The organism is Sutcliffiella tianshenii (assembly GCF_016908565.1).
Lineage (GTDB): Bacteria > Bacillota > Bacilli > Bacillales > Bacillaceae_I > Sutcliffiella_A > Sutcliffiella_A tianshenii.
This window is the reverse complement of the sequence record NZ_JAFBED010000005.1, coordinates 57,672-115,342: the sequence shown is the minus strand read 5'-3', so window position 1 is coordinate 115,342 and position 57,671 is coordinate 57,672. Positions and strand designations below refer to the sequence as shown.

General features: G+C 45.0%; 49 protein-coding genes (2 of these 49 cut by a window edge). 30 read left to right on the top strand and 19 right to left on the bottom strand.

Annotated features, from left to right (window positions below):
* From JOC95_RS12495 to yidC, 14 genes are all read left to right on the top strand, one after another.
* On the top strand, window positions 1-937 hold the end of the coding sequence (locus JOC95_RS12495; RefSeq protein WP_204416709.1) for a BTAD domain-containing putative transcriptional regulator. It extends 2,288 nt beyond the left edge of the window; 937 of the gene's 3,225 nt are visible here — the last part of the coding sequence; the start codon falls outside the window, past its left edge; it ends in the stop codon at window positions 935-937.
* A gap of 136 nt (window positions 938-1,073) precedes the next feature.
* Window positions 1,074-2,291 carry a substrate-binding domain-containing protein gene (locus tag JOC95_RS12490; RefSeq protein ID WP_204416707.1) on the top strand — a complete coding sequence of 406 codons (1,218 nt, stop codon included), beginning with the start codon at window positions 1,074-1,076 and terminating at the stop codon, window positions 2,289-2,291.
* A 90-nt stretch (window positions 2,292-2,381) separates the two neighbouring features.
* A complete protein-coding gene (locus tag JOC95_RS12485) occupies window positions 2,382-3,149 on the top strand; it encodes an ABC transporter ATP-binding protein (RefSeq protein ID WP_204416705.1) in 768 nt (255 codons plus the stop codon).
* Entirely contained in the window at window positions 3,133-3,840 is a 708-nt protein-coding gene (locus tag JOC95_RS12480; RefSeq protein ID WP_204417278.1) for an ABC transporter ATP-binding protein, read from the top strand. Before JOC95_RS12485 ends, JOC95_RS12480 begins: the two co-directional genes overlap by 17 nt.
* Window positions 3,841-3,855: 15 nt before the next feature.
* Window positions 3,856-4,716: a branched-chain amino acid ABC transporter permease gene (locus JOC95_RS12475; RefSeq protein WP_204416703.1), complete on the top strand. Its 861-nt coding sequence runs from the start codon at window positions 3,856-3,858 to the stop codon at window positions 4,714-4,716.
* A gap of 4 nt (window positions 4,717-4,720) precedes the next feature.
* Window positions 4,721-5,719 (top strand): branched-chain amino acid ABC transporter permease, encoded by a 999-nt coding sequence (locus JOC95_RS12470; protein WP_204416701.1) that lies wholly within the window; start codon window positions 4,721-4,723, stop codon window positions 5,717-5,719.
* A gap of 10 nt (window positions 5,720-5,729) precedes the next feature.
* Window positions 5,730-5,906 carry a hypothetical protein gene (locus JOC95_RS12465; RefSeq protein WP_204416699.1) on the top strand — a complete coding sequence of 59 codons (177 nt, stop codon included), beginning with the start codon at window positions 5,730-5,732 and terminating at the stop codon, window positions 5,904-5,906.
* Between the two features lie 5 nt (window positions 5,907-5,911).
* Window positions 5,912-6,931, top strand: coding sequence for a 3-oxoacyl-ACP synthase (locus JOC95_RS12460; RefSeq protein WP_204416696.1), 1,020 nt, complete (start codon window positions 5,912-5,914; stop codon window positions 6,929-6,931).
* A 13-nt stretch (window positions 6,932-6,944) separates the two neighbouring features.
* The gene (gene phaZ / locus JOC95_RS12455; RefSeq protein WP_204416694.1) at window positions 6,945-7,859 is read left to right on the top strand and encodes an intracellular short-chain-length polyhydroxyalkanoate depolymerase; all 915 of its coding nucleotides are present in this window, start codon (window positions 6,945-6,947) and stop codon (window positions 7,857-7,859) included.
* Window positions 7,856-8,593 (top strand): 3-oxoacyl-ACP reductase FabG, encoded by a 738-nt coding sequence (fabG, locus tag JOC95_RS12450; protein WP_204416692.1) that lies wholly within the window; start codon window positions 7,856-7,858, stop codon window positions 8,591-8,593. Before phaZ ends, fabG begins: the two co-directional genes overlap by 4 nt.
* A 183-nt stretch (window positions 8,594-8,776) precedes the next feature.
* Window positions 8,777-11,830: an efflux RND transporter permease subunit gene (locus JOC95_RS12445; protein ID WP_204416689.1), complete on the top strand. Its 3,054-nt coding sequence runs from the start codon at window positions 8,777-8,779 to the stop codon at window positions 11,828-11,830.
* A 112-nt stretch (window positions 11,831-11,942) separates the two neighbouring features.
* Window positions 11,943-13,442, top strand: coding sequence for a class I adenylate-forming enzyme family protein (locus tag JOC95_RS12440; protein ID WP_239582880.1), 1,500 nt, complete (start codon window positions 11,943-11,945; stop codon window positions 13,440-13,442).
* Window positions 13,443-13,585: 143 nt separating this feature from the next.
* Window positions 13,586-13,840 carry a hypothetical protein gene (locus JOC95_RS12435; RefSeq protein ID WP_204416687.1) on the top strand — a complete coding sequence of 85 codons (255 nt, stop codon included), beginning with the start codon at window positions 13,586-13,588 and terminating at the stop codon, window positions 13,838-13,840.
* A gap of 55 nt (window positions 13,841-13,895) precedes the next feature.
* On the top strand, window positions 13,896-14,651 hold the full coding sequence (gene yidC / locus JOC95_RS12430) for a membrane protein insertase YidC (protein ID WP_204417274.1): 756 nt from the start codon (window positions 13,896-13,898) through the stop codon (window positions 14,649-14,651).
* A gap of 26 nt (window positions 14,652-14,677) precedes the next feature.
* Here yidC and JOC95_RS12425 read toward each other — a convergent pair whose 3' ends face one another.
* A complete protein-coding gene (locus JOC95_RS12425; protein ID WP_204416685.1) occupies window positions 14,678-15,823 on the bottom strand; it encodes an MFS transporter in 1,146 nt (381 codons plus the stop codon).
* A gap of 220 nt (window positions 15,824-16,043) precedes the next feature.
* Between JOC95_RS12425 and addB the strand changes: the two genes are divergently transcribed.
* From addB to JOC95_RS12400, 5 genes are all read left to right on the top strand, one after another.
* A complete protein-coding gene (addB, locus tag JOC95_RS12420) occupies window positions 16,044-19,556 on the top strand; it encodes a helicase-exonuclease AddAB subunit AddB (protein ID WP_204416683.1) in 3,513 nt (1,170 codons plus the stop codon).
* Entirely contained in the window at window positions 19,556-23,326 is a 3,771-nt protein-coding gene (gene addA / locus JOC95_RS12415) for a helicase-exonuclease AddAB subunit AddA (protein WP_204417272.1), read from the top strand. Before addB ends, addA begins: the two co-directional genes overlap by 1 nt.
* A 572-nt stretch (window positions 23,327-23,898) precedes the next feature.
* Window positions 23,899-25,077, top strand: a complete 1,179-nt coding sequence (locus JOC95_RS12410) for an exonuclease SbcCD subunit D (RefSeq protein ID WP_204416681.1) — start codon at window positions 23,899-23,901, stop codon at window positions 25,075-25,077.
* Window positions 25,074-28,499, top strand: a complete 3,426-nt coding sequence (locus tag JOC95_RS12405; RefSeq protein WP_204416679.1) for an SbcC/MukB-like Walker B domain-containing protein — start codon at window positions 25,074-25,076, stop codon at window positions 28,497-28,499. Before JOC95_RS12410 ends, JOC95_RS12405 begins: the two co-directional genes overlap by 4 nt.
* A gap of 54 nt (window positions 28,500-28,553) precedes the next feature.
* Window positions 28,554-28,862, top strand: a complete 309-nt coding sequence (locus JOC95_RS12400; RefSeq protein ID WP_204416677.1) for an HNH endonuclease — start codon at window positions 28,554-28,556, stop codon at window positions 28,860-28,862.
* A gap of 135 nt (window positions 28,863-28,997) precedes the next feature.
* On the opposite strand, the gene JOC95_RS12395 is transcribed toward JOC95_RS12400, so the two are convergent.
* The 7 genes from JOC95_RS12395 to JOC95_RS12365 all read right to left on the bottom strand — a co-directional run bounded on the left by JOC95_RS12395 (window position 28,998) and on the right by JOC95_RS12365 (window position 31,341).
* A complete protein-coding gene (locus JOC95_RS12395) occupies window positions 28,998-29,216 on the bottom strand; it encodes a spore germination protein (protein ID WP_204417270.1) in 219 nt (72 codons plus the stop codon).
* An 80-nt stretch (window positions 29,217-29,296) separates the two neighbouring features.
* Window positions 29,297-29,515 carry a spore germination protein gene (locus JOC95_RS12390; RefSeq protein ID WP_204416675.1) on the bottom strand — a complete coding sequence of 73 codons (219 nt, stop codon included), beginning with the start codon at window positions 29,513-29,515 and terminating at the stop codon, window positions 29,297-29,299.
* Between the two features lie 2 nt (window positions 29,516-29,517).
* Window positions 29,518-29,937 (bottom strand): spore germination protein GerPE, encoded by a 420-nt coding sequence (locus tag JOC95_RS12385; protein ID WP_204416673.1) that lies wholly within the window; start codon window positions 29,935-29,937, stop codon window positions 29,518-29,520.
* Window positions 29,938-29,941: 4 nt separating this feature from the next.
* Entirely contained in the window at window positions 29,942-30,121 is a 180-nt protein-coding gene (locus tag JOC95_RS12380; protein ID WP_204416671.1) for a spore gernimation protein GerPD, read from the bottom strand.
* A gap of 15 nt (window positions 30,122-30,136) precedes the next feature.
* Entirely contained in the window at window positions 30,137-30,757 is a 621-nt protein-coding gene (gene gerPC, locus JOC95_RS12375) for a spore germination protein GerPC (protein WP_204416669.1), read from the bottom strand.
* Window positions 30,758-30,853: 96 nt separating this feature from the next.
* Window positions 30,854-31,096, bottom strand: coding sequence for a spore germination protein GerPB (locus JOC95_RS12370; protein ID WP_204416667.1), 243 nt, complete (start codon window positions 31,094-31,096; stop codon window positions 30,854-30,856).
* 23 nt (window positions 31,097-31,119) lie between these two features.
* Entirely contained in the window at window positions 31,120-31,341 is a 222-nt protein-coding gene (locus tag JOC95_RS12365; protein WP_204416665.1) for a spore germination protein, read from the bottom strand.
* A 214-nt stretch (window positions 31,342-31,555) separates the two neighbouring features.
* Here JOC95_RS12365 and JOC95_RS12360 point away from each other — a divergent pair, with 214 nt between their 5' ends.
* The gene (locus tag JOC95_RS12360) at window positions 31,556-32,755 is read left to right on the top strand and encodes a DUF418 domain-containing protein (protein ID WP_204416663.1); all 1,200 of its coding nucleotides are present in this window, start codon (window positions 31,556-31,558) and stop codon (window positions 32,753-32,755) included.
* A 14-nt stretch (window positions 32,756-32,769) separates the two neighbouring features.
* On the opposite strand, the gene JOC95_RS12355 is transcribed toward JOC95_RS12360, so the two are convergent.
* Window positions 32,770-32,949, bottom strand: coding sequence for an aspartyl-phosphate phosphatase Spo0E family protein (locus JOC95_RS12355; RefSeq protein WP_204416661.1), 180 nt, complete (start codon window positions 32,947-32,949; stop codon window positions 32,770-32,772).
* A gap of 147 nt (window positions 32,950-33,096) precedes the next feature.
* On the opposite strand from JOC95_RS12355, the gene JOC95_RS12350 reads away from it, so the two are divergent.
* The gene (locus JOC95_RS12350) at window positions 33,097-34,002 is read left to right on the top strand and encodes a fumarylacetoacetate hydrolase family protein (protein ID WP_204416659.1); all 906 of its coding nucleotides are present in this window, start codon (window positions 33,097-33,099) and stop codon (window positions 34,000-34,002) included.
* Between the two features lie 306 nt (window positions 34,003-34,308).
* Here JOC95_RS12350 and JOC95_RS12345 read toward each other — a convergent pair whose 3' ends face one another.
* Window positions 34,309-35,505 (bottom strand): ornithine--oxo-acid transaminase, encoded by a 1,197-nt coding sequence (locus tag JOC95_RS12345; RefSeq protein ID WP_204416657.1) that lies wholly within the window; start codon window positions 35,503-35,505, stop codon window positions 34,309-34,311.
* A 168-nt stretch (window positions 35,506-35,673) separates the two neighbouring features.
* On the opposite strand from JOC95_RS12345, the gene JOC95_RS12340 reads away from it, so the two are divergent.
* Window positions 35,674-36,027: a YisL family protein gene (locus JOC95_RS12340; RefSeq protein WP_204416655.1), complete on the top strand. Its 354-nt coding sequence runs from the start codon at window positions 35,674-35,676 to the stop codon at window positions 36,025-36,027.
* A gap of 196 nt (window positions 36,028-36,223) precedes the next feature.
* Entirely contained in the window at window positions 36,224-39,151 is a 2,928-nt protein-coding gene (locus JOC95_RS12335) for a bifunctional diguanylate cyclase/phosphodiesterase (RefSeq protein ID WP_204416653.1), read from the top strand.
* A 47-nt stretch (window positions 39,152-39,198) separates the two neighbouring features.
* On the opposite strand, the gene JOC95_RS12330 is transcribed toward JOC95_RS12335, so the two are convergent.
* Window positions 39,199-39,777, bottom strand: a complete 579-nt coding sequence (locus JOC95_RS12330; protein ID WP_204416651.1) for a DUF2777 family protein — start codon at window positions 39,775-39,777, stop codon at window positions 39,199-39,201.
* Window positions 39,778-40,031: 254 nt separating this feature from the next.
* Between JOC95_RS12330 and asnB the strand changes: the two genes are divergently transcribed.
* From asnB to JOC95_RS12305, 5 genes are all read left to right on the top strand, one after another.
* Window positions 40,032-41,879, top strand: a complete 1,848-nt coding sequence (gene asnB, locus JOC95_RS12325; protein ID WP_204416649.1) for an asparagine synthase (glutamine-hydrolyzing) — start codon at window positions 40,032-40,034, stop codon at window positions 41,877-41,879.
* A gap of 207 nt (window positions 41,880-42,086) precedes the next feature.
* Window positions 42,087-43,613, top strand: coding sequence for a phytoene desaturase family protein (locus JOC95_RS12320; RefSeq protein WP_204416647.1), 1,527 nt, complete (start codon window positions 42,087-42,089; stop codon window positions 43,611-43,613).
* Window positions 43,610-45,115 (top strand): phytoene desaturase family protein, encoded by a 1,506-nt coding sequence (locus JOC95_RS12315; RefSeq protein WP_204416645.1) that lies wholly within the window; start codon window positions 43,610-43,612, stop codon window positions 45,113-45,115. Before JOC95_RS12320 ends, JOC95_RS12315 begins: the two co-directional genes overlap by 4 nt.
* Complete coding sequence (locus JOC95_RS12310) at window positions 45,081-45,914, top strand: phytoene/squalene synthase family protein (protein ID WP_204416643.1); 834 nt, start codon at window positions 45,081-45,083, stop codon at window positions 45,912-45,914. The genes JOC95_RS12315 and JOC95_RS12310 overlap by 35 nt, the downstream gene beginning before the upstream one ends.
* A 154-nt stretch (window positions 45,915-46,068) precedes the next feature.
* Window positions 46,069-46,320, top strand: coding sequence for a hypothetical protein (locus JOC95_RS12305; RefSeq protein ID WP_204416641.1), 252 nt, complete (start codon window positions 46,069-46,071; stop codon window positions 46,318-46,320).
* A 38-nt stretch (window positions 46,321-46,358) separates the two neighbouring features.
* Here JOC95_RS12305 and JOC95_RS12300 read toward each other — a convergent pair whose 3' ends face one another.
* The 7 genes from JOC95_RS12300 to JOC95_RS12270 all read right to left on the bottom strand — a co-directional run bounded on the left by JOC95_RS12300 (window position 46,359) and on the right by JOC95_RS12270 (window position 53,800).
* Complete coding sequence (locus JOC95_RS12300; protein ID WP_204416639.1) at window positions 46,359-47,840, bottom strand: phytoene desaturase family protein; 1,482 nt, start codon at window positions 47,838-47,840, stop codon at window positions 46,359-46,361.
* Window positions 47,837-48,943 (bottom strand): glycosyltransferase family 2 protein, encoded by a 1,107-nt coding sequence (locus JOC95_RS12295; RefSeq protein WP_204416637.1) that lies wholly within the window; start codon window positions 48,941-48,943, stop codon window positions 47,837-47,839. Before JOC95_RS12295 ends, JOC95_RS12300 begins: the two co-directional genes overlap by 4 nt.
* Window positions 48,944-48,960: 17 nt before the next feature.
* Window positions 48,961-49,626, bottom strand: a complete 666-nt coding sequence (locus JOC95_RS12290) for a lysophospholipid acyltransferase family protein (protein ID WP_204416635.1) — start codon at window positions 49,624-49,626, stop codon at window positions 48,961-48,963.
* Complete coding sequence (locus JOC95_RS12285; RefSeq protein WP_204416633.1) at window positions 49,595-50,383, bottom strand: carotenoid biosynthesis protein; 789 nt, start codon at window positions 50,381-50,383, stop codon at window positions 49,595-49,597. The genes JOC95_RS12290 and JOC95_RS12285 overlap by 32 nt, the downstream gene beginning before the upstream one ends.
* Before the next feature lie 131 nt (window positions 50,384-50,514).
* Complete coding sequence (locus JOC95_RS12280) at window positions 50,515-51,888, bottom strand: ammonium transporter (RefSeq protein WP_419096240.1); 1,374 nt, start codon at window positions 51,886-51,888, stop codon at window positions 50,515-50,517.
* Between the two features lie 24 nt (window positions 51,889-51,912).
* Entirely contained in the window at window positions 51,913-52,254 is a 342-nt protein-coding gene (locus tag JOC95_RS12275; RefSeq protein WP_204416631.1) for a P-II family nitrogen regulator, read from the bottom strand.
* Between the two features lie 184 nt (window positions 52,255-52,438).
* Window positions 52,439-53,800, bottom strand: coding sequence for an MATE family efflux transporter (locus JOC95_RS12270; RefSeq protein WP_204416629.1), 1,362 nt, complete (start codon window positions 53,798-53,800; stop codon window positions 52,439-52,441).
* Window positions 53,801-53,918: 118 nt separating this feature from the next.
* Here JOC95_RS12270 and JOC95_RS12265 point away from each other — a divergent pair, with 118 nt between their 5' ends.
* The gene (locus JOC95_RS12265; RefSeq protein WP_204416627.1) at window positions 53,919-54,791 is read left to right on the top strand and encodes an AraC family transcriptional regulator; all 873 of its coding nucleotides are present in this window, start codon (window positions 53,919-53,921) and stop codon (window positions 54,789-54,791) included.
* A 598-nt stretch (window positions 54,792-55,389) separates the two neighbouring features.
* On the opposite strand, the gene JOC95_RS12260 is transcribed toward JOC95_RS12265, so the two are convergent.
* On the bottom strand, window positions 55,390-57,150 hold the full coding sequence (locus JOC95_RS12260; protein ID WP_204417266.1) for an alpha-glycosidase: 1,761 nt from the start codon (window positions 57,148-57,150) through the stop codon (window positions 55,390-55,392).
* 441 nt (window positions 57,151-57,591) lie between these two features.
* Here JOC95_RS12260 and JOC95_RS12255 point away from each other — a divergent pair, with 441 nt between their 5' ends.
* On the top strand, window positions 57,592-57,671 hold the 5' portion of the coding sequence (locus tag JOC95_RS12255) for a sugar ABC transporter substrate-binding protein (protein WP_204416625.1). It continues 1,222 nt past the right edge of the window; only the first 80 of its 1,302 coding nucleotides appear in the window; the start codon lies at window positions 57,592-57,594; the stop codon falls past the right edge of the window.

The following is a 57,671-nucleotide window of genomic DNA, read 5'->3' as shown; positions in this document are numbered from 1 at the left end:
TCAATCTGGCAACTATGAGTTCATGCTATTTAACCGCACAACATTCGGGCCAAGCGATATTCAGAAATTCACACCCTTGCTACAGGAAGCAGAACAACGGGATATTCAGCGTACGTACGTGACATCCCTGCTGAATGAACTTGGCTTTGCGAATGCTCATAATCATCCAGGCTATACGTTGAAAATCCAGACTCTTGGAGGATTGAGGGTTTGGCTTGGATCAAAAGAGCTGGATTCCAAGGACTGGCAGCGGATAAAAGCAAAAGAGCTGTTGGAGTTTTTTGTGACGAAAAGGAAAAAGCAGATTGTCAAAGATGACATTTTTGCATCACTTTGGCCAAATATTCCCGAAAAAACAGTGACAAGGGATTTCAAGGTAGCCTTGAATGCATTGAACAATGCTTTGGAGCCTGACCGAAAAGCGCGGATGGAGCCTTTTTTCATCCATAGAAACGGAAACACCTATGGATTGAATCCAAGCAGCGGTTATGTTCTGGATTGTATGGAGTTTGAAACGCTCGCTCATATCGGGCTGGATGAAAAGGAGCCGGGTAAAGCTTTAACACTGCTAGAGAAAGCGCTGGAACTGTATAAAGGGGATTTCCTCCCTGAACAGAAGTATGCGGATTGGTGCTTGAATGAGCGAGAACGGCTACTAGTCTATTATTTACGTGCTTGTGAAAAAATAGCACAGCTGCTTGTTGCAGGAAGAAGCTTTGATCAAGCCATCCACTACTGCGAAAAGATAATCGAAAAGGACCCGACATGGGAAGAGGCATACCGGCTTCTCATGTTCTGTTATTATCAAAAAAATAATCGACCACAGGCAATGAAATGGTTTGCAAAATGTAAGGCCTATCTTGAAAATGAACTTGGTGTGGAACCAATGTCCACCACCAAGCAGATGTATGACATGGTACTCGGTAAAGCAAATTGAATGACGGTAAATGCCCCCTTCCTGCCACTCAATGTGTGGGTTTGGGGGATTTTTTTATATGTAACTCATTTGTAACCCCTCCCTTTTACGATAGGGGTACAACTTTTCTAATAAAAGTTAATGAGGGGGAAAATCAATGAAAAATTGGAAAATTGGGTTTCTGCTTGCCTGTATGATCATATTGGTGCTTGCCGGCTGTAACAGCAATGCAGGGACAGATTCGGATTCTTCAAGCGGGGAAAATGATAAAAAGGTGATCAAAGTGGGCGTACTGGCTTCCCTGACAGGGGCATTGGAAACCTATGGAAAACAGACGGTACAGGGCTTTGAACTTGGCTTGGATTATGCAACAGAAGGAACCATGGAAGTGAACGGCCATAAGATCGAGTTTGTGGTGGAGGATACGGAGACCAAACCGGAAGTCGCCATCCAAAAAGCTACTAAACTATTAGAAGAAGATGAAGTGGATTTCCTGGTGGGATCATCAAGTTCCGGGGACACATTGGCAGTGCTGCCTCTGGCAGAGGAATATGAAAAGGTGATGATTGTGGAACCGGCTGTAGCGGATAGCATTACGGGTGCCGACTGGAATAAATACATTTTCCGTACGGCGCGCAACTCCTCCCAGGATGCAGTGGCTGGAGCGGCGGCGATCGCAGGTAAAGGAGTTAAAATTGCTACACTGGCCCCTGACTATTCGTTCGGTCATGACGGAGTTGCAGCATTCAAAGAAGCTGCGATAGCGCTCGGAGCGGATATCGTGTTGGAAGAGTATGCAGATCCGGCAGCAACGGATTTCACATCCAATATCCAGAAAATCCTGGATGCAAAACCTGACTATCTTTTCGTCGTATGGGCTGGGGCAAACTCACCATGGAACCAGATATCAGATATGAAGGTGCAGGACAGGGGAATCAAGATTTCCACTGGTGCCCCTGATATTGCAGCACTTGCCACAATGGAGCAGTTGATCGGGATGGAAGGGTTTTCAGTTTACTATCATACACTGCCCGACAATCCGATAAACGATTGGCTCGTGGAAAAGCATAAGGAAAAATTCAATGGGGAAGTGCCGGATCTGTTTACCCCAGGCGGGATGTCTGCAGCAATTGCCATCGTCGAAGCCCTGAAGAAAACAGAGGGGAATACAGATACAGATACAATCATTAAAACGATGGAAGGAATGAGCTTTGATACACCAAAGGGTCAAATGACATTCCGCCCTGAAGATCATCAGGCGATGCAGACCCTATATGCAATTCGCTTGGAAAAGGTGGATGGGGTAGATTATCCTGTGCCAGTTCTGATCAGGGAGCTATCCCCTGAGGAAACGGCCCCACCAGTTCGAAATTAATCATGAAGAAAGGAACTTTGGAGCTCTGCTCTAAAGTTCCTTCGTGCTATATTTCTGAACTTACATAAAAACTAAAAGGAGGGAAGCAAGGTGAATCCCATTTTAGAAACAAAGGATCTAACGATAGCTTTTGGAGGGCATGTTGCGGTGGACGGGGTGAATTTTAAGGTCGAGCCCAACCATTTCAAATCGATCATTGGTCCAAACGGTGCAGGAAAAACCACCTTTTTCAATTTGCTAAGCGGGCAACTGAAACCGACAAGGGGCCAGGTCTATTGGAAAGGGGAGGACATCACGAAGCTGACTCCGATGAAGCGGACGAGAAAAGGGATAGGTCGCTCCTTTCAAATAACCAATGTTTTCCCTAACTTAACTGTTTTGGAGAACGTAAGGATTGCCGTTCAATCGCAAAAAGGGGTCCGATACAACATGTTTTCCCACTTCCTGCACTTCAAGGATTTTGAAGTGAGGGCCATGGAACTTTTAACGACAGTACTGTTGGATAAGAAGGCGGACTCACTCGCGAGGAACCTGGCGCATGGAGAAAAGCGAAAACTTGAGATTGCGATGCTTTTGGCATTGGAAACCGAGATCCTCCTTCTGGATGAACCCACTGCTGGAATGTCGATAGAGGAGGTACCTGCCATCCTGGAAGTGATAAAGCTGATAAAAGCTCAAGGAGATCGTACGATCATTTTGATCGAACACAAAATGGATATGATTCTCGATCTATCTGATTCTGTGACAGTGCTTTTCAATGGAAGGCTGTTGGCGGATGGCACTCCTGAAGAAATCATGAACAATGAAACCGTGCAATCGGCATATTTAGGGGGATTGTATGATGACAACGCTTCTTAAAGTGGAAAGGCTTCAAACCTATATTGACCAGTTTCATATTTTGCAAGGGGTTGATTTTGAAGCGAAGCAGGGAGAGGTGACAGTGTTGCTCGGCAGGAACGGTGCAGGAAAAACAACCACTCTGCGAAGTGTCCTGGGATTGAATCCGCCCCAAAAAGGTTCCATCATCTATGATGGGCAGGAAATTACGGGGCTTGCAACATACGAAATTGCCAATAAAGGAATCGGTTATGTTCCGGAGGATCAGGGGATATTCGGGGAATTGACGGTAGAGGAGAATATGAAGGTCGCCATGCGAAAGCATGATGAAACAACGCTTTCCCGCCTCGAATGGATCCTGGATTTATTTCCAGATCTGAAAACCTATTGGAAAAAGCATGGCGGAAATTTGAGTGGCGGACAAAAGCAAATGCTGGCGATTTCCCGTGCCTATGTAAATAACAGCAAGCTCCTGCTGATTGATGAACCTAGCAAGGGGCTTGCACCGATCATGGTAGAAAAGGTAATGCATTCGATTGAACAGATGAAAAAGGAGACCACCATCATTCTGGTGGAGCAGAATTTTTATATGGCAAGTACCATCGGGGATTGCTTTTATATCCTGGATGATGGAAGAACCGTTCATAACGGGTTGATGGAAGAGCTAAAAGAGAATACGGAACTTCGGAAGCACTATTTGGGGATTGCATAAAAGGAGGGGAGCATATTGGAGGTTTTTATTAACCTTGCTGTCAACGGATTAGCGACAGGGATGCTGATATTCTTGCTGGCTGCGGGATTGACGCTGATATTCGGTTTGATGGATGTACTGAATTTCGCCCATGGAGGCTTGTTTGCCTGGGGGGCATTTTCAGGTATCTGGATTTATAGTACGACAGGTAGTTTCATGCTAGGCATTCTCGCTGCCATTGCGACAGGACTGATTCTGGGATTGGCCCTGGAAAGGTTTATCATTCAGCCTGTTTACGGAAATCATGTCCAGCAGATCCTGATCACCTTGGGGGTGATGCTTGTACTGAGCGAAATGATCAAGGTTGTTTTCGGGCCCAATCAGCTTAGTGCAAAAACACCCTCCTATTTTAGCGGCAGCTGGGAGTTTGGGGACATTATCATCATCAAATACAGAGTTTTCATAATTATTGTCGGTGCACTGGTTTTTGGGGCCATTTACTATATTCTGAGAAATACGAAAATAGGCCTTATCGTAAGGGCAGGTGTAATCAATAAGGAAATGGTTCAAGCCTTGGGGATCAATATTAAAAGAGTCTTTATGCTAGTTTTCATGGTGGGGGCAGCCATGGCGGCACTTGGAGGAATGCTTCTTGGTCCATATTCGGGAGTCATATATGCCGAAATGGGATTGGAGTTTGGCATCCTTGCCTTCATCGTGGTGGTCATTGGCGGTATGGGCAGTATAACAGGTTCGGTTCTTGCGGCCATCCTGGTGGGATTGAGTGGAAGCTTTATGGCGTACTATGTACCGGATCTTGCATTGGCTGTAAACATGCTGTTGATGGCAACTGTGCTCATCTTCCGTCCGCAAGGCTTATTTGGAGTAAAGGGGTGAGGGCATGAAGACGATCAAAATAAAACCTAATCTAGTGTATCTGTTCATTTTCATCATGCTACTGACCGTACCGTTTGTCTCGGATTCTCGTACGCTATTAATCATGTTTACACAAATATTCCTGTTTGCGATATTCGCGATGAGCTACGATATTCTCCTTGGTTACACGGGTATCGTTTCCTTTGGGCATGCAATGTTCTTTGGTATCGGGGCCTATAGTACCGGCGTCATTCTAAAGCAGTTTGATAGTACGATAGCGACATTGCTTCTAGCCGTACTTGTAGGGGCAGTAATTGCAGGTGTCATCAGTTATCTCGTCGGGATGCTTTCCTTAAGGTTGAAAAGTCATTTCTATGCAATGCTTACCCTAGCCTTTTCCGGTCTGTTTTTAGTGGTAGCTGAAAAGTGGAGATCCCTGACATTCGGAAATGACGGGTTCACCTTTTCCATTCCGGACCCACTAAAGGATCGGATAACGTTATATTTTGTTTCTCTATTAATGATGGCGGGCATTTTCCTTCTCCTAAGAAGATTCACCCATTCCCCGTTAGGCAGGGTGCTACAGGCGATCAGGGAGAACGAAAACAGAACCGAATCGCTCGGCTTTCATGTTCTCCACTATAAAGTGATCGCAAGTGTCGTTGCCGGCGTGGTGGCAAGCTTTGCCGGAAGCCTTTATGTGCTGACCCTGCGCTTTGTCAATACCTCCGTGTTTGCGGTGGATGTGACGCTCGATGCCTTATTGATGACCATCATCGGTGGTGTGGGAACGCTGATAGGTGCGATTCTTGGGGCAGGCCTGATCGAATTTGCGCATCATTGGTTAACAGATCTAGCGAAGGTGCATTGGATTTTTGAACGTTGGATCATCTTTTTTGGCATCCTCTATATACTGGTCGTCATGTTCTTCCCGCAAGGCATCATCGGGACCGTCAGGATATGGTTTGGAAAAAGAAAAATAAAACAAAGTGCAGTAAAAAACGATAACAACATTTCTAGTTAGGAGGAAAAAGATGATCACACAGCCTAGCGTAGCATCCTTTGTCGTCAGGTGCGCGAGCTTAGTTGATGTTAAACACACAGATCCTGTCTGGAGGATTACTGTCAGCCATGTGCAAGGAGAGGAAGAGATATCGGTAGCTTCCTTGGAAGAAGTATATGAATATATGAAAGATATTTTAAACAGGTGAAGGCGATGACAAGCATTGGAATTGTTAGTACCGGAATTTATATCCCTGAAAATTTCATGTCGAGCAAGGAGATTTCAGAAAAATCTGGAATACCTATATATGTGGTGGAAGAAAAGTTGGGAATCAAACAGAAGCCCATTGCGTCAGAGGAAGACCATACATGTGAAATGGGGATAAAAGCCGCAAGAATTGCCCTTGAAAAGTCGGCAATAACACCTGAAGAGATTGATCTGATCATTTATATCGGAGAAGAGCATAAGGAATATCCATTATGGACAGCAGCCCTTTTCATGCAGGATAGCCTGGGAGCGGTGAATGCGATAGGGTTTGATATGGCTTTACGCTGCGGCACCACCATCATGGCGCTGAAGATAGCCAAGGATATGATGCTTAGTGATGATTCCATTAACACCGTACTGCTGGCAGGCGGCTATCGCAATGAAGATTTTATCGATTATGAAAACCAAAGGACCCGCTTTATGTTCAACTTGGCTGCGGGAGGCGGGGCTCTTCTTCTTAAAAAGAATCCTGAAGAAAACGAATTGCTTGCTTCCCACCTGATCACGGACGGGTCCTTTTCAAAGGATGTCGTAGTGGTAGCGGGAGGGACGAAACATCCCATCTCAAAAGAAGCACTCGAAATGGGTTTGAACAAACTGGACGTCCTTGATCCCGAAGGAATGAAAACAAGGCTTGAGGAAAGATCGATGAGGAATTTCCTTGAAGCAATACGAGGGTCTTTGAAAAGGAGCGGCTTATCAGAAAAAGATGTGGATTACCTAGGCATCCTTCATATGAAGAGGTCGGCTCATGACTATGTATTAAAGGAACTTGGACTGTCGCAATGCCAATCTATCTATCTTGAAGAATACGGGCATATCGGCCAGATCGACCAGATCCTTTCGCTTGAGCTTGCCCTTGAAAAAGGAAAGATAAAAGCTGGTGACATTATCGTTCTTGTTAGTGCGGGTATCGGGTATGCATGGGGAGCCACAACCATCAGATGGGGAAAAGCTAACAATTAGGAGGGTGAGATGAATGGGTGCTATCGAACAGAAAACAGTCAAACTGGCAAATGGAGAAACATTCGGTTATAGAGAGCGTGAAGGAATCGGGGAAAAAATATTACTTGTCCATGGTAATATGACCTCCTCTAAACATTGGGACCTTGTCATGGAGAACATCGATCCTTCATTTCATCTGATAGCAGTGGATATGCGGGGGTTCGGGGAGTCTAGCTATCATGAAAAATTCTATAGCATCCAGGAATTAGCGGATGACATCAAGCTTTTTGTAGATGAACTGGATCTTTCCGATTTCTGCTTGGTCGGTTGGTCGACCGGTGGAGCGGTGGGCATGCAATTTGCTGCCGATAATCCAGGCTATTGCAATAAACTGATCCTGCTCGCATCCGCCTCTACGAGAGGATATCCGATTTTTGATACGGATGAATCAGGTCAGCAGGACTTTTCCAAAAGGCTGACCAGTTTTGATCAGGTTATGGCGGATAAAACAAGAACCATCCCCATTACACAAGCGTACAAATCGAAAGATAAGGACATGCTGCGGATGATTTGGGATTATGCGATCTATCACGATAACCGACCTGAAGAGGATCGTTATCAGGAGTATCTGGAAGATATGATGACACAGCGCAATTACCCGGAAATCCTGCACGCCCTGAACACATTTAATATCAGTGAAAAAAACAATGGGCTGAAAGATGGGACCGGGGAAGTGAACAATATCAACATCCCGGTACTGGTTCTTGCAGGAGAAAAGGATCTTGTCATCACAGAACAGATGACAGGGGAGATTCTCGAAGATCTAGGGGATAAAGCGAGTTTCATACAGTTAAAAGGGTGCGGACATTCAGCCTTGGTGGATGATTTGCCTCAACTGCTTGAAGCGATCACAACATTCGTGAAAACACAGGAGGAACAATACCAATGAGACTAGCAGGTAAAGTAGCAATCATCACAGGTGCAGCCAATGGGCTGGGGCTCGAGGCGGCACGGGTATTTTTACGGGAAGGTGCAAAAGTGGCAATGGTGGACTATGATGCCGTGGCCGGAGAAAAGAGAGTTTCCGAGCTGCAGGCAGAGGGGGAAGCGACATTTTACCAGGTGGACGTTTCCAACCAGGCACAGGTTGTGGAAATGGTCCGGATGGTGAAAGAAAGGTTTGGAAAGATTGATATATTGATAAACAATGCCGGCATCACAAAGGACAATATGCTGCTTAAGATGAGCAACGAGGATTTCCAGAAAGTGATGGATATCAATGTCAATGGGGTGTTCAACTGTACCCAGGCGGTAGTTCCTCATATGCTGGAGCAAGGACAGGGAAAAATAATCAATACATCATCTGTTTCCGGCGTGTATGGGAATGTCGGTCAGACCAATTATGCCGCTTCCAAAGCAGCGGTGGTAGGAATGACTAAATCATGGGCAAAGGAATTCGGCCGAAAGGGAATCAATGTTAATGCTGTTGCACCTGGTTTTGTGGAAACCAGCATGGTTGAGACTGTCCCGGAAAAGGTGATCCAGGGACTTTTGCAGGTAATACCGTTGCAGCGCCTTGGGAAACCGAGCGATATTGCCAACGCCTATTTATTCCTGGCATCAGATGAGTCCGATTATGTAAATGGAACCGTCCTTCATGTGGATGGCGGCATCATGATGTAGAATTTGAAAAATGAACACCAGGTGCAAGTGATGCACTTGGTGTTTTTTTATTTTTTATGCGCCAAAAACAAAACCTTCTTCCTGAGCATATTCAATGTTGCGTTCGCTATCCTCTAACCTATATGATGAAATCATATTAATATAGTCAAATTTGAATATAAACCCGTATAGGAGGACATCCAGGTGTTCAATGCACTTATTAAAAAACCAAAGGTAACATTGATTTTTATGCTATTGCTAGTTGTAATCGGTACGCTCACATATTTTCAGATACCAAAGCGTGAGATACCGGAGATCTCCGTCAATGTAGGGACGATTACCACAGTCTATCCAGGGGCTGCACCAGATGTAGTCGAAAGGGATATCACCACACCACTGGAGAAGGAGCTTCTTGATATTAAAGGGATGGATAGCGTTACGTCCGTTTCAGGTGTCGGTATCTCCAATATCGTGATGGAACTGTCGGACGATGCAGATCGTGATCAAGTGTTTTCGCTCGTCCGTCAGGCTGTCTCGGATGTGAGTCGTGAATTTCCCGAGGATGCATTTGAACCGACGGTAAATTCGGACATTCAAATGGGAGTCATTGCATCCTATCACTTGTTGAATGATGACCGTTCTGTTTTGCTCGAACAAAAAGAATTGATTAAAGACTGGATTCCGCAACTGGAAAAGATTGATGGAGTCCGCAAAGTAGCTGTAAAAGGGTTGGAGGAGTCAAGCTATACATTAAATCTTGATTCCGAAAAAATGCAGGAAGCCGGAATCATCCTGCCTGATGTGATTACCAGCATTCAAAATGAACTCGAAATCACCCCGCTGGGCAGTCAGCAGGCAGGAAACAAGGTTTCCCAGCTTACGCTGGAGCACTTTGAATCAATCGAAGATGTAGAAGATGTTTTTATTAAAAAATCTCAAGCCGGAGATTCCGTGTATGTTAGGGATATTGCAAGCTTACAACAAGTTCCGGCAAACCAAGAAGACCTTGTTTTCTATAACGGCACTCCTGCCCTGTCATTGACCATCATGCAGGAAAAGGGCGTGGATATCCCGACACTCTTTACAAAAGTGGATGAGGAGATGGAGCGCCTTGCCAAGGACCTGCCGGATGAGATTGAAATGGATCTTTACTATACCCAAAACAAGATTGTGAGCAAGATATTCAATGATTTGGGCATCTCATTCCTTATTTCCATCTTTGTCGTCGTGCTGATAACATTCTTTGGCTTAAATGCAGTATCCGCGATTCTGGTTGCATTATCGATCCCGATATCGATCGCACTGGGACTTATCCCGCTGCCATATGCATCAGTTGATTTGAATCAGATTTCGATCATCGGTATGATTATCGCCCTCGGTATCCTTGTTGATGATGCCATTGTGGTGAATGATAATATCCAAAGGCGTTACCAGCTTGGAGATGGGCCGTTGAAGGGGGCACTGACCGGGACGAAAGAAGTGAGAGTTTCTGTCATCACTTCATCCCTGGCAATCGTGTTTACATTCCTGCCTTTAACGTTCATATCCGGTCCGAATGGTGCCTTCATTTCCGCATTGCCGACTGTATTGATTTCAACAATCATCGGTTCGACGATCGTGGCGCTGACGATCGTTCCAATTTTTCTTGCATGGCGACAAAATAAACGCCGTAAGAAAACAAAGGATGGATTACTGGGTAATCAAATCGATAAGGTCAGCAGTTGGTATAGTGACAAAATTTTAACGAAGATTGTAAAAAGGCCGCTTCTTACAGGTTTGGCGGTCCTGATTTTCTGTACCGCGACCTATGCGTTGGTACCATTCATTCCGGTAGTCTTCTTCCCGAGCGCAGACAGGGAGGAAGTCACTGTGACGGTCACGTTGCCTGCAGGAACCCCGATGGATGAGACCGCGTCAAGGCTGAAAGCGATGGAAGAAAGCCTGAAGAGTGACGAGGATATCTATGAAACCACTATATTTGCGGGGAGTGGGGAACCCGGCATTTTCGGCAGCAAACTATCCAATTCCGGTGAAAATACAGGACAGATCGTCCTTAGAGTCGATCGCGAAAAACAATCAGCTGCTGAAACGATTGAAGAATGGCAACCTAAACTGAGAGAAGAAAATCCGGACAGTGTCATCATGCTATCCACCATTGAAGCCGGCCCGCCTGTTGGTGCCCCGATAGCACTTTCCATCGTTGGTGAAAATATCGATGAATTGATGGAAAAAGTAAATGGACTGAAAGAAGAAGTGGAAGGCTTAGAAGGAAGCGGTGTGGTAATAGATGATGTAGGTACACCATTGCCAACGATCAATTATGTTCCAAAGCGTGAGGCAATGGAGGAGCATGGCATAACCGCACAGGAAATCAGTAATCTGATCAGACTGAAAACCGAAGGCATACCTGTAGGTTCGTATGAAGCAGATAAAGAGAGGGAAACGTTAACCATCGTCCAGGATTTGATGGGAGAAGGGGAAACGTTGAATATAGCGGATCTTGAGCTTCCAAGCAAGTTTGCAACCACAGAGTTCGGTGCACCTGTACTTGTTCCAATATCTGAGCTTGTCACAGAAGAGGAAACGGAAGCCTTGCCGCTTATCCCGCATAAAGATGGAGATAGAACCATTACAGTCCGGGTCTATCCTGGTGATGAGGATAAACAGAAGCTAGAAAAGCAGGTCAAGGAGATTGCAGCTTCCTATGAGTCGGATACCACTTCCATCTCGGTTGGAGGGGAGTCTTCAGCACGAAGCGACTTCTTTATTGAAGTGGGTAAACTGTTCATCATCGTTGTTTTCTTGATTTACATCCTGATGGTCATTCAGTTCAATTCCCTGCGTATGCCGTTGTTGATCATGAGCTCCGTGTATCTTGCTATTTCAGGTGCAGTGATCGGACTGTTCCTGACGCAGACAGGTCTTGGATTCATGGCAATGATGGGTATCGTATCGCTTGCTGGTATCGTTGTCCGCAATGCAACGGTATTCATTGAGTTTATGGAGCAGCGATTACAGGAGGGAGCCACGCTGAGTGAAGCAGTGATCGATTCGGGAAAAGCGAGATTCAGGCCGATCGTACTGACTGCCTTTACCTCGATTGCAGCATTGATTCCAATTGCATTCAGCGGAGATGTGCTATTCACACCGCTGGCAATCTCGATCATTTCGGGGATCTTCTTCTCCACCTTCTTTACCCTTTTATTCGTACCGGCGTTTTATTACGTGATAAAGAGAAGAAAAGTGAAGGAAGTTTGATAGATCAAAAACAAGGTGGATTCCTGAAAAGGGGTTCATCTTTTTTTGTGTGTAACTGCTTTGTAACCCCTCACCCTTATAGTGGTAATTACTTGAAAAGGATAAGGGAGAGATGGAAGTGGCATTTGATGGATCGTGGCTGGTAAAGCGTTCACAACTGTCTCCTACAAAAATCGCCATTATAGATGGGGAAACTGGAGAGCATTGGAATTACAAGGAATTGTATAATCGCACTTTAAATATGGCTGATAGATTGTATCAACTTGGCATCGGACAGGGAGATAGGGTGGCAATGCTGTCTCCCAATGACCCGTCCTACTTTGAATTGCTGTTTGCCTGCCAGGCGGTGGGAGCAATATTTGTTCCGCTGAATTGGCGATTATCGGAAGAGGAGCTAATTTTTATTTTGCAAGATTGCCAGGCTAAGTGTGTCTTTATTCATCAGGACTTCAGTGATATGGGTAAGGGTCTTCCTTTTGAAACGATTCCTTTGAAAACAAAACCCGTTCATGCGTCTCGATCTGCAGAACTCCCTCTGGGGGATTCCTGCAAGCATGCGGCCATCATCTATACGGGTGGAACGACAGGTAAACCTAAAGGGGTAATCCTCTCTCACCGGAATATAGCGAGCAATGCAATCAATACGATCATCAGTTGGGGGTTAAGTGAACGGGATGTTACACTCACCTGCCTGCCCATGTTCCATACGGGAGGGTTGAATGCCCTGTCCACGCCGCTTTTGATGGCAGGCGGGACTGTCGTTATCATGAAGGATTTCCAGACGGATAAAGTGATGGATTTATTGACCCTTTATCATTGTACAGTGGTTCTGATGGTACCGACGATGTACCATATGCTGATTGAACATCCTGCTTTTGCCGAGGAGAGCTTTCCGTCCATGAAAACCTTTCTATCTGGAGGTGCACCTTGTCCATTGGAAATCTATGAAGCTTTTTTCCGTAAAGGAAAGCTCTTCAAGGAGGGATACGGACTTACTGAAGCAGGTCCGAACAATTTCTACATCGATCCGACAGAAGCCTATGGGAAGAAAGGTTCTGTCGGAAAACCCATGATGTTCAATGAAGTGAAAATAGTAAAAGAGAACAATAAGGTTGCAGAGGCGAATGAAGTAGGGGAAATATTCCTGAAAGGTCCCCATGTATTTACCGGCTACTGGTCGAATAAAGCTGAAACGGATAAAGTGAAATGTGATGGCTGGCTGCGCACAGGAGATCTTGGGAAAAAAGATGAAGATGGTTATTTCTATATTGTCGGGAGGGCGAAGGATTTGATCATCTCTGGCGGGGAGAATGTGTATCCCACAGAGGTTGAGCAGACGGTCTCCCAGCATATTGCCGTTAAGGAAGTCAGTGTGGTGGGGATTCCCCATCCTAAATGGGGGGAGGCGGTTCTCGCAGTTGTGTCTCTAAAGAGACCGGCATCAGAAAAGGAGCTGACTACCTACTGTTCTCAAAGGCTTGGAAAATATAAAGTCCCCAAGCGATTCATTTTTGTAAAAGAGATCCCTAAGACAGCGGTAGGGAAAATAGATAAGAAGCTTCTGATGGAAAGATACAGGGAGATTTTTACTTATGAAAGTGAGCATCTATAATTTACAATAAGATACACCTAGTTTTTTTAGCAGACTAGGTGTATCTTTTATTTATAGGGAAATACTTTTATTGAAACTTTTCACTAGATGGACCCGTACTTCTTTTTGTGTGAAACCAATACCTGTAAGGCAGGTTTTTATAAATGGAATTTTATCTTGATATTTTGCTATATGCACCATATGTAACAGCTACATTATTATGTCTTGTCACGTATTGTTTTTATCTGGAGTCGAGGCAGGTCTTTTATCAGTCCCGTTCATGCTCTCCATCCTTAGATACGAGCGGGGCGGTTTCTTTTCAGGTAAACAGGAAAAGGAGAAACCGCTTGGCATTCGTTTACAGGAAACGTCCTACCAAGGAAACAATCGATGATGAGGAACCCCCTTCCTTCTACTGATATTAAGTAAAACTTAGAAAATTGGTAGGAGGAAACTACATTGAAAAAATTTATTATGGCAGTATTGATGGTGGTTTTAATGGCAGTGATGACGGGGTGCAGTATGAGTGAGCCGATCACTTCCGATACCCAAGGAGTGTGGAATCACTATTTTATCTATCCGATGTCACTTCTTTTGACTAGTGTGGCAGATTTCTCAGGAGGCAATTACGGCTTGTCCATCATTGTCGTGACAATCCTGATCCGACTTCTAATTTTTCCGCTCGTGATGAAGCAGCAAAAGAGCACTGTCGCGATGCAAAAGCTAAGACCTGAAATGACGGCTCTCCAGGAGAAATACAAAGGGAAAAAGGATCAGGCAGAGCAGCAGAACATGCAAAAGGAAATGATGGAGCTTTACCGGTCCCATAACATCAACCCTGTCGCAGGCTGCCTGCCGGTATTGATCCAGATGCCAATCATTATGGCATTCTATTATGCAATTGGAAGAACGACGGAAATTGCTGAGCATTCCTTTCTCTGGTTCAGCCTAGGTCAATCCGACCCTTATTTTATCCTGCCTGTCGTGGCTGCAATCACTACTTTTATACAGACGAGGGTGACCTTGACACCGGACATCCAGCCGCAAATGAAAATGGTGATGAACATCATGCCGGTATTCATCCTAATTGCAGGACTGACCCTGCCATCTGCGCTTGCCCTTTACTGGGTGATCGGTAACCTTTTTGGGATCGGTCAAGGGCTGTTCCTGAAAAAACGCATGAAGAATTTGAACGATAGCGCTTCAGAAGCCTCTATGGCGACTAATTAATTTTATAAAACACTTGAATGAAGGTCCTATTCAAGTGTTTTTCTTTTTATCCAATAGAGCAGAAGGATATTGATCATGAACCAGCAAGACAGGATCAATAGTGTCATCGCAAAAGAAAAGGCGTGGCTGATAATCGGGCCGAAACTCGTCCCTGACAGCAGGGTGAACGAATAAAGGGAGATGGCACTTGCGCGGTATTGAGCCCCGAGCATCCCGACATAGGATATGATGCTTGGCAAGTAGATGGAAATGGCGGCAACAAAAAGTATGGAAGCAAGGCTGATGACTATGGGAACGGGATGGATAAGTATCAGGGCAAACGATAGAATAATGGCAATCGAGCAACATAACAGCAACGACGGGACTTTCAGTCGCTTTTGCAGGCTGTTGGAAAAGAAACAGGAAACCACACCGATCAAACCTATGGAACGTACAAGGATAAACGGCTGTTCGGGGTATGTGAGGAGCAGATATTGATATAGGCTGTCATAGAATGCCACAAACGAAAGCAGCAAGGAAAATACAATAAGATAACAGGTCAGTAGCTTCCTATCGGATAAAAGGTAGAAGAAAGGTTGCCATATCTTGCTTTGTGAAGCTGCACCCGACATGGAATGGCGCAGGATCACTGCACATAATACAAAAGTGATGGCGTATAAGAAGCCAAAGACAATAAAAACCGTCTGCCACCTATAGGAGTACTCCAGCCACTCGCTCACTAATGGACCGGCGATCCCCGCCAGCAGAAAGGCAGCATTGATGAAGGAAATGGTCATGGTGCGGAGGTTTTCTGTATAGTGGTCAAAGCAGTAGGCAAACGCAACCGGTGCAAAACATCCAAGGGCAAAACCCTGCAGGGAGCGGAATCCGTATAAATAGTGGATGTTGCCGGCAAAAGAAACGAAAAGGGTCGCACAGGCAGAGAAGAGCATTCCATACATCAGGACATTCTTTCTGCCAAGCTTTTCCGACAATGGGCCAAAAGTCAGAAGCCCGATGGCGTAGAAAATACTGAAAAAACTGCTGGCAAGGACTGCTTGGGATTCTGGTATCTGCCATTCCAGACTGATCGGTTGATAAAGTGGAATCAGTGTATATAAATTGCAGACAACCAAAAGCCCCATGATAGTAAGCAATGTCGCAGAAAGATAGTTGCCTTTTGCGCTATTCATCGAGTATCACCTTCCCAACTTACCTTATGCCCAAAGAAAGGTTTGCGTGCTTGGAATCCATTGCCCAGCATCCTAATATTTGTATAGGGCAGGTTGGCATATTCCACTTTTTTTAAGTACAATGGAAGAGGGAAAATAATTATATAATCATAGATTCAGTGCGACCGGAATCGTTAGAGCCGGTCGCGTTTTAACCATAGAGAAGTTTGGGGGAAATGCTGTGTCGATTCGTTTTTTGATAGGAAGAACAGGAAGTGGAAAAACCAAATGGTGTAGCGACCAGATCCTTCAGCAGTTGAAAGAGAATCCAAAAGGATCGCCGATTGTCTATCTCGTTCCGGAACAGATGACTTTTCAGTCGGAATATCGGATGGTTCAATCTCCCGATATAAAAGGGATGATCCGGGCACAGGTATTCAGCTTTACCCGACTTGCATGGCGTATCCTGCAGGAGGTCGGGGGGATCAGCCGTTTTCATATCGATCAGACCGGGATCCATATGCTGCTTCGCAAGGTGGTTGAGGAGCATAAAAAAGATTTCCAGGTGTTTGGCCGTTCTGCCGAGCAGTTTGGCTTTATTGAACAGATGGAAAGCATGGTATCGGAATTCAAGCGCTACTGTGTGACTCCTGAGCAATTACAGGAAGAGATTGTCCGCATCAAGGATGACACCACCATTTCTGAACATGAAAAAATGCTCGCCAAAAAGCTGACCGATATATTGGTGGTCTACCGTCAATTGGAGCAAACTCTTGAAGGCAAATATGTGGATGGAGAGGATTATCTGCAGCTGCTCGCTGAAAAAATCCCTCATTCCTCCTATATAAAACATGCAGATATATTCATAGATGGCTTTCACAGCTTCACCCCACAGGAAGTGGAGGTGCTGAAGCAGCTGATGGTGCATGCCAATTCTATCACTATAGCACTTACATTGGACAAGCCCTATGATGAGGAGGCGCCATATGACCTTCATCTTTTCCGGTCAACCGGTACCACTTACCAGAAGCTGAGAAGCATTGCGCTTGAAGAAGGCTGCAAGGTGGATAGTCCTATTTTGATGGAGGATGCCCACCGCTTTATGCACTCCGATTCACTGCGTCATCTTGAGCAGTATTTTGACGTAAGGCCAACAGTGGCTTATCCGGGCAAGGGTGAAGTCTCCATATTGCAGGCAGTCAACAGAAGAGCCGAGATCGAAGGAATCGCAAGGGAAATCACATCGCTTGTCCGTGACAAGGGTAACCGCTATAAAGATATCGCGGTCATTGTCCGGAATGCCGAGTCCTATGTGGACTTGATCAATACAGTTTTCAAAGATTATGAGATACCTTTTTTCATTGATCAAAAGCGCACGATGCTTCACCATCCGCTGGTTGAGCTCTTGCGCTCAAGTATCGAGGTTGTCACACGGAACTGGCGCTATGAGTCTGTCTTCCGTTGTGTAAAAACGGATTTCTTTTATTCAGTAGATCAAGATATAGAAGAGATGCGGGAAAAGACGGACAAGCTCGAGAATTATTGCCTTTCCTATGGCATTCAGGGGAAAAGATGGACAGCGGATGAACCGTGGAAATACCGCCGCTTTTTCAGTATCGATACGGAAGGGCAGTATATACAGACTGATGAAGAGCTGGCATATGAACAGGAAATCAATGAGCTGAGAACCATGATTGTGAAGCCGCTGGCCCAGCTTGAGAAGCGCTGGAAGCGTTCAAAGTCCATAGAAGGCTTCTGCAAGGCACTGTACGAATACATGGAGGACCTTGGCATACCGGCCAAACTGGAAATCCGGATGAGAAAAGCCGAGGAAGCAGGGTATCTATCATCGGCAAAAGAAAATGAGCAGGTGTGGAAAGCGATCATCGGCATGCTTGATCAGATGGTGGAATTGATTGGAGATCAGCCCATCTCGATGGCGCTATTTTCAAAAATGTTGGAAAGTGGATTGGAGAGCCTAAGGTTCAGTCTTGTACCACCAGCCATCGATCAAGTGATTGTCGCCAATTTTGACTTATCGAGATTGACCGATATCAAAAATAGCTTTGTCATCGGAGTCAACGAAGGGGTCATTCCTGCAAAAATCAAGGATGAGGGCTTTGTTTCAGAGGAAGAGAGGGAGCTTCTTTCCACCTATGGAATGGAGTTGGCACCCTCAAGCCTGGAAAGATTACTGGATGACCATTTTCTCGTATATTCAGCTTTCCTTTCCCCTTCCCATCAGCTTTATATCAGTTATTCGCTGGCTGATGAAGAGGGAAAGGCACTCTTGGCCTCCTCTTATATCAAACGGATAAAGGAAATGTTCCCGCAGGCACAGGAAAGGCTTTTGATGAATGAGCCTGCAGAGCTATCCCAGGAGGAGCAGCTCATGTTCGTCCATACTCCGGGCACTACCCTTTCCAATCTGGCAGTTCAACTCCAGGCCTGGATGAAGAAATATCCGGTCGATCCGGTATGGTGGGATGTATATAATACCCTTCTTGAGAATGAACAATGGAATAGCCGAACCGAACAGGTGCTGAAAAGTCTGTTCTATAGGAATGAAGCGAAAAAACTGGATACGGCTGTCAGCAGGCAGCTTTACGGCGATCATATGGAAGCCAGTGTATCCAGGATGGAGAAATTCAGTGCATGTGCCTTCTCACACTTCGCTTCCCACGGGTTGAGGCTGAAGGACAGGCAGATTTATCGACTGGAGGCGCCGGATATCGGGCAGCTGTTCCATGCAGCACTTAAAACTATTTCCGACAGTCTCCGTCAATCGGGAAGTGACTGGAAGCTGTTGACGAAGTCAGAGTGTGAAAGGCTGGCAAAAGAGGCAGTAAACATCTTGGCACCAAAGCTGCAGGGGGAAATCCTTTTAAGCTCAAACCGGTTCCAATATATTAAAAGAAAACTAGAAACCATCATTACAAGGGCAGCGCAAATCCTCAGTGAGCATTCAAGGGCAAGCAAATTCACGCCTGTTGGACTTGAACTTGGTTTCGGCGGCAAGGAGGAGCTGCCACCGATAAAGGTCGATCTCCCTAACGGGGTTTCCATGGAGCTTGTCGGACGGATTGACCGTGTTGATAAGGCGGAGGGGTCCAACGGATTGCTGCTTCGTATCATCGATTATAAATCAAGCAACAAAGCATTGGATCTGACGGAAGTGTACTATGGATTGGCCTTGCAGATGCTGACCTATCTCGATATTGTCATTTCCCACTCACAGGGATGGCTTGGAACTCAAGCGTCACCGGCAGGGGTCCTGTATTTTCATGTGCATAACCCCATGATCAAAACGAATGGCATGGCACCTGAGGACATCATAGAAGAGGAGATTTTCAAAAGCTTCAAAATGAAGGGGCTCCTTTTAGGTGAAGAGGAATCTGTCCGTCTCATGGATCAGACGCTTGATAAGGGACATTCCCAAATCGTTTCCGCCGGTCTGAAGACCAATGGGGAATTCTACTCCAATTCCTCTGTGGCAAGTGAAACAGAATTCACCTACTTGAGAAACTATGTGAGGAAGACCTTTGAGGACATCGGGATGAAAATATCAGAGGGTGAGACCGGCATTGCACCTTATAAGCTGAAAAATCAAACGCCATGTACCTTCTGTTCCTATAAATCGTTCTGTCAATTTGATACCTCGCTTGAGGAAAACGATTATAGGATGCTTACGAATTTACCAAAGGATGAAATCATGGAATCCATCAAAAGAAAAGTGGAAGGAGGAGATCAATGATGGGACTCGAGCTATTGCCAAAACCAGTGGATGCACAATGGACGGATGATCAGTGGAAGGCCATTGTTGCAAGCGGCAGGGATATACTTGTTGCAGCGGCTGCAGGGTCAGGGAAGACGGCGGTCCTTGTGGAACGGATGATTCATAAGATTGTGCAGGAGCACGTGGATGTAGACCGTCTCCTTGTTGTTACTTTTACGAATGCTTCTGCAGCGGAAATGAGGCATCGTATCGGGGAAGCGTTGGAAAAGCAGCTGGAAAGGCGGCCGGCATCGCTTCATCTCCGCAGACAGCTATCCTTGCTGAACCGTGCTTCGATTTCGACCATCCACTCCTTCTGCTTGGATGTAGTGAGAAAATACTATTACATGATCGATATCGACCCGAGCTTCCGGATTGCAGATACAACCGAGATCCAACTGATGCAGGAGGAAGTGCTGGAGAACGTCTTTGAGGAAGAATACGGGAAAGAGGGGAATGACGCTTTCTTCGATCTTGTGGATCGGTACACGAATGACCGGACTGATGGTGCACTGCAAAAGCTCGTACTAGATCTGCATGAATTCTCAAGGGCCAATCCTTCACCGGAAAAGTGGCTAGGGGATATCGCTGCTTTTTATCAGTCAGCCAGTCAGCTTCCCATTGATGATTTTCCGTTTATTTCTATGCTTAAAAATGAGATGGAGCTTCAATTTCTCGGAGCGAAGAGTCTTTTGGAAAAAGCGATGGAGATCACACTTGAACCAGGAGGGCCGGCTCCCCGTTCCGTCAATATAGAGGAGGATACACAGCAACTGGCTAGGTTGCAGGCAGCCCTCCATGAATCTTGGGAAGCACTATATCAAGAGATGCAGGGACTTGACTTCCCACGGGCGAAGACCTGTCGAGGGGACGAATATGATAAAGAGCTGATTGAAAGCTGGACCAAGGTTCGAAACAAGGCCAAAGGCATCGTTCAAGGAATCAAGGACGAGCTGTTTTCAAGACGTCCGGAATCCTTCCTGAAGGACCTTGAGGAGCTGGCTCCTGTCATGGGCACACTGGTGGGGCTGGTTAAAGAATATGGCGTTCAGTTCAGCCTCATGAAGCAAGAGAAGGGGCTGGTGGACTTTTCTGACCTCGAACACCTTTGTTTAAGTATCCTGCGTACGCCTACTGAATCAGGTTTTGAAAGATCGGAAGCCGCAATGAGGTATCAAGCCACTTTCAAAGAAGTGATGGTGGATGAATACCAGGACACGAATATGGTGCAGGAGGCAATCCTGAAGCTTGTCACGAAAGAAGGGGAAGAGGCAGGAAATATGTTCATGGTTGGGGATGTGAAGCAATCCATCTACCGTTTTCGCCTGGCAGAGCCATTCCTTTTCCTAGGAAAATATAAGAGGTTCGACACCACAGGGGAAACTGGTGGTCTCCGGATCGACCTGAACCGCAACTTCCGTTCGAGAACCGAGGTGCTTGATGCCACCAACTTTATCTTCAAGCAGATCATGGGAGAGACGGTCGGGGAGATAGACTACAATGAAGACGCAGAATTGAAGTTTGGTGCAGCCAATTTTCCACAAGAGGATGATAGGGAAACAGAAGTGCTGCTTGTCGACAGGAGTGATCCATCAACCGAGGATACATTCGGGATGGACGAAACGGAAAACAGCCCATCCGCCTTTGACAAAGTGGAACTTGAAACGGCGCAGGTGGAGGCCAAATTGATCTCACAGAAAATCAAGAAGCTGATCGGGTCAGGCTACAAGATTTTTGATAAGGATGAAAAGCGAATGCGCCCTGTCACCTACAGGGACTTTGTCATTCTGATGCGCTCGATGCCATGGGCCCCGCAATTCATGGAAGAGTTCAAGCAGGAGGGGCTCCCCCTGTATGCAAACCTGAGCACCGGATATTTCGAGGCGACAGAGGTTGCGATCATGCTTTCCTTATTGAAAATCATCGATAATCCATATCAGGATGTCCCGCTTGCATCAGTTCTGAGGTCCCCGATCGTGGGACTTGATTCCAATGAACTGGCACTCATCCGGATCCAGCAGAGAAAGGGTAATTATTTTGACGCCCTTCTTGTGTTCCTGAATAAAGCGCCTGATAGTGTGGAAGAAAAAGAGGTTGTCAGAAAGGTTGCCGCCTTTTATGACCTGCTTCAGATATGGCGTACATCAGCCAGGGAGGGTGCGTTATCTGAGCTGATCTGGCAAATCTACCAGGATACCCACTTTTACGATTTTGTGGGGGGGATGCCAGGAGGCAAGCAGCGACAGGCAAATCTGCGGGCTCTGTATGACCGGGCAAGGCAATATGAATCTACGTCTTTCCGTGGACTGTTCCGCTTCTTGCGTTTCATTGAGAGGATGCAGGACAGGGGAGAGGACCTTGGAGCCGCAAGGGCACTTGGCGAGCAGGAGGATGTCATCCGTCTAATGACCATCCATTCCAGCAAAGGGCTAGAGTTTCCGATCGTATTTGTGGCAGGTCTATCCAAGCAGTTCAATATGATGGATTTAAACAGCAGCTATCTGCTCGATAAGGAGCTTGGATTCGGTTCTAAATATGTTAACGCACGCCTTCGAATCACCTATCCGACACTTTTGCAGCTGGCATTGAAGCGCAAAGCCAAGTCCCAGCTGATTGCAGAAGAAATGCGGGTGCTTTATGTAGCTTTGACACGTGCAAAAGAGAAGCTTTATCTCGTTGGCACGGTCAAGGATTTTGAGAAATCAAGGTTGCAATGGGGTGAATCTGCGGACTCCCAAACCTGGCTTTTGCCTGACTATGCAAGAGCTGGTGCGAAATCCTATATGGATTGGGTAGGTCCCGCACTTGTCAGGCACAAAGATACTGAGTTGTTACGGGAAGGTCCGACTTCACCTCTCGTACCCCGTGAGATAGTCGACCATCCGGCTTCCTGGAAGGTGACCGTCACAAATGTGCAAGAGCTGCTTGAAGAAATGGAGACAGCAAAGCATGAGGAAAATGAGCTTCTTGAAAAAGTGAAGCATGGCCTCCATGTAGACATCCAAAGTCCACTTATAGAACAAGTGAAGGGGCAGCTGAATTGGCAATATCCATTCAAGGAAGCAAGCAAACACCGCTCAAAGCAATCGGTGTCGGAGCTGAAGCGAATGAAGGAGCAGCAGGATCCTTATGCAGATCACTCAATGGTGCAACCTGACCGGAAGTACTTTTTGGATCGTCCATCCTTCCTTCAGAAAAAACGCTTATCTCCAACCGAAATCGGAACAAGCATGCATACCGTCATGCAGAACATCCCACTGGATCTAACCGGCTATACACGCTATGAAATCCAGGCTCAAGTTTTGCAGATGGTCCAGAAAGAGCTGATGACAAGCGAGCAGGCGGAAGTCATCGATATGGACGCGGTGGCAGGCTTCTTTGCCACTTCGATCGGCAAGCGCATGATACATGCTGAGAAAGTGTATCGAGAGGTCCCTTTCAGCTTTGCATTAAAAGGAAATGAAATTGTTGATCATGCGGAGCTCGAGGAAGAAACAGTGCTCGTCCAAGGGGTGATTGACTGTCTGATCGAGGATGAAGAAGGGATGGTACTGCTTGATTATAAAACAGATACCATAACAGGCAGATTTGCCGACGGCTTCAAGGAGGCGGAACCGGTTCTGAGAAATCGCTATCGGGAACAGCTCACCTTATACGGAAAAGCGGTGGAGCAGATTTGGAACAAAAAGCTCACTGCGAAATACCTGTATTTCTTTGATGGAAATCACTTGGTGAAGATAGAAGAATAAGAGAGCTCTTTTTGTAAAGTTTGTTTCATTAATTTTAGGGTGGGCTAAAAGATAAGACGTCAACATTAAACACCCTGTTGGTTTCCGTTCCAGGCGTTCGCTTTCCGCGGGCGGTCTCGGGAGCCTCCTCGGCGCTTTTGCGCCTGCGGGGTCTCCCTTGACACGCTGCTCCCGCAGGAGTCTCACGCCTTGCACTCCAACCAACAGGGGTGACTATTAGTAATAAATTTGCCTTACTAAAGGTAAGAAAATTGCATGTTATCCTTATTTTTGTTTCTGTACCGAATTCAATTGGCTTTTAGGATTTTCCAAATAGAAAAAATATTTAACCCGTGAGTTGATTGAAGCGGAGGACACTTGACTCCTGCGGGAAAGTAGAGGCGAAGCCGAGGAGGCTCCCATCCGTCCCCGCGGAAAGCAAGTGTCCGGAGCGGAAATCAACGGCTACATTTGATTGAAACATATTATTTTATAAGAACAATTATTGAGAAAACAGTCATTAAAAAGTGCACAGGCGGAGAGGGACAGGGTTCCGATCCGCTTCTGTCCTTTTTTGATAGGGGGAAGAAAGGTTGAGAATACTGCATACGGCCGATTGGCATTTGGGCAAGACATTGGAAGGTAGAAGCAGATTACCTGAGCAGGCTCAATTTCTCGATGAGCTGGCCGCGATTGTAGAGGAAGAAAAAATCGATGTCATCCTCATGGCAGGGGATGTTTATGATACCGTAAATCCACCAGCACAAGCGGAGGTGCTGTTTTATGAATCCTTGCAAAAGCTCTCCGACAAGGGACGACGGCCTGTTGCTGTGATTGCCGGGAATCACGATAATCCGGACAGACTTTCCGCCTCCCAGCCACTCGCATCCACTCAGAGCATTTCCTTGCTAGGCTACCCAACCATGGACATACAATCCATTCACATTCCAACCACCGGCGAATTGCTGAGGCTTGCATCCCTGCCATATCCATCGGAATCAAGGCTGAATGAGGTGCTCTCCGATACTTTTGATGAAAAGGTAATTCGTGACCATTATGATGCACGGATACGTCAGCTTTTTGAAAAGATGTGTGAGAGTTTTACAGCCGATTCGGTGAATATCGCGATGAGCCATCTGTTCGTAGCAGGAGGCAGTTCAAGTGATTCAGAAAGGCCGATAGAGGTTGGTGGTGCATTTACGGTTGCCGCAGAAAGCCTTCCGCATCAGGCTCAGTATGTTGCACTCGGACATCTGCACCGTCCGCAGACCATCAAGCGTGCAAAAACCATGGCGCGCTATTCCGGTTCGCCTCTTGCCTACAGTTTTTCAGAGGCAGGCTATGCAAAAAGTGTAACCATCATTGATGCTGTGCCAGGTGAAGACGTTGTGACAAACGAAATCTTCTTGTCGAGCGGAAAACCTTTGGTACGATGGAAGGCGACAGAAGGATTACAGCAGGTTTTCGGATGGCTGGAGGAGAAAAAGGATGCAAATTCCTGGATTGACTTGGAAATACATGTGACGAACGCATTATCGATGGAAGAAATTCATCGTGTGAGAAAGCTGCATGATGGCATCCTTCACATCCGCCCTATTTTCCCTGAAATGATAGAAGAGAAAAGCATGGTGAAAATGGATAGCATGCCTATAGAAGAGCTGTTTGTACGCTTTTATGAAAAGCAATCAGGCGGTGCTCAGCCTGAAGAAGGACTTGTCCGGTTGTTTTTATCCTTATTGAATGAAGAAGCAGGGAAGGAGGGTGAAGCATGAAGCCGATAAGTTTGACAGTAGCTGGCCTGCACAGTTTTAGGGAAAGGCAGGTCATTGATTTTGAAGCGCTTTGCCAAGGAGGGGTGTTCGGGATATTTGGCCCGACCGGAAGCGGTAAGTCCTCGATCCTCGATGCAATGACACTTGCCCTGTACGGAAAAGTGGAACGTGCCTCCAATAATACACAAGGAATCATGAATCATGCGGAGAATGTCCTGGATGTTTCCTATGTATTCGAATTGGAAAATTCCAAAGGCAAGCAGCGGTTCAAGGTGGAGCGCACCTTCAAGAGGACCGATGATATTCGGGTGAAGTCGGGTATATGCCGATTGTCGGAAATAAGAGACGATGAGCACCTGGTGATTGCGGACAAATCAGGGGATGTAAATCAGGCTGTACAGGAGATCCTAGGCTTGACCATCGATGACTTTACCCGTGCTGTCGTACTTCCTCAAGGCAAGTTCGCAGAATTTCTTTCCCTGAAGGGCGCAGATAGACGGCAGATGCTGCAGCGTCTATTTCAGCTGGAGAAATACGGCGATGAACTTTCCCGCAAGATCAAAGAGGAGCTTCATGGGAAAACGCGCCTCCTTGGTGAAATTCAAGCCGAACAGCTTGGGCTTGGCGAAGCATCTGATGAAGCGGTAAAGACTGCAGAAGAGGCCTACAAGGAATTGGATCAAGCTGTAAAGTCTTCCGAAAAGGCCCTCCAGGAAATGGAATCACTTTTCGAGGAAAAAAAGAAAAAGTGGGAGTGGCAGTCAGAAAGAGGGAAGGTGGAATTTTCCCTCAAGAGGATGATGGAGAACGAGAGTCACATCAAGAAATTGGAAGAGAAAGTCTCTCTTGCTCAGCAGGCATCAGCTTTAAAGCCATTATTGGAAGATCTGATGGAAGTAGAGGGTGCATTGGAAAAATGGCAGCATCAGTTTGAAGAGGACACCATCAAGCATAGTACGGCGAAAGAGCTCCTGCAAAAAGCGGTGGAGACCTATGAAGCTTCCAGAAAGAAAAAAGAATTACAACATCCTGAGCTACTTCGGCAAAAGGAGCGGCTGGCTAGGGCTAAGACATTGGAGGACGGCCTGATTCCGTTAAAAACGGAATTGAAGAAGCTTGAAGAAGAGCTTGAGCTGAAAAATGAAAAGCTAAATAAAGAAGGGCTTCTAGAAACCCGAACAAGGGAAATTCATCAAAAGGCACTGGCGAAGCAGAAAAGCCTGAAGGCGGAATTGACGGACCTCTCCCTCTCCGCCAAGAAGCTGGAGGAGCTTCAGCATGCTTTTGAGAAAAAGCAGGAAATCACCCAAGTCCAAAGGAAGCTGAAAGATACGAACGAAGAAACGCAAAAGCTGTTTGAAAAACTGCAGCACTATCAGAAGGATAACAGCCGTGCCCAAAACGAGCTCCAAGAAGGTAAAAAAGGGCTTTTAGCATTTTTCCGAAGCACGGAAAAGCATTATGCAGCATGCTCCCGCCTGACTGTCGAACTGGATTGGATGGGGCATCAGGTGGAGAAGTTCCTTCAGGATGAAAAAAATCTTGAGGACGAGCTGAAGATCCATCAGATTGCCATGGAATTGGCCAAATCGTTGGAGGAAGGGGAGGCTTGCCCTGTATGCGGCTCCACCCATCACCCGAGTCGACCAGATCAAGAAAGCATGAAGGAAATTGCCAGCAGTAAAGAAGAAAACGGAGTGGAAGCACTGATACCTTCCATTCAAACGGAAAAACAGAAAAATGTTACCGTGAAATTGAAGCTCGAACAGATGGCTTCCGAATTGTATCAAGAACTTGAAGGAGCCTATTCCTTGCCGGACCCTGCGCCTTCTATAGAACAGGTGGAAGAATGGGAAAAGGAATATCGTGATACGGCAGAACCTGCGGAGCTATTATTGAAGAAATTCCATAAGATACAGACCGAGCAGAAGGGCTTGCAGCAGGACCTGATCCATTTTCAGGAACGGAAAGCGCAGCTCGATCTTTCTTTGAGAAAATCAAGCCAAGATGTCAGTGAAACCTATAAGCTCATGCAAACCTTCGAGGAGCAGTGGGCAGGATGGAATCAAAGATTGGAAGAGTTGAGAAATATTAATGCAGAATTGTGCACATCATGGACAGAGCACTTCCCTGACTTGAAGCTGGAAACGATCGAAGCAGACTTTAAAGCTGCAAAAGAAGTGGAAAAGCAGATGAAGGTGCTGCAGGAGCGAATCAATACTAGTGTTGAATTCATTGAAGAGAAAGAAAGGGAATTACGGACAGTACAGGAGCGTAAGCAAGAGATGGAAAAGCTTGTTTTCCAGGAGGATCTCATTAAGAAGCAGCTTCAAAACCGGATAGAGGAAACAAATGGTGAAATAAAAGCCGTTGTTGGTGATCTGTCCATTCTCCATGAATTGAAGCAAGTGGAAGAGAGCCTGCTTAAGTTGAATGAACTGGAGGAGAATGCATATAAAGATTGGACTTCAGCTCAAAACGACTATCACGAACGTGATAAAAAAGTCAAACAGAGTGAACAAATGGTTGCCGAAACCTCTTCACGCAAGGAGACTCTTTTTGATAAGTGGAGACTAGCCTTAGAGAAGAGCACCTTCACTTCCAAGAATGAAGTGGAGGAGGCCGTCATATTCCTTGAAAATATGGATCAATGGTCAAAAGAGACAAAAAGCTATTGGGATGAGCGCAATATGCTTGAAAAAGATAAGAAGCGATTGGATGCATTGATTGGGGAAGCATCCATAAGTGAAACAGAATGGATTGACATTCAAGAAAATGTACAGGATAAAAGAAAAATGCTTAGAATGGAAATCGAAGCAAAAAGTGCCGCCCAACATCACCTTTCCACAGTAAAGGAAAGAAATGAACGATATCGGGTCCTGGAAGACAAGAAAGAGCAGCTTTCCGATGAAATAGGCTCCTATCAAAAGCTCCAGGCGATCTTTAAGGGTAATAGCTTCGTCGAATATCTGGCTGAAGAACAACTCCATCAAATCAGCCGTGATGCATCTGAACGGCTAGGGCACCTTACCCGTCAAAGGTATGCGCTTGAGATGGATTCCCAAGGCGGATTCATCATTCGGGACGATGCAAACGGAGGGGTGAGAAGGCCGGTTTCCTCCCTAAGCGGAGGAGAGACATTCCTGACCTCCTTGGCTTTGGCTTTGTCGCTTTCAGCGCAAATCCAACTGAGGGGTGAATATCCTTTGCAATTCTTCTTCCTTGATGAAGGCTTTGGAACACTGGATTCCGAACTGCTGGACGCAGTAGTGACGGCCCTTGAAAAGCTCCAGTCCAATCATTTGGCAGTGGGTGTCATCAGCCATGTCCAGGAACTGAGAGCCAGACTCCCAAGACGTCTGGTGGTCACACCGGCCAGGTCGGAGGGGACAGGTTCTGTGGTCACCTTCGAGAATTTGTGATTTTGTAGCTTTGGGATAGTGATTTAACGGACTGTCCGGAGGAAGGTTTTGGGTATGGGAAAGAAGAAAAATTCGATCGGAACATGTGAGCTTTGCTTGCGGGAACAGGTGGAGATCACAGTCCACCATCTTACCCCAAAAGAGATGGGTGGGACGTTCCTGCCTACAGCAGATTTGTGCATCCCCTGTCATAAACAGATCCATGCTCTATACACCAATGATGAACTGGCTGTCCGGCTGAATACGATCGCCCTCCTGCAGGATGATCCGAAGATACTTTCGTTCCTCAAATGGATCAAAAAACAGCCATCCACCAGAATACCGGTCACCCGTAAATCAAACGAAAGAAAGAAAAGAAAATGAAAAAGGCCCAGCCACGGTTTATCGTGACTGGGCCTTTTTCATACGCTTCGCCTGCTTCGACATTAAAGGGGAAAATCCTGCTGGGGTCTGGCCCCATTTAATGGCCTCGTTCAATGGCCTCGTTCAAAAAAAGTTTTAGTTGTTCGCGACGATATCCTGGTCGTTGATGTCAGGATCGATGGTGTTGGTGGCGCTGAGGCCGTTGTTGGATATGATGAAGTTACCGGTGTTAAAGGCTCCGGAGCCTGCTGAGGTCTTGGACGCGCTTTTTGGGGAGATGTAGAAGGAATCCCCAAAGTTGATGACGCCTCCACCTACACTGTTGATTGCTACAGGACCGACAATAGCTGGCATGAAAGACATCCTTTTTTATTTAAGTGATAGTACACTATATGTTCATAGGCTGAAAGTGTTCAATAGCCCTGGCATTCCCCTTACTCATTGGCTGTCACATTCTGATCATTGGCATCCGGATCAATGGTGTTCGTAGCGCTCAGTCCGTTATTGGCATTAATGAAATTCCCTGTATTGAAGGCACCGGAGCCTGCATGGGATTTACCTGTGCTTTTCGGGCTGATATAAAAGGAATCCCCGAAGTTAAGGGTTCCTCCACCAACGCTGTTGATTTTAACGGGTCCGATTATTGCCGGCATGCTTACTCCTTCTTTCCATCATTATCTTTGTCTGTGCTCTTCTTTGCAGCAAGTGGCGCGGCATCGCCCAGTAGCTGTCTGATATGCTTTATCTTTGCTTCTGCAAATATTGTATTGGTGGATCCCACTTGCAGTACGGAAGAGGAAGATATCCCTTTTATTTTGATTCTATTGACGAATATGTTCGGATTGACATTATTCACACACATCTGGACATTTTCATTTACTATTGGGATTGGGTTTTCCATGGAAAAAATGGGATATTCCGAAAAGCTCCCCTCTTTTCCATAAAAACGTGGAAACTCCCGCTTTACAGCCAGCGCCTTAGACCTTGCATTAATAAAACACGAATCACCAATCAGAAAATGCGAGGCGAAAGTAAGGGAGTGGACATTAATTTCATTGACATTCGATATCCGCATGATGTCATCCTTCTGTCGTCAATGGTACAAACGGACCGATGATTAGGGATTCGGCCGGTGTATCAAAGTACGAAGTGAGAACAATGGATTGGGCATCTCCGATAAGGAAGATGCCGGACGAGGATACCCCGAGGATATCGATGTCTCCTACTTGCAGATTATGGTTCACGACATGAAAATTCAAATGGAACACCACACTTTATTTATTCTTGGGCAGATTTTGGATGAAGGCGGCAAATGCCTTATCCATATCGCCTTGAAGCTGTGCTACCGTCAGCTCTTGGATCTTCTCGTCACTATAGCCTTTCTGGATTGCCTCTGTTGTTAAGTTGTTCAATGTATGATTGATTCTCTGTGGAAGCTGCTTAGACACATCCTGGATCATAAAATCATAATAATGCTCTTCAAGGCTTCTTCCTTGCTGTCCTGCAATTTCCTTGATCTTGTTTGCGCCATTTTTGTTTAAATAGGCTAACAATTCCTTTTCTATTACCTGAGACAGCTGCTGGTTCCTCTGTGGGACAGGCACTTCGAGGTTGTTCTGAGTCACCACAAAATCCTCTATTTCTCCTGAGGAACCAGGGGTCAGCCCGATGTTGAGTGTGCCCTCGAGCGTCTCCACCTTCAACTGGTCAAATTTGTATTCGATCCTCTCAATATTCATGCTCGGTTTACTTTTGATTTGGATGATCTCCTGTTGCATCGTTTTCAATATTTCTTCCAAGGCTGATATCTGCTTTGACTGTTTTTCTACAATTTCTTGTAGTTGCTTGATCTGTTGCTGGGATTCGTACAAATACTGCTGAAAATTGTAATACAATTTGATCACCCCTTCATTTGCAGAGTTAATATTCACCTTCTAAAGGCATTAACATTGTATGCAATCAGGAGGAATGGGTGAATGCCCATGGCAAAATCAGCGTGCCTTCAATGGTACTAAAGGTCCTGTTACGCCGCTGCCGGGTTGTATGACTGTGCCGCTTTGGATTTCAGCGGAACTTTCAGGGGCAGGTCCTACAAAGCCGCCTGTATTATTTAGATTCGACAAGCTCTTGATGACGCCTGCACTTCCAATCTGAAATATGGAGGAGTTGCTGACTCCCCCTATTTTCACCTGATGAATGACGATGCTTTGGTTAATGAAAAAATTAGTTGCCATTACAATCCTCCATTCTGCACTTTTTACGCATTCAATGCCACTGGCTGATCAGCTACATCCTGATCATACGTATTGGTCTGGCTGTTTGTGTTGCTGACAGTGATTGCATCACCTGTATTAAAGCTGCCTGCACCCGCAAAGGTCTTTGCGACACTGGTGGGGGACATCTGAAATACATCCCCTATATGGAAAATGCCGGAATTCCCTATACTGTTAACATTTACAGCTCCGACTATTGCTGGCATAAACGTTAACTCCTTTACCAAATTGAATGTACCTGCTTTTCCCAAGCCAATCCATCAGTGGGAAAGAGGATAATCCTTCACCTTACTTATTATCCTATGACAAACGCCCGGTATGGTGAGTAGAAAATGGGTGATCCCCTTTAGCGATAACTCATATAGGAATATATAGGTAAATCGGCTATAATGTACATATCATCTGATGGGAGGGAATAGGTTGAAAGCTGCACCGATAGAAGAGAAAGATAGAATCATTGCTTTAGATATTATAAGAGGCCTGGCGATACTGGGTATTTTCCTGGTAAACATGCCCTCATTTTTTTCGCCGATGCTATATGTGGATCAGCGTACATACTGGAATGACAGGTTGGATATTTGGACGGTAAATTTCGTGGATATAGTTGCACAGGCAAGCTTTTATACGCTGTTTTCCTTTTTGTTCGGATATGGATTCATCATTTTCATGGACCGTCTGAAAGAAAAGGAACTATCCGCTCCCAAATACTTTTCGAGAAGACTGATTGTCCTACTCGCAATAGGCTGCATTCATGCATTCCTGATCTGGCACGGTGATATTCTGATCAGTTATGCCATCACGGGTTTTCTGTTATTGCTCATGAGAAACCTATCATCAAAAGCCATGGTGTGGACCGGGATACTTCTCATTACTATCCCAACCATCCTTTTGACGCTGCTGATGTTACTATCGATGATGATGATGGATGGAAACTTAGATGTTTATGAGGCGTATCAGGGAACAGCGCTGCAGTCACTGGAGATATATGCGAATGGTTCGTTCATGGAGATCACAAGGCAGCGGATGGAAGACTGGGCATTTGTAAATATAGCTAATTCGGTATTCATCGTTCTCTCCATATTGCCTATGTTCCTTTTCGGGGCAGCGGCTGCAAAGGAAAGATGGCTCCATAACACAGAGGAGAATCTTGGGGTGTTCAAGAAACTATGGGCATTGACTTTGGTATTAGCATTGATTTTTAAATTGCTTCCATACTATGCGGGAGGAAACCTTGCGGTGGATTATCTGCAGGATTCCATAGGGGGACCGGCAAGTGCTTTATTCTATTTCCTCACCATCGTCCTTGCAACAAGAAAGGGTGTAGGCAAAAAAATACTTTCTCCTTTGAGATATGTAGGGAAAATGAGTCTGACAAACTATTTGTTTCAGTCCGTGCTCTGCACCTTCATTTTTTACAGCTATGGATTGGGGCTATACGGAACCTTTAAGCCGTTCCAAGGCCTGATGCTCGTACTAGGAGTATATGTACTACAAATATTCTTGAGCAAGTTATGGTTGTCCCGTTTTTATTACGGGCCAATGGAATGGCTATGGAGAATGGGGACGTATGGCAGAAGATCTCCGCTCAGAAAAAGTCCAAATGAAAAGATGCGAGCATAATATCTCGCATCTTCCTATTGGGCAAAAGAATATTTATTTGAGTGGTGAATGGCAAGCATCTGCTGTTCCCATTGTTTGTTAAGTAAAGCATCTAGCTCCTGGCTGCATTGAACCGTTTCAGAAGCGGTGAATCCATACTCTTTCGCACAATGAATCATTTGTTTTCTCTTTAATTCAATCTTCAAAGCTAACATACGACTCTACTCCATTTTTAATAAGATGCAATCGATTGTCCTAATTATGGCATGGTTCGAAAAAGAAAAAAAGGACTTCGCTAAAACAAGTCATAATATAACAAAATACTACAAAAAACGTTTCGACTAGAAAGGGGATCCATCCTTATGCATTTTCTTACTGCTCAATATAATGGAAAAATATTTGTAGGATTAACAGATGAATCACAGCAATATGTCATCGATCTTCATCAAACTGAAAAAGTGAAAGATGGTGTACAAACCCTGCCGCACACCCTCATGGAATGCATTGCACTAGGTGATTATTTCATGGATAAGGCAGCCGCGTTAAGGGATTGGGTATTAACACATAGGGAGGCGCCATCGTTTTTCTATAAAATGGAGGAGGTCACCCTTTTAGCTCCCATACCCCGACCTGCAAAAAATGTACTTTGTGTCGGGAAAAACTATAAAGATCATGTGTTGGAGATGGGAAGCGAAGGGGACATCCCGGAACACATCATGATCTTTACAAAGGCGCCGACATCTGTGATCGGGGATGGGGATGATATCCTATTGCATGAAGGTCTGACAAGCCAGCTTGACTATGAAGGGGAATTGGCGGTCGTTATCGGAAAGAGAGGAATGGGGATAAAAGAGGAAGAGGCTTATGACTACGTCTTCGGCTATACCATCATCAATGATATTACCGCCCGTGACATGCAAGCACGTCATAAGCAGTTCTTTCTTGGGAAAAGCCTTGATGCATCATGCCCTATGGGACCTGTGATCGTCCATAAGTCCGCTATCGAAGATCCGCATAATCTTGAAATCAGTACCCTAGTAAACGGCGAGGTAAGGCAGCATGCCAGGACCGATCTGATGATCTTTTCCATTCCGGAGATGATTGCCACGTTGTCAAAAGGCATGACGCTCGAACCGGGGGACATCATCGCAACAGGAACACCAGCCGGGGTAGGGAAAGGCTTCAACCCGCCAAGATTCCTGAAACGCGGGGATGTGGTGGAAGTGATCGTTGAAGGGATAGGCAAACTTACGAATAAGGTCAATTGATAATATTGTGTCTGGCTTGAAGCGTGCTGCAGCACTAAAACGTGTTGGAGGCGCGCTTTTTTTTTATGCATGAACGGTGGCGGGTACGTCTGTGTTTTACATATTTTGTAAAGATGATAGAATGTAACCTGTTTTGGACAGATTACAAGCCTTTTTGGATAGATTACCCAAAGAAGTGGATAGAATAAGTAGCATTTTCGCTAGATTAACGGGTGTTTTGGATAGAATACAGAAAGTCAGGGCCAATCAAATAAAAAAACCAGGCACTCCTCAATCAATCTAAGGAGTGCCTGGCCCAGTTTCTTCCTAAACAGATAACACTTTCTTCACTTTTTCGATCGCCCAGTCCAGATCTTCCTGTGAAATGACGAGGGGAGGTGCAAAGCGGATAACCGTTTCATGCGTTTCTTTGCAGAGGAGACCTTCCTCTTTCAGCTTTTCACAGTAAGGACGTGCAGCTTCTGTCAGTTCCACGCCAATGAACAGGCCTCTGCCGCGGATTTCCTTGATGATAGGATTGTTTATTTTAGAAAGTTCCGACTGCATGTAGTTGCCAAGCTCAAAGGATCTTTCCACCAGTTTTTCCTCTTCAATGACTTCGAGGGCTGCCATGGAAACGGCACACGCAAGTGGGTTACCGCCGAAAGTGGAGCCATGCGATCCAGGATTGAATACCCCGAGGATATCCTTGTTTGCAGCAACGCAAGAGATAGGGAAGACCCCTCCGCCGAGTGCCTTGCCAAGGATATACATATCCGGCTCTACATTTTCCCAGTCACAAGCGAACAGTTTTCCTGAGCGGCCAAGTCCAGCCTGGATTTCATCCGCTACATACAAGACATTGTTCGCCTTGCAGACGTCATATGCAGCTTTCAGGAACCCTTCTTCCGGGATGTTGATTCCAGCTTCCCCCTGAATCGGTTCGAAGATGAATGCCGCGGTATCAGGCGTGATGGCACTTTCCAATGCTTCGATACTTCCATAAGGGATTACTTTGATTCCAGGAAGCATCGGTCCGAAGCCTTCCTGGTACTCTTCGCTTGATGACATGGAAACGGCTGTCATGGTACGTCCGTGGAAATTGTCCTCACAAACGATGATTTCCGCTTGATTGACAGGCACTCCCTTTACATCGTAGGCCCAGCGGCGAACTGCTTTAACAGCTGTTTCCACTGCTTCTGCCCCTGTGTTCATCGGCAGTACCATGCTCTTATTTGTCAGCCCTGCGACTTTTTCGTACCACGGTCCAAGCTGGTCATTGTGGAAGGCGCGGGAAGTCAATGTGATTTTATCTGCTTGATCTTTCAATGCCTGAATGATTTTTGGATGACGGTGGCCCTGGTTCACAGCGGAATATGCGCTGAGCATATCCATGTATTTATTGCCTTCCGGATCCTCCACCCAAACCCCTTCCGCCTTGGAAATGACGATTGGAAGCGGATGATAGTTGTTTGCTCCAAATTTTTCTGTAATGCTGATGATATCGTGAGTTTTAGTGGTCATGTATGAAATACCTCCATCTGATCAATGTAATGGCTTTCAAAAATATTATAGCATTGTTAAAATTCAAAATCTTATCCCAAGAGAAAAAAGACGATTTATTTAGGTTTTTTAGTAAAACATGGTATGATACAAGTATTGTATTTTACTTGAAAGTAAGGAGGAACACGCATGACACATGCACATATTTCAACATGGGCAGTTGCATTGATTCTTTTCGTCGTGGCGATCGCTCTGCAAAAAAGCGGCAAAGCCAAAGGCGCGAAAATCGTCTCCATGGTTTTACGATTGTTCTACATATTGATTGTTGCTACAGGAGTACTTCTGCTTTGGAACATTAATCTGACGGGAGACTACATCGTCAAAGGATTGATGGGGATCGTCGTCATCGGTCTGATGGAAATGATTTCTGTTCGCACAAGAAAAGGCAAATCTACCACAGTCCTTTGGGTCATTTTTGCCGCTGCGTTTGCATATGTTTTATATTTAGGTTTCAGTTTGGATATGGGAATGAACTTCTTCTGATTCCTTTAAAAATGCCTGATCATCATCTAATGTTGATCAGGCATTTTTTTTATGGCTCCCACCCCAATATTCTTCTACGAATGTTTTCAATTTTACATGTTTTCGAGTTTATAACTATGGTAAAGTTAAAATGAATAAATTGTAAAATATGCACTTGTTTTGTAATAAGATGTAGAACCTATGGGAGTTTATGCTTATGAAAACTTTAAATCTTACATATAAAGAGCCTGGGGATATAGTCCCGTTTATCCGAAAACATGATATTGCCTCCCATTCTGAAGTGCTTGTACATATGTACGCGGGATCGACGGATAAGGATGAACTGAGTGGAATCATCCAGAAGATCAGAGGGAATCTTCCGCAGGCACAGGTAGTGGGTGCAACAACGGATGGGGAAATTTCCGGAGGAGTGATTTCAACCAATGAAATAATAATATCCTTTATGCTTTTTGATAAGACACAAGTTCATACTTCACTATATCCTTTCGAGGAATTCGAATCCCTGGACAATATCGGTCATCAGATAGTACAGGAAATGATTACGGAAAAAACAAAGCTTATTCTTCTTTTGGCTAATGGTCTGCATTTTGACTATGATAAATTGGCACAAGGGCTGGGCCGGCACTCGAGTCATACAGAAACGAAAATTTTCGGTGCATTGGCAGGGGCGAACGGTGAGTTTGGGGAGACCTATGTTTGGTTGGATGATCAGATCACAGTCAATGGAATAGTGGCGATAGCTCTTGATAGTGAGGTTTTGGAGGTTTATCCATTATCGAATCACTGCTGGAAAGAGATCGGCACCTCGTTTCTCATGACATGTGCAGAAGGGAGCATCATTCGTTCCATTAATAAATTGACTCCCCTTACGATACTGAAGAAATATCTTGGGGAGCAATTTGTTAGGGAACTACCTCTTAGTGGAACTCAATTCCCGATGATGACGGTGCGGAATGGGAAGAAGACACCTCTATTTGTTACTCATGTGCTGGAGGATGGCAGCATCAAGGTGGACAGAAGGGTATACGAAGGAGAATCCTTCACATTTTCCTATGCCGATGCTCAGGGGATTATAGATAAGACGAAATTACAGATAGAAGAGCTTATCAATAAACCGGTGGAATCCATCCTGATTTTTAACTGTATGGCAAGAAGAAGATACTTCGGCCATTTTGTTGAAAAAGAAATAAAAGCTTTGCAGGGGATTGCTCCTACCACTGGATTCTTTTCCTATGGGGAAATCGATTATTCATCAAAGGGCCAAGTGGATTATGTCAGCTTTTCCAACATCACCATTGCGATGAGCGAATCAACTGTGATCAATAGCAGGTCCCCTTTGATGGTAGATTTTGAGATGCCGAATGAAACGAAGGCGGTTTTGGCGCTCTCCCATTTGGTGGATGCATCCACGAGGGATATAGCCAAACTTAATAAGAGCATCGAGAAATCAGAGCAGCGATATAAGTCTTTGTTTGAGCATAATTCCGACATTGTTTTTTCCATTGATCTTTTTGGGCGGGTTCTGAGCGTTAACCCCAGATTCTCGGAAATCTTCGGTTTTACCGAAAAGCAGATTTTGAAGAAAAGTGCGTTAAGCTTTTTGAAGCCAAGTGATGTGGAACGGGTTTCCAATCATTTCTTTCAAGCCTTGCAAGGGATAGAACAAACGTATGAAGTAGATCTCAAGGAACGGGATGGCCAGGAACGAACCTATTTAATCAAGCACATCCCGATTATCGTCCACGGGGAACGCGCCGGTGTCTATGGGATCGGGAGGGATATAACGGCCCAGAAGAAAGCGGAAGAGCGAGTGGCGTATTTAGCTTATTTTGACGCTGCAACAGCCTTGCCGAACAGGCAGAATTTCAGTGAACGCTTAACAGAAGAAATGGATGAAATCAAAAAAGCAAAATCAAAGCAGAAGCTGGCAGTGTTGTTTATCGATTTTGACCGATTCAAGCTCATCAATGACAGCCTTGGTCATTATGTAGGGGATAAACTGCTGATCCATATCATTGAAAGGATCAGGAAAATCCTCCCCAGCAAAAGCTATCTCGGCAGATTTGGCGGAGATAAATTCACCCTCTCCTTATCCGATTATAAAAGTGTTGATGAAGTAATCAATATCGCCCAAGCACTATTGAATTCGATCAATAAGCCGATTCTTTACAATGAACAGGAATTCTATGTGACAGCAAGCATCGGGGTAAGCCTTTTCCCAAATGATGGCGTTAATGCAGAGAGTTTATTAAAAAATGCGGATGCTGCCATGAACCAAGCAAAGAAGCTCGGGGGAAATCGAGTGAAATTCTACTCAAATGATATGAACCACCAGGCGATGTTTAGGATAGAACTGGAAAGTTACCTTAGAAAGGCTTTGGAAAAAAACGAATTTTTCCTTTGTTACCAGCCTTTCATTGATATACAGTCAAAGCGGGTAATCGGAGCGGAAGCGTTGATCCGATGGGATCATCCTAAATTGGGTCTGGTTTCCCCGGCGGAATTCATCCCATTGGCGGAAGAAACTGGACTTATCACCGATATCGGGGTATGGGTGCTCCGTTCGGCCTGTCTTGAGGCAAAAAGGTGGCACGAAATAGGGATTGGTGATATGACAATTTCGGTCAATGTATCAGCACACCAGTTCCAGCAACCGACCTTTATCCAGGAAGTGAAAAAGGCATTGATGGCAAGTGGCCTAGAACCTTCCTACTTACAGCTCGAATTGACTGAAAGCGTCATGCTCCGCAATGCCACATACAGCATCGCGGTCATGAAGGAACTGCAGGAGCTTGGAGTCCAGCTTTCCGTCGATGATTTCGGTACCGGCTACTCCTCGTTAAGCTATTTGAGGGACTTGCCAATCAATAACTTGAAAATCGATCGGAGTTTCATTAAAAATCTCCGCTACGATTCAAAGGATGTGGCGATTGTCCATGCAATAGTCACTATGGGGAAAGGCTTGAACCTCAAAGTGATTGCAGAAGGGATAGAATCCGAAGAACAGTTGCAGCTTTTGGAAACACTGTCCTGTGACGTTGCACAAGGCTATCATCTCTCAAAGCCTCGGGGGCAGGAAGAGTTCGAAAAGTTCATCAAAGAAAGCCTTATGAGCTTCATATAAAGATAAAAAGCACCTATGTTCAGCCTTTTTGCTGAACAACGGTGCTTTTATTCTGCCCTCCGGCGTTCCAGGTTCGTAAACAGATAGCGTTTGCCTGTCTGTAACGTATATTCGAAGCGGTCCGAGTGATGGTTCCCCCTTGTAAAATGATGTTGCACACTGCATATGAATGTTTCATTGTCATAAACGAAGAAATTGACACCGCTCTTGATTTTGTCGGTATCCATGAACTGCATCGCATTATGACAATAGATACAGTCATAAAGGGAAATCTTTGAGGAATTCAGGAGCTTGGTGAAATGGAAGAACGCATCTTCTGACAGTTCCTCCAAAAATTCCATATATGCCATAGGCAGCCGTTTTCTGACCCTGACAGCGTCCCCGTTATTCAATTCATAAAGGTGCTGGGTCTGAAGCAATACTTCCCCCGTTTCCAATAGAACACCGGGGACCCATTCGTTGGATAATAATACTTCAATGCCGTCCTCTGTTATTTCCTCGAGCAAAAAGGCTTCATCATCCTCCGCTTCAAAAAAAATCCACTGTTCATTAATGTTTTCGATGGTTCCACACGTATAGGAACGTTTTTGTCCGTATATGATGTTTTTTCTTTTTTGCAGATTCACAGGGCTTCCTCCAATGCGAAACATAGTAGTAAGTAAGATGGGAGTTTTCTCTTTTCCCAATTCTGTCCCACTTTCAAAACCTTTAAACAGGAACTCTCTTACTTTCTTACATTCCCCATCTTTTTAAAAATTATATGGTAGGAAGACTAACAAGGAAAAATGATGGATGTGTAGCAATAAATCATGGTATAAGCCCCATTTGCATAGTATAGAAAAGCCCTGTTCTGTCTTAAAAAAGGAGTGGTAAAAATACTATGTGTGGAATTACTGGATGGATAGATTATCAGAAATCGATCAGGCACGATGAACATACAGTTGAAAAAATGGCCGGGACATTATCGTTCAGGGGTCCTGATGATACAAATATCTGGATGGGGGATCATGTGGGATTCGGGCATAAACGGCTTGTGGTTGTAGATCCCGAGGGTGGCGTGCAGCCGATGACGAGGAAGAAGAATGGTCATCAGTTTACCATCTGCTATAATGGGGAGCTTTATAATACGGAAGATATCCGAAAAGAGCTCCTGAAAAAGGGATATACCTTCAGTGGGCATTCAGACACGGAAGTGCTTCTGACTTCCTATATGGAATGGAAGGAGGAGTGTGTGCATCATCTCAATGGAATATTCGCTTTTGCCGTTTGGGATGAGGAGAGGGAGCAATTGTTCATTGCCAGGGACCGGCTTGGGGTAAAGCCATTATTCTATCATGAAAAGGAAGGGAAACTATTATTCGGTTCTGAAATAAAGGCGATACTCGCACATCCGTTCATTTCAAGTGCAGTGGGTCATGACGGATTGGCCGAAATTTTCGGGCTCGGCCCTTCCCGTTCTCCGGGACATGGACTTTTCAAGGATATAAAGGAGCTTCGGCCGGCACATCTATTGACCTATTCCAGAAACGGACTCAAAATCAGCCGCTATTGGAATGTAGTCAGCAAGCCGCATACGGACAGCTTTGATGAAACGGTGGAAAAGGTCCGCGAACTATTTACCGACGCCGTCACCAGACAATTGGTTTCAGACGTTCCTGTATGTACCTTCCTATCTGGGGGATTGGATTCAAGCGCCATTACTGCGATTGCTGCCAATGCATTCAAAAAGGAAGGGAAGCCTCCCTTACACACCTATTCCATCGATTACGAAGAAAATGAAAAATATTTTAAAGCAAATGAATTCCAGCCAAACTCGGATGAGTATTGGATACGGAAAATGACAGAGGCTTTTGGGACCGTCCATCATTATTCCGTCATCTCGCAGGAAAATCTGGTGGCGAATCTAAGAGAGGCTGTACTTGTGCGCGATCAGCCCGGGATGGCGGATATCGATTCTTCCCTGCTATGGTTCTGCAGGGAAATCAAACAAAATTATGTGGTAAGCCTTTCAGGGGAATGCGCGGATGAAATTTTTGGAGGTTATCCTTGGTTCCACCGACCGGAGGATCTTGCTGCAAGGAACTTTCCTTGGATGAGATCGACAGAAGCGAGAGTGGACCTCCTTCGTCCGGAGTGGAAGAAAAAGCTTCAACTGGATGATTATATTACAGCGCGCTTTGAAGAAACGGTTGCAGAAACCCCTCGGTTGGATGGCGAGAGTAATTTGGAGGCAAGGAGAAGGGAGCTTTTCTACCTGAATATGATCTGGTTCATGACGACTTTGCTAGACCGAAAGGACAGGATGAGTATGGGGGCGAGCCTAGAGGTGCGTGTTCCTTTTGCAGACCATAGGATCGTTGAATATGTATGGAATATCCCGTGGGAAATGAAGATGCATGGTAACAGGGAAAAAGGGCTGCTCAGAAAGGCGCTCGAGGGTGTATTGCCTGATGAGGTCCTATACCGGAAAAAGAGTCCGTATCCCAAAACCCATCATCCGGTCTACACCCATGGAGTAAAAAAATGGATGAATGAAATTCTCCAGGATAAAAATACCCCATTGCTTGAATTCTTCCAAAAGGAAAAACTTCAGCAGATTGTCGATTCAGAAGGGAAAGCTTTTCAGGTTCCATGGTTTGGCCAATTGATGACAGGTCCACAATTATTGGCGCACCTTGCACAAATACACGTTTGGTTTACAGAATACGGTGTTACAATAAAGGAATAAATTGTTAAAGAGTAGAAGTATATATAAATAGACGGAAAACTCCCTCAAAAATGCACGATGCTCAAAAGAGGGAGTTTTTTTTATAAAATTAAGGACATGCCTTTTTAAGTATAAATTCTTGTGCATACATAAAATATTGTGTATAGTATTTGTATAACATTTGTTTAACTTTATTGATGTTCGGTTTAATGGGGGAGGCAATACAAAATGAGTAAAAAGATTATTATTGTTGGTGCTGGACCGGGCGGCTTGGCGGCTGCGATGCTACTGTCGGCCAAAGGCAATAGTGTGACGGTTGTGGAAAAGCAATCTTATATCGGCGGAAGGAATTCAAGTATCAAGCTTGATGGTTTTACCTTTGATATGGGACCAACCTTTTTGAGTATGCCTCACATTGCCGAAGAAATCTTCGAAGCGTGTGACCGGGATCTTCATGACTATATGGATTTACGGGAATTGAAAGATATGTATGAACTGATCTTTCCGGATAAATCGTTTATGGTAACGAGGGACCAGGAAAAAATGAAAAGAACGATAGAGCGATATTTTCCGGGAGATGGAGAGGGCTATGTCCGGTTCATGAAGGAAACGGAGAAAAAGATGAATGCCTTGACTCCCATCCTTCAGGGTAAAATGGACCGCTTCTACCATTACCTCCAGTGGAAAGTAATCAAAGCGTTGCCACAGTTGAGCCTCGGAATCAGCTTATATGACCAGTTAAGCAGATTCTTCAAAGCTGAACAGCTAAAATTGGCATTCACATTCCAATCCAAGTATTTAGGGATGTCACCATGGGAGTGCCCTGGTGCTTTTTCCATCCTCTCCTATATGGAGCATGCATACGGAATCTATCATCCTATCGGGGGCGTCAATCAGCTCCCTAAAGCGATGGCAAGGGTGGTAGAGGAAAACGGGGGCAGCATTCAGCTTGGTAAAGGTGTGCAAAAGCTTTGGCTTGAAGGAAAAAAGGTAGTAGGGGTCCTGATGGAGGACGGAACGAAAATGGAGGCGGATGAAGTCATCGTCAACGGTGATTTTGCACATGTGATGACCAACCTCGTAGATGAGGGCATCTTAAAAAAGTACAGTAGAGACAAATTGGAAAAGAAAAAGTACTCCTGTTCCACGTTCATGATCTACCTCGGGCTAGACAGGGTTTATGACCTGCCTCACCACACCATCATCTTTGCAGATGACTACAAAAAGAATGTAGAAGAAATCACAAGAACTAAAAAACTATCCGAAGATCCTTCCATCTATGTGCAAAATGCATCCGTTACAGATCCGACCCTTGCACCGGATGGCAAGTCAGCGCTTTATATATTGGCGCCTGTCCCGAATAATTTCAGTGATATAGATTGGGAGACTCATAAGGATGCTTTTAAAAGACTCGTCTACGATACTTTGGAAAAAAAGAGCGGCTTTAAGGACCTTCAGGATCATATAGAAGTGGAAAAAGTGCTGACACCCGACGATTGGGAGAAAGAGGTGCTTGTATACAAAGGCGCAACCTTCAATCTGGGTCATCAGCTTTCACAGATGATGGTTCTGAGACCTCATAATAAATTTGAGGAATTGGAGAACTGCTGGCTCGTAGGAGGAGGAACACATCCGGGAAGCGGTCTGCCAACCATTTTGGAATCAGCAAGGATTACAACGGATCTCTTAGAGGAGAAACACCGAAACCTTGTTAAGAACGAAGTACCTTCACACAGATTGGAGAGGGCCCAATGACTAAAGGACACATTGCGATTGCAGGCGCTGGAATCGGCGGAATGATAACGGCGCTTCTATTGAAGAAACAGGGATTTGACGTCTCCATCTTTGAAAAAGAGAAAAATGCAGGGGGGCGACTTGCATTTATCGAAAGAGAAGGATACCGGATCGATAAGGGCCCTACCATCGTGCTGCTTCCTGAAATGCTGACAGAAATATTGGAGGAGGCGGGTGTACCAGATGAAGCATGGGAACTTATCCCATTGGACACTTTGTATTCCATCCGATTCCAGGACGGGACTGTATACAGGAAACATCGGAATAAAAACATGCAAAAAAAGGAAATTGCGCGCCTGTTTCCCGGTCAGGAGGAAGGCTTCGACCGGTATATGAAAGAAATGCACGAAAGCTTTAAGCTTGGCAAGGCATCTTTTCTCGAAAAGTCTTTCACAAAGAAAAAAGACTTCTGGACCTGGAAGAACATAGCTTCATTATGGAAATTGAAGGCATATCAATCTACTAAAAAATATGCATCCAATTTCTTTTCCGATACACGCCTCCAGGAAGCCTACTCCCTGCAAACTCTCTATATCGGGGGAAACCCGCAAACAGCCCCTGCCATGTACAGCCTCATCCCTTACAGTGAGCATGAACACGGTATCCATTATGTCAAAGGAGGTTATGCGTCGCTCGTGGATGTCCTCGTTGAGAGATTGCGGGAAAATAAAATTCCCCTTTATCTGGATTCCAAAGTGGAGGCGATAGAGGAGGCGGGAAGTGCCGTGACTGCGATCTTTTCAAAAGATAAAAAAATCAAGGTCGATGGATTGGTATGGAATGGAGACTTCCCATCAATCCAGGAGGTCATTGAAGAAGAGAAGAGTAAAAATTATACTCCTTCCTCAGGCTGTCTCCTGCTCTACTTTGGAGTGAAGGATAGGTACGAATCGGATGTCCATCAATTTTTTATGAGCAGCGACTTTGATCAGCATATGAAAGAAGTGTTCAAAGAAAAAAAGGTCCCTACTGATCCTTCATTCTACACTTTTAATCCTGGCATCATTGACAATAGCTTGGCTCCTGAAGGAAAAAGTGTCCTTTATGTATTGGTCCCTGTCCCCTCGGGCGGTCATATCGATTGGAGCAAAGAGCAGGGGTTCATCAATCGGGTGATGGAAAGGCTTGAATCGGAGGCGTTCCCGAAATTAAGAGAGAAAATGGAATGGATGGAAGTGCGGACACCGAATGATGCTGAGATGGAAGGTTTGTATCAAGGTGGAAGCTTCGGCATTGCGCCGGAATTGTTCCAATCAGGGGTCTTTCGTCCACAAGCCAAGCTTTCTCCATATAAAAATGTCTATGCAACCGGGGCATCGGTCCATCCTGGTGGCGGTATTCCCATCGTGATGCAAAGTGCGCGGCTTGCCGCCAACCAGATCGTCGCTGATTTTGCTTATAACTCTTCGAAAAAGGATGTGAATCTTCATGAACGAATTGATCAAAGCATATCAACATTGTGAAAATATTATAAAAGAACACTCCAAGACTTTCTACAAAGCATTTATGCTGCTTCCCTCAGATAAGAAAAAGGCCGTTTGGGCTGTTTACGCCTTTTGCCGGCAAGTGGATGATATCGTGGATGAAGGAGACAATCCAAAAGAAGAGTTGCATAGATTCAAGGAATGCTTTGCTGATTTTCTAAAGGGTGGGCTGTCTTCGTCTGATCCGATGTGGCTCGCCCTCCAGGATGTTTTCAAAAACTATGAAATGGATATAGAAGCCTTCCACGATATGATAACGGGACAGGAAATGGACCTTTACAAAAAGCTTTACTACACAGATGAGGAGGTAATGACCTATTCATATCATGTAGCTAGCACGGTGGGACTGATGTTGCTGCCGATCCTGGCACCGAATACCAAGGAGATGTTAAGGCAGGATGCCATTGCCCTCGGTCAGGCCATGCAGCTTACCAATATATTAAGGGATATTGGAGAGGACCTCGCACGTGATAGGATCTATCTCCCCATCAATAGATTGGAAGAGGCGGGCTATTCAGTTCATGACCTACAACAGCATATCGTCAACAAGGCCCTTATCTCCGTTTGGGAGGATATCGCTGCAAAGGCAGAAAGATTATATGAACAGGCGTTAAGTACGATAGATTTATACCCGATCCATTCACGAACCCCGGTAAAAGGGGCTGCCTACCTTTATCGCGCCATCCTCGGTTCGATACGTAAAAAACACTACTCCGTATTCCAAACCAAGCATTATGTAACAAATGAAGAAAAGCAGCAGATCATATCACAAATATAAAAGCAAACAATGACCTGACCACTCCTTGGCAATTGGAGCGAGTAGGTCATTTTTATTGCATATTTCGTTGTAGAAAAGGTGAAGCATAACACCTATTTTATAGAAAATTATGGTATGATTAGGTAAAATGGCTGGGTAAGGTGGGGTGGATAAAATGAAGCTCAAAACACTTTTATATCTTTCATCTTCTGTCCTTGCATTATTAGTGGTGAATCTAGTAGATAAGTATTATTATGAGATGTCCCTATTGGTCAGTTTTGGCTTGCTGATGGTGATTCATTTTATCCTATTCTACCTGATCGATGTCATCTTGCAGAAAAAAGAGAAAGCCGTTCGTAAGGGGACGGGTATTACCTATCTCTTCTTTCTTTTCTGTGCTTCGGTTTCAATTGTCTACTTGATATGAAAAAAAGGCTGAAGTTTCCTCTAAGGGATGACTTCAGCCTATTTTTTCGCGTGCCTCTTTACAATCGCCTCTGCCACATTCAATCCGGATAGTGTAACCATCGGAGATCCACCCCCGGGGTGAGTGGAGCCTCCAACAAAGTAGAGGTTCGCGACATCGCGTGATTTGTTGCGCGGACGGAAGAAGGCATCCGTTTTCCTGTTTGAAGCAACACCGTATAATGATCCTTTGAATGCACCAAAATTGGATTTAATATCCTGTGGAGTAATCAGTTGTTCCTGTAAAATGTGACCGTTTATTGATACACCCCGCTTGTCCAGGGTTTCATAGATAAGCTCCTTGTAGCTTTCGGAAAAACCATCCTGGGTATCTGAACCATTTACTGCAGGTGCATTGGCCAAAATGAACAAATTATCCCCGCTTGGACCTTTCTCATGTTCAGTGACAGAGGAATTGCTTATGTAGATGGTAGGGCTCTTTGGATATTTCCTTTCCTCGAACAATTCCTTGAACTCTTTTTTATAGTCTGAAGAAAAAAACACATTATGATGAAGCAGCTGCTTGTTTCTTGTGTTCAGGCTGGCAAGTGCGACAAAGGCCGAAATGGAAGGTTCAAAGGAAGCTGCCTTCCGGTCCGGAAAATGTGGGCGTTCCTTTTCCTCTACAAGCTCGGGATAGGCGGCAAGCAAATCGGCGTTCATCACAACCACATCGCATGGATAGGTATCCCCATCGGCAGTCAGCACTGCAACCGCTTTGCCGTTTTTTACTTGGATACTAGTGACCCGGCAGTCTGTCCGGATCGTCACTCCTGTTATTCTTGCAACCTTTTCAAAGGCTTCAGCAATTTTCCAATTTCCGCCCTTTGTGTAATACACCCCTTCCACGAGCTCCAAGTAAGCTATCAATGCAAATGTTGCAGGTGAAATATAAGGGGATGAGCCTATATAGGTTGCATAACGGTCAAGAGCCTGCAACAGAAATGGGTCGGAGAAATACCTGCTGAAAAATTGATGCAGCGATTGCAGGGGGCGGACCTTTGTAAAGGCTGCACCAAGTCCAGGTGACAGATAATCCATGCTGGATGTGAAACTTTTACGGAAAAAGTGCGAGTTGCCTAGCTGAAAGAGCCTTGTGATTTCTTTAATGAAGGCTTCATAGTTCTTTGCACCAACCGGATCTATCATACTTAATTGTTCCTTCATTTTTTCCTGATCTGAACTGAAATCAAACACTTTTCCATCATATGAAACATTTCTGGTGTGGGTTTTCAGTTTGATGAACTCAAAATACGCATCCGGATTCTCCCCGCTAAGCCGGATGACTTCCCGAAACACATCAGGCATGGTGATGGTATTCGGACCAAAATCGAAGTATGCGTCCCCAAGCGTTACCGGCATCAATTTACCCCCAAGATGCCGATTCTTTTCCAAAAGTGTCACGTCAAACCCCTGCGATGCAAGGGAAATGGCAGAGGAGAGTCCGCCGAGGCCTCCCCCGATTACAACAATCTTCTTCATTTATATGCACGTCCCTTCCATAAGTAATGTTCTTTTTTCAAGCTTTTCCACATGGAGGCGTGCATAAGGACGATAAAAGCGAGTACGCTTAAAGGCATAAGTAGACAAAGATAGGCTTTTTGCTTCGTTTGGAGGTCTATATATAACTTTTGGATCCATACAAGCAATAAGGGAAGGAAAAGCCAATTGCCGTAAATGGGGGCCAGCAATGCCAATGGCAAGGGTAAGAAGTAAAAAACCGAATAGAAGACCGTTAATCCAGCCACAATCCAAGGTGATCTTCCTATTCCGATATAGATGTTCTTCAAAAAGCCGTACCACACTTCCTCATTTGTCTCGTACATATGACATGTCACATATCCGGTTGGGTTGATAAGCTTCACTGTGAAACCGTGTTGCTTCATCACTCTCGCCAGATGGACATCTTCCACGATTGAGTCCTTTACTGCGCTATGTCCTCCAACAGCAAGATAGGCGTTCCTTTCAAAAAACATAAACGCCCCATGTGCGGCAGTAGCCTGTTTGTAGGCGGAATAATTGGCCAGGGGCAATGGGAGATGAAGCCAAGTGACAAAATGCTGCATGGGGACAAGCAGTTTGCTCAGCAACGAGGTAACGGGGAATCGTGGAAAGCCCGTGACTAGATGACTTGTTCCTTTTTCGAAAAAGGGCAACATATTTTCAATGGTATCCGGCTTCAATCTTGCATCTGCATCTAGGAAAAGGAGAAATTCCCCGGATGCATGCCCTGATAATTGATGGCATGCATGAACTTTACCTGCCCATCCCTTTTTTAATGCAACGCCTTCTATAAGGCGGAAGCGGTTATCATTTTGAGTCTGACCCTGTGCCAGCGCCAGGGTCGAATCTGAGGAATGGTCATCCAATAATATGAATTCTACATTCGGGTAGGAAAGCTTTTGCAGATTCTGAATCAATGGGACGACATTCCTCTCTTCGTCTCTCATGGGGACCATGATGGAAACCAGTGGTGTATAGTGCGGAATAGGTTTATGGAACCGTGGGAAAAAGAGTCCATTTATCATCATCCCGATCAATGAAAGGAGAAGAAAACCTGATAATAGTATTGCGAGCTGCTCCATTCTTTGCTCCCTTCACGCTATAATAGATTTTTAAAATCGCGTGTATTTTCCATTATTACGTCCTGTTTTAAACGCTCAAGATGAGTTGTGAATAATTCCTCCAAGGCAACATTCTTATCTTTGGATGAAGTACCCGGCAGGTCATCTGCCGTCACCGGCCCGCAAACCCTGATATGGATGTCGGGCTTACGCTCTCTCCCGAAAGAATAGTAGAGGAGGACAGGGACGATTGGAATGTTGGTATTTTTTACGATATGCAGGGCCCCTGGCAGGAATCCCAATGGCCGGATTTCCTGATGTCGTTCGTCTCCCTGGGGGAATAGCCATAACGTCTTGTTTTCTTTTAATCTTTCTTTTGCATACTGCAAGGAAAGTACAATATCCTTGGGATTCTCCCTGTTGACGGAGAATGCTCCTATTTTACGGAAGAAGGGGTATTCCCTTATCCCTTTTTCGTGCATCATTACAAAGCTTTCCTGCATGATTACATGGCGATTCAGGTGGAACACAGCCAGCGCGTCCCACCATGTACTATGATTGACGATGAATAAGCAAGGGGAGGCAGGGATGGTTGCATCTGCCCCTTTTGAAAAAAATACTCCCCGGAAATGGAACTTCAGGAAGCGTTTATTGAAGTGATCAAAAAAATAATCAAATGCTCTGCTTTTTTTGGCTGGTATCATGAAAAAGCTCCTTGTTCTTATATGTTCCGGCATAAAGAAGAATGGCAGGGATGATGGTGGCGAAGAACGCCAGATATAATTGTGAGGATAAAGCAATCAAACAAAACATGCCCACCATCAGGCCGTATAGTAGAAACATATTCTTCTCCCAATAGCGATTCTCCTTTGAAGATGAAAGAGAAGTTAATAGCAGCAGCACAAGATGGAAGAGGAGGGATAATCCAAACCAGCTATAGAAATTGAACATAGGGATGTTATAGTAAAAACTCTCTCCACTCCAGATCCAATATTCCTTCGCGATGAATGCGACAGGATCGATGATCAAATCCAGCACTACCGCTGCAAGGGCTGCCACTGTTGCTTTCAACAATAAAGGGGAATCAGGAAATATTCGAAGGGCCATCACATGGGAAGTGGCGATGACCATGACCCAGGCAAACCCGATTGTGACCGGAACGCCAAAAAGCATCGGGCCAAAATAAGAGTTGTAATAATAGTCTCCAAAAAGTAATCCATATTTCACGCCGATATGCTCGGCGGCAATGGATGAAAAGAAGACGATAAGAGTAAAAAGGAATCCGAGGGTTTTATAGTTTTTAATGAAATATATCGCCCCGAGTGAACCTGCCGTAACAAGAAAGACCACATTTGCCCACTCAAGCCACGGGGGGAGAAGGTCGAATGTCAACAAGATCACGCCGCATATGTACCATAGAATAAAAAAATGAAAGACATTCCGCTCCCATTTACTGACCATTTTTTATCACCTCTAGGTGGAATTATAACACTAAGGTTAAATGTTTGTATATGTTTTGTATACATATGAAAAGCGATCCATATCGAATGGATCGCTCCTGTCATTTCTATGTTTATCTTTGACTGTTTATATTAGACTTGCTTTGCTTTCTGTTTGGTTGTTCCAAGATTGTTCAACCTGTGGACAAGGCCTGTTCCGAATTCAGGTGCAGAGCTATTATCAGAAAATACCGATTCCCTCAGTTCGTAGGCCGAAGAACCGTGCTCGGCAAAATCCAAGCCTGAAATTTCCTCTTCCTTCGTAACGCGGATGCTCGAGAAACGGGTTACAAGGAAAAGGAAGAGAGTGACGGTCACTGCTGTCCATGCGATCACCGCCAGGATCCCTATTGCCTGAATCCCCAATTGACCTGCACCGCCGCCATAGAAAAGTCCGGTTGAAGTGGAGAATAATCCTACAGCAAGTGTACCCCAAATTCCGCATACCCCATGTACCGCAATTGCCCCTACAGGATCATCCAATTTGAGCACTCTGTCAATGAATGAAACGGATTCCACAAGGATCACTCCAGCGATTAAACCGATTAAGATGGCGCCGATCGGTGAAACATCACCTGTCCCTGCAGTAATCCCTACAAGTCCTGCCAATGCTCCGTTCAGTGTCAGGGAAGCATCCACACGCTTATAACGCAACTTGGAATAAAAAGCGGACGCGAGTACACCGGCAGAAGCGGATAATAGGGTGGTGGTGATGACATGTGGGATAAGCTCGGGATCGGCAGCAAGCGTGCTTCCGCCATTAAATCCGAACCATCCGAACCAAAGGATGAATACTCCAAGTGCCCCAAGTGGGATATTGTGACCTGAAATGACATTCACTTTGCCGTTTGAATATTTGCCAAGCCTTGCACCTAGGAATCGAACCGCAACAACGGCACCGAGCGCCCCGGTCAGATGTACGACCGTGGATCCTGCAAAGTCGGTAAAGCCCATTTCCGACAACCAGCCGCCGCCCCAGACCCAATGTCCCACAACAGGATAGATGAAAGCGGTCATTACAACAGTGATAAGGATATAACTGCTAAGCTTCATCCTTTCTGCCACAGCCCCTGAGATGATGGTTGCGCATGTGGCTGCGAACATTGCCTGGAAGACGAAGAAGCCGATGTCCCCTTCACGGCCTGAAAGAAAGAATCCTTCCGTCCCGATGAAGCCTCCCGAGGATGAACCGAACATAAATGCATAACCAACCGCCAAATATAGGATAGAGCCGATGGAAATCGTAAGGAAATTTTTCATCAGGATATTAAGGGAGTTTTTGGACCGAGTAAATCCTGACTCCACCATTGCAAATCCAGCGTGCATAAAGAATACGAGCAATGCACCGATCATGATCCACACCATATCCATGGAAATATTCAATGTTTCCACTGTCGGAGCTTGTGCGTGTGCTGTTGAACCAAAGATTAAGCCGCCTGTCATCAATAAACCAATTTTCTTTTTCAATGTGATCATCCCTTTCTGTAATTGTTAGAGTATTGCAAGTTTGCCGGTTTCCCCTGTACGGATGCGAATGGCATCTTCGATATGGTAGATAAATATTTTCCCGTCCCCTACAGAATTGGTGCTGCATGTTTCCTGGATGATCTGTACTATTTCATCTACAAATTCCGCTTCTACGACCATTTCGACTTTTACTTTGGGGAGGAGTTTAATTTCAAATGTATTGCCTCGAAAGACACCCTGCTGTCCTTTTTGCTGCCCGCAACCAGCCACTTCGGAAACGGTCAGACCGTTGATGCCTACTTCTTCCAGGCGTTCACGAAGGCTGCGGAATGTTTCTGGACGAATGATTGCTTCCACCTTTTTCATAATATCTCTCCTTTTTATCTAATGTTATATTTCCTAACATCATATGGTATGTTTATTATCATATTTCATATTTATTCACTTTGCAATACGAATTTTCGAAAAATTCTGGCGAAAACGTTTACAAGTGTGTCAGGTTTTCTAACAAAGACAAAAAAGCACCCCCTTTTATGGGAGTGCCGTTCATTTAGGATGCATTTTTTGATTGGGATACTACAAAGGATTTATTTACCCACACTTTTGACTTCCATCTTCTTAGCATAATGATGCCTCTCAGCCATTCATCCATGATCATGGCAATCCAGACACCTACGAGGCCCAATCCGAAATGGATGCCGAGTACATACGAAACAGTCACCGAAACTCCCCACATGGATAATATCCCTATATAAACAGGGAATTTTACATCCCCGGCGGCACGAAGCGAACTGATGACCACGAGATTGAATGAGCGGCCGGGCTCCAAAATGACCGTTAGGAGGATCAGCGTACCGCCAAGTGCGATAATATCCGGATTCGAAGTAAAGAATCCTAAAAGGGTATCAGAGAATATTGCAATCGGAATTGCAGTGAGGATGCTGATCAATATGGCCAAGCGCAAGCTTTTGATGCAGCGCTTATAAGCGTCCTCGATATTGCCGGCGCCAATCTGGTGACCGATCATGATCTGTGTCCCCTGTCCGATGGCAACCCCGAAGAGGAAGATGAACATCATCAAACTTTGCGTATAGACCTTTGTGGTCAGCGCCTCCGTTCCTATCATCACAATGAAAAAGGTGATGACGATCTGGGAGGTATTATAGGATAGATGCTCTCCGGCTGAAGGTATGCCGATTTTTAAAAGGTTTTTCAAATGGCTCATCGGTAATTGGAAAATCCTTTTGAAAGGAAGCGGCTCTTCGATTCTTTTTAGTAATAAAACGGTTATTACGATAAGACCGAGTGCACGGCTGACAACGGTAGAAAGGGCAACCCCTTCCACTCCGAGTACAGGGATTCCGAATGGTCCGAAAATGAAGAGGTAATTTCCAATGATATTGAGTATGTTCATCCCGATGGTGACATACATGGCGTCCCTGGTAAATCCGTAGCTTCTGATCGTGGCACCCATCGTGATGACAAGAGCCTGCACGAACGAAAATACTCCGACTAATTTCAGGTAGGAGTCAGCCTCTGCCAAAAGCTCGGAGGGGAGATCCATTAACAAGAGCAGCTGTGAACTGAACCCAAAGACAATCAGGCTTATCACTATGCTGAATACTAGGTTGGCACCGAGGGATACTACGGTTACTTCACCTGCAAGAATCCTGTTTTTTGCTCCGAGGTACTGAGCGACAAGTATCGAGGTGCCCGTTGCAATAAAACCGAACATGACAATGAGCATGAATAGAAGCTGATTCGCCACGCCCACTGCAGCTACGGCGTCATCCGAGTACTGGCTCAGCATCAGGATATCTGCATTCCCCATAACCATATGCAATAATACTTCTATGAAAATTGGCCAAGTCAAGGCGAAAAGTGTCAATTTCTTTGTGCTTGTTTCTTTCATTATTTTACTCCTTTTGATGATTCCGACATAAAACAATTTATAGTTTAACCGGATATCATTATAATAGAAAGAGATGATTTCGATACTTATTGGAGTATTACGACTTGAGGTGTAAAGAATGTCAATGATTGCGCTTTCCATTCCTCCTTTCCCGACGTTCATCAGGGGTGGGGAATTTACCTTCCAGAAAGGAAAGAAGCATTTTTCCCGGGTGTTTACGGTTTTTGATCTTCTCTATGTGACAAAGGGGAAGCTCTACATGCAGGAGGATGACAATAAATTTGAAGTGAAAGAGGGACAGTACGTGATTCTCGTACCTGGAAAGAGACATACGGGCTACCAGGGCTGTGACGAGGATACAACTTACTATTGGCTTCATTTTGTCATCCCTAATGACGCATATCAGGTTGTGGAAACGAAGGAACTCGATTGGTCCTATGTGTACAAGAAGGAGCCGACATTCATTGAAGCGGGTCACTATCTTTTTCATATCCCCCAATACGCCGAGGTGAAAAGAAGGGAGATTATTGAACAGCAGCTTGAAACCATGCTTAGTATCAGCGAAGGGGATGCACATCTCCCGGATGACTATCTTAAGCAGCAAATCTATTTTTCTGAGTTTATCCTGCAGCTGCAAAAGGAGGCATTCTCGATCCCGAGCGCAACAGAAAAAGTTTGCGAGCAGGCCATGAAGCTGATCCAGGACAACTATCAGAATCAGATAAGCATGACGTGGCTGAAGCAGGAGCTGAATTTTCATCCGGACTACATAACAAGATGCATGCAAAAAACAATCGGGATAAGCCCCATACAATATTTGACCCACTACAGGCTGCATCAGGCAAAACGCCTGCTCGTGGAGACGGAGTACAAAGTATCCACCATATCGAGGGAAGTTGGCATCGAGGACGTCACCTACTTCTCCAAACTCTTCAAGAAGATGGAAGGGGCGACACCGATGGAATACAGGAGGCTCGTGCATCGGAAGTAGTGGGAAGTTTTTCTGAGGTAGGGATTTTGCAGTGGTACAGGGGGCCAGGGATTGATGCATGAGCGACAGCGTGAAAGGCAGAATCGTACCGTGGTAGAGGGGAAAAACCGTGAGTGACGGTACGAAAAGAGAGTAATCGTACCGTGGTAGAGGGGAAAAAGCATGAGTGACGGCACGAAAAGAGAGTAATCGTACCGTGATATAGGTGAAAAAGCATGAGTGACGGCACGAAAAGAGAGTAATCGTACCGTAGTAGAGTAGGAAAAGCATGGGTGACGGCACGAAAAGAGAGTAATCGTACCGTGGTAGAGTAGGAAAAGCATGGGTGACGGCACGAAAAGAGAGTAATCGTACCGTGGTAGAGTAGGAAAAGCATGGGTGACGGTACGAAAAGCCAATAATCGTACCGTGTTTGTGGGGGGAAAGCATCAGTCACGGCACGAAAAAAGCAAAATGAATACCTACAAGGTTAAGGTGGTAAGAAAATCTGCCAGCAGCCCACATCCCTCCTAAAATAATCCGCACTCCCAAACCAACTCAACCAAAAAGCCTCATCTGCAAGCAACCTGGCATGCGGATGAGGCTTTCTAAAATTAACTTACATATAGGATAAAATCTGAAAACCGTAAGGAGGAAGCTTTGCCTGAAGCACTTCTGCTTCATATGCAAACTCCTCGTCGTTCCATATATCATTCAATACTTTTCCTTTTGTGCTTTCAGGCAAAGTCACAACCAATTCCTGATCGCTGTTATTCACGATGAACAGGATCGTTTCTTCATCAGATATTTTTTCGTACATCACATGATTGGTCTCATTGCTCGCCTGGATGAACCTTATATCCCCGTGATTACCAAAAGTTGCACGCTCTTTACGGAGATGGGTGAGTCTCTTCACGAATCCGAACATGTCCCCATCCTGATCTTCCTTTTCCCAGATCATACATTTGCGGCAACCTGGGTCCTGTTCTCCGGTCATGCTGATTTCGTCCCCATAATAAATGCAAGGTGCTCCTATAAAGGAAAGCTGGAAGAGGAACAAAAGCTTCAGTTTGTTCTTGTCATCTCCACAGATTGTCAAAATACGAGGAGTGTCATGACTTCCAAGTAGATTGAATGCTACTTCATTGACATTCTTCGGGTAGGAGTTCAGCACTTTGGTGATGGAGTTGGCGAAATCCTCTGCCTTTGTCACATTCTTGGCAAGGTAATCCAAAGTTGCGGTTGTAAAAGGGTAATTCATGACTGCGTCGAACTGATCGCCCTGTAGCCAAGGCATGGAATCGTGCCAGATTTCGCCAAGGATATAGACATCCTCTTTTTCCGCCTTTACTGCTTGTCTGAATTCTCTCCAGAACTGGTGGTCGACTTCGTTTGCTACGTCAAGTCTCCAGCCGTCTATGTCAAACTCACGGACCCAGTAACGTCCGACTTCAAGGAGATAGTCCTTTACTTCCTGGTTTTCCGTATTCAGCTTTGGCATGTCGGAAACGAAAGCGAATGCATCATAATTAGGCTTCGGCTTCGTTTGGACAGGAAAGTCCCAAATATGGAACCAGTCACTATACTTGGAATCCTTACCGTTTTTCAATACATCCTGGAAGGGTGCCCAGTAGTATCCACTGTGATTGAATACGGCATCGAGCATCACTTTTATGCCTTTATCATGGCAGACTTCCACAAGCTTTTTGAAAGTTTCCTTATCCCCGAATTGAGGATCGATTTCCATATAATCAATTGTATCGTATTTATGGTTAGAACGTGCTTTGAAGATAGGAGTGAAATAGATTCCCGTAATACCAAGATCTACAAGGTGATCGATATGCTCGATGACCCCCTCGAAATCCCCGCCAAACAGGTTGGTGGTACTAGGTTCGGTGCTTCCCCATGGAAGTGCACCCTCTGGATCATTATCCTTATTGCCGTTTGCAAATCTTTCAGGGAAAATTTGATACCAGATTGTATCCTTTGCCCATGCTGGCGCGCGGAATACATCTGCTTTATTCAAAAATGGAAAGCAGTAGTATAGGCCGCAATCCTTCGGTTCTTCTTCAAAAAAACCTTTTTCTGTAAGCGTCAGCTTTTCTTCACTTGAAGTAAGGGAGAATCCGTAGCGGAGCCTTCTGAATTCCGGGGAGACCTCTGCCAACCAATAATCATATAAATCATCAGAGCCAATCTTTGTCATAGGTGTTTTTGCAGAGACCCATTCGGAATTTTCCCAAACATATGGATCTCCATGGATAAGCTCCACGTTATCTACATCATTTTTCTTTGTCTGTAGACGGATATGAAGTGTAGTTTCATTGTATGCGTATGCAAAATTGTTTTTGGGGCGATGGTAGATCGCTTCTTTGAGCATCATGTATTCAACCTCTCCTTTATGCAATCGCTTGCATCTAATATGAGAAAAAAATGGTTGAAATCGCTTCATTGCCATTTTATTCAACATAACCTTATGTCAAATTGAAAAGGTTGTCAATGAAAAGCAAAACAACCGGGGGAGGATAGATGCTCAATTAATAGGCCAGCTATTGTAGGGGTCATGGATAATATAATAGAAAGTCAGATGTATCAAGGATTGGATGATAGTTTAGTAAATATAGATGGCTCTCGTTTCTATAAATATATCAAATTTTTTAAAAAAACTTGTTGTCAATTGGGCTAAAGCATGTATAATAAAAAGTGAAAGTTGTGCAATCGTTTTCACGAAAATGTAAGCGCTATATGATTTCGCTTACATGGGAATGCAACCGCTTGTACAATCTAGTAAAAGACATACTTAAATGACGGAGGGGTCAATATGAAGAAGTTCCTAGTAATGTTAATGGTTGCAGTACTTACTTTGGGCGTTCTTGCTGCTTGTGGTCCACAGCGTGATAG

Bases quoted from the DNA above. Each gene is read 5' to 3' on its own strand.
- JOC95_RS12490 (WP_204416707.1), top strand. From the start codon at position 1,074: ATGAAAAATTGGAAAATTGGGTTTCTGCTTGCCTGTATGATCATATTG.
- JOC95_RS12480 (WP_204417278.1), top strand. From the start codon at position 3,133: ATGACAACGCTTCTTAAAGTGGAAAGGCTTCAAACCTATATTGACCAG.
- JOC95_RS12470 (WP_204416701.1), top strand. From the start codon at position 4,721: ATGAAGACGATCAAAATAAAACCTAATCTAGTGTATCTGTTCATTTTC.
- JOC95_RS12465 (WP_204416699.1), top strand. From the start codon at position 5,730: ATGATCACACAGCCTAGCGTAGCATCCTTTGTCGTCAGGTGCGCGAGC.
- JOC95_RS12460 (WP_204416696.1), top strand. From the start codon at position 5,912: ATGACAAGCATTGGAATTGTTAGTACCGGAATTTATATCCCTGAAAAT.
- phaZ (WP_204416694.1), top strand. From the start codon at position 6,945: ATGGGTGCTATCGAACAGAAAACAGTCAAACTGGCAAATGGAGAAACA.
- fabG (WP_204416692.1), top strand. From the start codon at position 7,856: ATGAGACTAGCAGGTAAAGTAGCAATCATCACAGGTGCAGCCAATGGG.
- JOC95_RS12440 (WP_239582880.1), top strand. From the start codon at position 11,943: ATGGAAGTGGCATTTGATGGATCGTGGCTGGTAAAGCGTTCACAACTG.
- JOC95_RS12435 (WP_204416687.1), top strand. From the start codon at position 13,586: ATGGAATTTTATCTTGATATTTTGCTATATGCACCATATGTAACAGCT.
- yidC (WP_204417274.1), top strand. From the start codon at position 13,896: ATGGCAGTATTGATGGTGGTTTTAATGGCAGTGATGACGGGGTGCAGT.
- JOC95_RS12425 (WP_204416685.1), bottom strand. From the start codon at position 15,823: ATGAATAGCGCAAAAGGCAACTATCTTTCTGCGACATTGCTTACTATC.
- addA (WP_204417272.1), top strand. From the start codon at position 19,556: ATGGGACTCGAGCTATTGCCAAAACCAGTGGATGCACAATGGACGGAT.
- JOC95_RS12405 (WP_204416679.1), top strand. From the start codon at position 25,074: ATGAAGCCGATAAGTTTGACAGTAGCTGGCCTGCACAGTTTTAGGGAA.
- JOC95_RS12400 (WP_204416677.1), top strand. From the start codon at position 28,554: ATGGGAAAGAAGAAAAATTCGATCGGAACATGTGAGCTTTGCTTGCGG.
- JOC95_RS12395 (WP_204417270.1), bottom strand. From the start codon at position 29,216: ATGCCAGCTATTGTCGGTCCTGTAGCAATCAACAGTGTAGGTGGAGGC.
- JOC95_RS12390 (WP_204416675.1), bottom strand. From the start codon at position 29,515: ATGCCGGCAATAATCGGACCCGTTAAAATCAACAGCGTTGGTGGAGGA.
- JOC95_RS12385 (WP_204416673.1), bottom strand. From the start codon at position 29,937: ATGCGGATATCGAATGTCAATGAAATTAATGTCCACTCCCTTACTTTC.
- JOC95_RS12370 (WP_204416667.1), bottom strand. From the start codon at position 31,096: ATGGCAACTAATTTTTTCATTAACCAAAGCATCGTCATTCATCAGGTG.
- JOC95_RS12365 (WP_204416665.1), bottom strand. From the start codon at position 31,341: ATGCCAGCAATAGTCGGAGCTGTAAATGTTAACAGTATAGGGAATTCC.
- JOC95_RS12355 (WP_204416661.1), bottom strand. From the start codon at position 32,949: ATGTTAGCTTTGAAGATTGAATTAAAGAGAAAACAAATGATTCATTGT.
- JOC95_RS12350 (WP_204416659.1), top strand. From the start codon at position 33,097: ATGCATTTTCTTACTGCTCAATATAATGGAAAAATATTTGTAGGATTA.
- JOC95_RS12345 (WP_204416657.1), bottom strand. From the start codon at position 35,505: ATGACCACTAAAACTCACGATATCATCAGCATTACAGAAAAATTTGGA.
- JOC95_RS12340 (WP_204416655.1), top strand. From the start codon at position 35,674: ATGACACATGCACATATTTCAACATGGGCAGTTGCATTGATTCTTTTC.
- JOC95_RS12335 (WP_204416653.1), top strand. From the start codon at position 36,224: ATGAAAACTTTAAATCTTACATATAAAGAGCCTGGGGATATAGTCCCG.
- asnB (WP_204416649.1), top strand. From the start codon at position 40,032: ATGTGTGGAATTACTGGATGGATAGATTATCAGAAATCGATCAGGCAC.
- JOC95_RS12320 (WP_204416647.1), top strand. From the start codon at position 42,087: ATGAGTAAAAAGATTATTATTGTTGGTGCTGGACCGGGCGGCTTGGCG.
- JOC95_RS12315 (WP_204416645.1), top strand. From the start codon at position 43,610: ATGACTAAAGGACACATTGCGATTGCAGGCGCTGGAATCGGCGGAATG.
- JOC95_RS12310 (WP_204416643.1), top strand. From the start codon at position 45,081: ATGAACGAATTGATCAAAGCATATCAACATTGTGAAAATATTATAAAA.
- JOC95_RS12305 (WP_204416641.1), top strand. From the start codon at position 46,069: ATGAAGCTCAAAACACTTTTATATCTTTCATCTTCTGTCCTTGCATTA.
- JOC95_RS12300 (WP_204416639.1), bottom strand. From the start codon at position 47,840: ATGAAGAAGATTGTTGTAATCGGGGGAGGCCTCGGCGGACTCTCCTCT.
- JOC95_RS12295 (WP_204416637.1), bottom strand. From the start codon at position 48,943: ATGGAGCAGCTCGCAATACTATTATCAGGTTTTCTTCTCCTTTCATTG.
- JOC95_RS12290 (WP_204416635.1), bottom strand. From the start codon at position 49,626: ATGATACCAGCCAAAAAAAGCAGAGCATTTGATTATTTTTTTGATCAC.
- JOC95_RS12285 (WP_204416633.1), bottom strand. From the start codon at position 50,383: ATGGTCAGTAAATGGGAGCGGAATGTCTTTCATTTTTTTATTCTATGG.
- JOC95_RS12275 (WP_204416631.1), bottom strand. From the start codon at position 52,254: ATGAAAAAGGTGGAAGCAATCATTCGTCCAGAAACATTCCGCAGCCTT.
- JOC95_RS12270 (WP_204416629.1), bottom strand. From the start codon at position 53,800: ATGAAAGAAACAAGCACAAAGAAATTGACACTTTTCGCCTTGACTTGG.
- JOC95_RS12265 (WP_204416627.1), top strand. From the start codon at position 53,919: ATGTCAATGATTGCGCTTTCCATTCCTCCTTTCCCGACGTTCATCAGG.
- JOC95_RS12260 (WP_204417266.1), bottom strand. From the start codon at position 57,150: ATGCTCAAAGAAGCGATCTACCATCGCCCCAAAAACAATTTTGCATAC.